This window comes from Microcoleus sp. F4-D5, from assembly GCF_036704885.1.
Lineage (GTDB): Bacteria > Cyanobacteriota > Cyanobacteriia > Cyanobacteriales > Microcoleaceae > Microcoleus.
Map to the genome: position 1 here is coordinate 1 of NZ_JAUBSX010000064.1, position 46,065 is coordinate 46,065.

Annotated in this window: 39 protein-coding genes and 2 pseudogenes; 15 read left to right on the plus strand and 26 right to left on the minus strand. The window is 43.9% G+C overall.

All coding sequences use genetic code 11. The features are described 5' to 3' along the window. Positions 1-1,027: 1,027 nt before the first annotated feature. From QUA80_RS24400 to QUA80_RS24430, 7 genes are all read left to right on the plus strand, one after another. Positions 1,028-1,486, plus strand: coding sequence for a hypothetical protein (locus QUA80_RS24400; protein ID WP_333427598.1), 459 nt, complete (start codon positions 1,028-1,030; stop codon positions 1,484-1,486). A 75-nt stretch (positions 1,487-1,561) separates the two neighbouring features. After that, the gene (locus tag QUA80_RS24405; RefSeq protein WP_333427599.1) at positions 1,562-1,711 is read left to right on the plus strand and encodes a hypothetical protein; all 150 of its coding nucleotides are present in this window, start codon (positions 1,562-1,564) and stop codon (positions 1,709-1,711) included. A 362-nt stretch (positions 1,712-2,073) separates the two neighbouring features. Beyond that, on the plus strand, positions 2,074-8,883 hold the full coding sequence (locus tag QUA80_RS24410) for an AAA family ATPase (RefSeq protein ID WP_333427600.1): 6,810 nt from the start codon (positions 2,074-2,076) through the stop codon (positions 8,881-8,883). Beyond that, positions 8,880-10,256 (plus strand): response regulator, encoded by a 1,377-nt coding sequence (locus tag QUA80_RS24415; RefSeq protein WP_333427601.1) that lies wholly within the window; start codon positions 8,880-8,882, stop codon positions 10,254-10,256. Before QUA80_RS24410 ends, QUA80_RS24415 begins: the two co-directional genes overlap by 4 nt. A gap of 194 nt (positions 10,257-10,450) precedes the next feature. After that, a complete protein-coding gene (locus QUA80_RS24420) occupies positions 10,451-10,747 on the plus strand; it encodes a hypothetical protein (RefSeq protein WP_333427602.1) in 297 nt (98 codons plus the stop codon). Between the two features lie 838 nt (positions 10,748-11,585). Beyond that, positions 11,586-11,801, plus strand: coding sequence for a hypothetical protein (locus QUA80_RS24425; RefSeq protein ID WP_172190416.1), 216 nt, complete (start codon positions 11,586-11,588; stop codon positions 11,799-11,801). A gap of 8 nt (positions 11,802-11,809) precedes the next feature. Then, positions 11,810-12,853: a pirin family protein gene (locus tag QUA80_RS24430; protein WP_333427603.1), complete on the plus strand. Its 1,044-nt coding sequence runs from the start codon at positions 11,810-11,812 to the stop codon at positions 12,851-12,853. 115 nt (positions 12,854-12,968) lie between these two features. Here QUA80_RS24430 and QUA80_RS24435 read toward each other — a convergent pair. The 3 genes and pseudogenes from QUA80_RS24435 to QUA80_RS24445 form a co-directional block, all read right to left on the minus strand. Next, positions 12,969-13,690, minus strand: a pseudogene (locus tag QUA80_RS24435) (IS1 family transposase). Positions 13,691-14,433: 743 nt separating this feature from the next. Next, a pseudogene (locus QUA80_RS24440) lies at positions 14,434-15,218 on the minus strand (DUF4058 family protein). Positions 15,219-15,415: 197 nt separating this feature from the next. Beyond that, on the minus strand, positions 15,416-15,613 hold the full coding sequence (locus QUA80_RS24445) for a hypothetical protein (protein ID WP_333427604.1): 198 nt from the start codon (positions 15,611-15,613) through the stop codon (positions 15,416-15,418). A gap of 127 nt (positions 15,614-15,740) precedes the next feature. Here QUA80_RS24445 and QUA80_RS24450 point away from each other — a divergent pair, with 127 nt between their 5' ends. Both QUA80_RS24450 and QUA80_RS24455 read left to right on the plus strand, forming a co-directional pair. Beyond that, positions 15,741-15,953, plus strand: a complete 213-nt coding sequence (locus QUA80_RS24450; protein WP_194063647.1) for a helix-turn-helix domain-containing protein — start codon at positions 15,741-15,743, stop codon at positions 15,951-15,953. 19 nt (positions 15,954-15,972) lie between these two features. Next, complete coding sequence (locus QUA80_RS24455; RefSeq protein WP_333427605.1) at positions 15,973-16,185, plus strand: helix-turn-helix transcriptional regulator; 213 nt, start codon at positions 15,973-15,975, stop codon at positions 16,183-16,185. Positions 16,186-16,556: 371 nt separating this feature from the next. Here QUA80_RS24455 and QUA80_RS33935 read toward each other — a convergent pair whose 3' ends face one another. Further along, positions 16,557-17,009 (minus strand): hypothetical protein, encoded by a 453-nt coding sequence (locus QUA80_RS33935; protein WP_445302288.1) that lies wholly within the window; start codon positions 17,007-17,009, stop codon positions 16,557-16,559. A 15-nt stretch (positions 17,010-17,024) separates the two neighbouring features. After that, entirely contained in the window at positions 17,025-17,213 is a 189-nt protein-coding gene (locus QUA80_RS33940; protein ID WP_445302289.1) for a hypothetical protein, read from the minus strand. 467 nt (positions 17,214-17,680) lie between these two features. Between QUA80_RS33940 and QUA80_RS33945 the strand changes: the two genes are divergently transcribed. Next, complete coding sequence (locus tag QUA80_RS33945; protein ID WP_445302290.1) at positions 17,681-17,848, plus strand: hypothetical protein; 168 nt, start codon at positions 17,681-17,683, stop codon at positions 17,846-17,848. Between the two features lie 427 nt (positions 17,849-18,275). Here the strand turns inward: QUA80_RS33945 and QUA80_RS24465 are convergent, their stop codons facing one another. The 9 genes from QUA80_RS24465 to QUA80_RS24500 all read right to left on the minus strand — a co-directional run bounded on the left by QUA80_RS24465 (position 18,276) and on the right by QUA80_RS24500 (position 27,364). After that, complete coding sequence (locus tag QUA80_RS24465) at positions 18,276-18,470, minus strand: hypothetical protein (RefSeq protein WP_333427606.1); 195 nt, start codon at positions 18,468-18,470, stop codon at positions 18,276-18,278. Between the two features lie 236 nt (positions 18,471-18,706). Then, positions 18,707-19,114, minus strand: coding sequence for a hypothetical protein (locus QUA80_RS24470; RefSeq protein ID WP_333427607.1), 408 nt, complete (start codon positions 19,112-19,114; stop codon positions 18,707-18,709). A 96-nt stretch (positions 19,115-19,210) separates the two neighbouring features. After that, positions 19,211-19,645: a hypothetical protein gene (locus QUA80_RS24475; protein ID WP_333427608.1), complete on the minus strand. Its 435-nt coding sequence runs from the start codon at positions 19,643-19,645 to the stop codon at positions 19,211-19,213. A 413-nt stretch (positions 19,646-20,058) separates the two neighbouring features. Continuing rightward, entirely contained in the window at positions 20,059-20,274 is a 216-nt protein-coding gene (locus QUA80_RS33950; protein WP_445302291.1) for a type II toxin-antitoxin system PemK/MazF family toxin, read from the minus strand. Next, on the minus strand, positions 20,177-20,605 hold the full coding sequence (locus tag QUA80_RS24480) for a DUF2281 domain-containing protein (RefSeq protein ID WP_333427609.1): 429 nt from the start codon (positions 20,603-20,605) through the stop codon (positions 20,177-20,179). Before QUA80_RS24480 ends, QUA80_RS33950 begins: the two co-directional genes overlap by 98 nt. Positions 20,606-20,710: 105 nt before the next feature. Next, positions 20,711-22,831, minus strand: a complete 2,121-nt coding sequence (locus QUA80_RS24485; RefSeq protein ID WP_333427610.1) for a WD40 repeat domain-containing protein — start codon at positions 22,829-22,831, stop codon at positions 20,711-20,713. Between the two features lie 105 nt (positions 22,832-22,936). Beyond that, positions 22,937-24,622 (minus strand): DNA repair helicase XPB, encoded by a 1,686-nt coding sequence (locus tag QUA80_RS24490; protein ID WP_333427611.1) that lies wholly within the window; start codon positions 24,620-24,622, stop codon positions 22,937-22,939. A 163-nt stretch (positions 24,623-24,785) separates the two neighbouring features. Further along, positions 24,786-26,651, minus strand: coding sequence for a hypothetical protein (locus tag QUA80_RS24495; protein ID WP_333427612.1), 1,866 nt, complete (start codon positions 26,649-26,651; stop codon positions 24,786-24,788). A gap of 263 nt (positions 26,652-26,914) precedes the next feature. Then, positions 26,915-27,364 (minus strand): hypothetical protein, encoded by a 450-nt coding sequence (locus QUA80_RS24500; protein WP_333427613.1) that lies wholly within the window; start codon positions 27,362-27,364, stop codon positions 26,915-26,917. A 374-nt stretch (positions 27,365-27,738) separates the two neighbouring features. Between QUA80_RS24500 and QUA80_RS24505 the strand changes: the two genes are divergently transcribed. The 3 genes from QUA80_RS24505 to QUA80_RS24515 all read left to right on the plus strand — a co-directional run bounded on the left by QUA80_RS24505 (position 27,739) and on the right by QUA80_RS24515 (position 30,748). Then, complete coding sequence (locus tag QUA80_RS24505) at positions 27,739-29,163, plus strand: aspartate ammonia-lyase (protein ID WP_333427614.1); 1,425 nt, start codon at positions 27,739-27,741, stop codon at positions 29,161-29,163. Between the two features lie 174 nt (positions 29,164-29,337). Further along, positions 29,338-29,664 (plus strand): hypothetical protein, encoded by a 327-nt coding sequence (locus QUA80_RS24510; RefSeq protein ID WP_333427615.1) that lies wholly within the window; start codon positions 29,338-29,340, stop codon positions 29,662-29,664. A 124-nt stretch (positions 29,665-29,788) separates the two neighbouring features. Beyond that, the gene (locus QUA80_RS24515) at positions 29,789-30,748 is read left to right on the plus strand and encodes a DUF362 domain-containing protein (protein ID WP_333427616.1); all 960 of its coding nucleotides are present in this window, start codon (positions 29,789-29,791) and stop codon (positions 30,746-30,748) included. Between the two features lie 319 nt (positions 30,749-31,067). Here the strand turns inward: QUA80_RS24515 and QUA80_RS24520 are convergent, their stop codons facing one another. Next, complete coding sequence (locus QUA80_RS24520; protein WP_333427617.1) at positions 31,068-31,211, minus strand: hypothetical protein; 144 nt, start codon at positions 31,209-31,211, stop codon at positions 31,068-31,070. A gap of 168 nt (positions 31,212-31,379) precedes the next feature. Here QUA80_RS24520 and QUA80_RS24525 point away from each other — a divergent pair, with 168 nt between their 5' ends. Beyond that, a complete protein-coding gene (locus QUA80_RS24525) occupies positions 31,380-32,318 on the plus strand; it encodes a class I SAM-dependent methyltransferase (RefSeq protein WP_333427618.1) in 939 nt (312 codons plus the stop codon). A gap of 352 nt (positions 32,319-32,670) precedes the next feature. Here the strand turns inward: QUA80_RS24525 and QUA80_RS24530 are convergent, their stop codons facing one another. From QUA80_RS24530 to QUA80_RS24550, 5 genes are all read right to left on the minus strand, one after another. Next, positions 32,671-33,516 (minus strand): WecB/TagA/CpsF family glycosyltransferase, encoded by an 846-nt coding sequence (locus QUA80_RS24530; protein ID WP_333427619.1) that lies wholly within the window; start codon positions 33,514-33,516, stop codon positions 32,671-32,673. Between the two features lie 73 nt (positions 33,517-33,589). After that, the gene (locus tag QUA80_RS24535; protein ID WP_333427620.1) at positions 33,590-34,672 is read right to left on the minus strand and encodes an NAD-dependent epimerase/dehydratase family protein; all 1,083 of its coding nucleotides are present in this window, start codon (positions 34,670-34,672) and stop codon (positions 33,590-33,592) included. A 58-nt stretch (positions 34,673-34,730) separates the two neighbouring features. Next, positions 34,731-35,960, minus strand: a complete 1,230-nt coding sequence (locus tag QUA80_RS24540; RefSeq protein WP_333427621.1) for a glycosyltransferase — start codon at positions 35,958-35,960, stop codon at positions 34,731-34,733. Between the two features lie 116 nt (positions 35,961-36,076). Then, positions 36,077-37,228: a glycosyltransferase family 4 protein gene (locus tag QUA80_RS24545; protein ID WP_333427622.1), complete on the minus strand. Its 1,152-nt coding sequence runs from the start codon at positions 37,226-37,228 to the stop codon at positions 36,077-36,079. Positions 37,229-37,315: 87 nt separating this feature from the next. Then, on the minus strand, positions 37,316-38,197 hold the full coding sequence (locus QUA80_RS24550) for a glycosyltransferase family 2 protein (RefSeq protein WP_333427623.1): 882 nt from the start codon (positions 38,195-38,197) through the stop codon (positions 37,316-37,318). Positions 38,198-38,241: 44 nt separating this feature from the next. Between QUA80_RS24550 and QUA80_RS24555 the strand changes: the two genes are divergently transcribed. Beyond that, positions 38,242-39,000, plus strand: coding sequence for an FkbM family methyltransferase (locus tag QUA80_RS24555; RefSeq protein ID WP_333427624.1), 759 nt, complete (start codon positions 38,242-38,244; stop codon positions 38,998-39,000). Here the strand turns inward: QUA80_RS24555 and QUA80_RS24560 are convergent. The 6 genes from QUA80_RS24560 to QUA80_RS24585 form a co-directional block, all read right to left on the minus strand. Next, positions 38,997-40,262 (minus strand): glycosyltransferase family 4 protein, encoded by a 1,266-nt coding sequence (locus QUA80_RS24560; protein WP_333427625.1) that lies wholly within the window; start codon positions 40,260-40,262, stop codon positions 38,997-38,999. The two genes, QUA80_RS24555 and QUA80_RS24560, sit on opposite strands and share 4 nt — an antisense overlap. A 34-nt stretch (positions 40,263-40,296) precedes the next feature. Further along, positions 40,297-41,229 carry a glycosyltransferase family 2 protein gene (locus QUA80_RS24565; RefSeq protein ID WP_333427626.1) on the minus strand — a complete coding sequence of 311 codons (933 nt, stop codon included), beginning with the start codon at positions 41,227-41,229 and terminating at the stop codon, positions 40,297-40,299. Positions 41,230-41,327: 98 nt separating this feature from the next. Further along, the gene (locus QUA80_RS24570) at positions 41,328-42,197 is read right to left on the minus strand and encodes a hypothetical protein (protein ID WP_333427627.1); all 870 of its coding nucleotides are present in this window, start codon (positions 42,195-42,197) and stop codon (positions 41,328-41,330) included. A 24-nt stretch (positions 42,198-42,221) separates the two neighbouring features. Beyond that, positions 42,222-43,421 carry a hypothetical protein gene (locus QUA80_RS24575; RefSeq protein ID WP_333427628.1) on the minus strand — a complete coding sequence of 400 codons (1,200 nt, stop codon included), beginning with the start codon at positions 43,419-43,421 and terminating at the stop codon, positions 42,222-42,224. Continuing rightward, complete coding sequence (locus tag QUA80_RS24580; protein ID WP_333427629.1) at positions 43,418-44,755, minus strand: flippase; 1,338 nt, start codon at positions 44,753-44,755, stop codon at positions 43,418-43,420. Before QUA80_RS24580 ends, QUA80_RS24575 begins: the two co-directional genes overlap by 4 nt. A gap of 715 nt (positions 44,756-45,470) precedes the next feature. Then, entirely contained in the window at positions 45,471-46,001 is a 531-nt protein-coding gene (locus tag QUA80_RS24585; RefSeq protein WP_333427630.1) for an oligosaccharide flippase family protein, read from the minus strand. Positions 46,002-46,065: the final 64 nt, after the last annotated feature.

The window sequence follows — 46,065 nt, forward strand, 5'->3', positions numbered from 1 at the left end:
TGTCATTGGTTTTCTCACAGGATGGTCTTGGATCTTACATTCTTTATCTCTAGCACATCTTTAGAAAAATGGTATAATCATTGCCAAGTTACAGCGGTTTCGGCTTTGATAGGATTCAATAGCAGCAATTAAGTTTATCAATTTCTTAAATGTTGAGAATTCATTAAGTTAAGGGCAAGTGCACTTATTGTATCAATCTGGACGTGGTAGTTGCAGCAAAACCCCGGAAAAAAGATTTGAATTGTGACACCAAAATTTAATTTGTAGAAAAATCGGGAGAGTATGGGGATAAACAAATAACACTCGCATCGACAGGTTCAATCCTTCGCACAATTAATACTATTCTATGGGTGGTACTTTTTTAATAACTACTATCGGTATTGGTCATAATCGAGTACATAAAAGGTGTGAATAAATATGAATAGTCCGGCTTAATTGAATTATTGATGGTTATTAATTACAGCAGTTTGTTAAAAATAATTATGTCGTGAATGGATGCAGTTATAATTTATGAAAACAGCCATATATTGCCGTCATACTCACCCAATTTTCGGTCTTATGTGCAAAGAATAATAATTCACATAACTGCACCTAGGTGGCATCTTGACGATCGGCTACCAGTGCTTGGCTTCTGCTTCTGTATTTTTTAGATCCCTAAATTGCGGCTTTCCTCTGTGTTTCGGCTCGAAACTTCCCTCGGTTTGTTGTTGCTGGTGCCTATTGGCGACGCTGCATGGAGGGCGATCGTTAAAAACCCCTATCGCCCCATGAGGGAATAGCTTTTTGTATAATGCACTCTTGACACAGACGATCAAACTTGTACGCCCTATAGTTAAAAATGAAACAAAACAACCAATAACGTGCTAATGCCAATAAAATCAAAAAATGGATTCAAGCAACCTCAGATGTTGAAAAATCTCGATTTGCTCTACCAATCACCAGGCTGACGAGTATCAAAAGTCTGTGCGTTGATGAAGTTGCTGCAGAAAAGTTTGCGCTTTACATAGCTCAACGAATAAAGCTGCAGATGAATCAGGCTACTTGTCCCGAACACTTCATCAGTGAAGAATGGGAACAGCAAAAACAGTTAGTGAATGAAGCAATCACGCTCATGCAAATTTACTTAGAAAATCCCACTTACGAAAGCCGACAATCTATCAGAAACTTGTTGAAAGAAATTGATGGATTGCAAGGGGATGACTACCGCAATTTCAGGTGGACAACAGTACGCTTTGTGCGCAGTGGAGATTTACTCAAGCTAGAGTATGCGCTGCGCTGTTTCGTAGAGCCAGATTTTCCCTATTGGGCTTACAAACTAGCTGCCGAATATGTAGCACGTTATACCTTGCATTCTGGTTCAGGTATCGTTGGTGAATCTATCCCTTTGTTGTTAGAAGTGGCAGAATTTTGGTGTCAGTATTATTTCAATCAAAGTTTGAGTGAAAAATTTGATGATGAGGGCTTACCCTGTGTTCGGCCCAACTAATGAGAATGTCCCGTATTTACTGCATCTGTTTTTAGGGATTCTTAACAAACCCAGCAATTTTAGCGATCGCACTTTTTGAAACTTCAGGAAACACTGCACAAAGAGGTGATTCAATTGGCAGTAACGTACAACGCCCTGCATTGCGCTTTTGTTGCTCGTACCCTCTGTCAAATGGAAGAGCGATCGCACTTTTTACAACAGCAGCAGGAGATAAGAAATAACTAAAACTAAAATCTGTGTTTTCAAAAACCGGGACTACCTAAAATCTCATATCACGTGAAAAAGGAACAACTACAACTGCGCCATCTCCGCGTATATCTGTTGTAGGATATCTAGTTTTAATAGACTTTTTGACATCCTGCCAAAGTGCAGACAAACCCATATCAGCATACTTATGGATAAGTCCCGCTCTAGTGGAGACAAGTTCTAAACAATTAATTAAGATGGCTCCGGTATCCAACCAGCGACGAGCGTTCATACACAATGCGGACTGACAAGTTGAGGCACATTAGAGGCAACGTCGGAATTTTATTGGTTGGCTAGGTAAACTATAAATATAGTAATCCCAATTTTTAGAGGACTGGAAAATGGATGCAATTACTGACCTGCCGGGGTATCGCATAACAGAACAACTCTATGCAGGATCTCGCACTCTAGTCTATCGGGGTGTTCGGGAGAGCGATCGCACTCCAGTCGTCATCAAACTGCTGCGGAACGAATACCCCAGCTTCAGCGAACTGGTGCAATTCCGCAACCAGTACACCATCGCCAAAAATCTACGTCTACCTGGAGTGGTTGAACCCCTCGATTTAGCACCTTACAAAAACGCCTATGCTTTGATAATGGAGGACTTTGGAGGAGTTTCCCTGTCTACTTATCTTCCGGGAGCAACTGATAAAAACCAACCCGATAAATCTCTATCTTTAGAAAACTTTCTCAACCTAGCCAGAGACCTAGCAAATATTCTCCACTCTCTCTACCAAAACCGAGTTATTCATAAAGATATCAAACCAGCCAATATTCTGATTAACCCATATAGCAAACAAATTAAACTCATTGACTTCAGTATTTCTTCCCTGCTGCCGAGAGAAACCCAAGAAATCCAGAACCCCAACACCCTCGAAGGAACCTTAGCTTATCTTTCCCCAGAAAAGACAGGAAGAATGAATCGAGCAATTGACTATCGGAGTGACTTTTATTCCCTGGGTGTTACCTTCTATGAATTGTTGACAACACAGTTACCCTTCGAGTCAGACGACCCAATAGAATTAGTGCATTGTCATCTAGCTAAACAGCCAACTCCGGTACATGAAATCAACCAAGAAGTCCCCCTAATTTTATCCCAAATTGTTAGTAAACTGATGGCAAAGAATGCGGAAGATCGCTATCAGAGTGCATTAGGACTGAAACACGATTTAGAAATTTGTCTGGCTCAATTACAAAACACGGGTAACATTGAGACGTTTGCATTGGGGACGCGGGATATGACAGATCATTTCCTCATCCCTGAAAAACTCTACGGCAGAGAAAATGAAGTTGAAACCTTATTAGCAGCCTTTGAACGAGTCAGCAGGGGCAGCACCGAAATGATGCTAGTATCCGGTTACTCTGGCATTGGTAAATCCGCCTTAGTACAAGAAGTTTATAAACCAATTACTAAAGCCAGAGGTTATTTTATTGCCGGGAAATTCGACCAATTTCAACGAAATATCCCTTACGCGGCGGTTGTCAAAGCCTTTCAATCATTAGTCAAGCAACTCTTAACAGAAAGCGAAAATCAACTCAATACCTGGAAACAAAAAATATTAGCTGCGGTTGGCGCTAACAGTCAAATCATTGTAGATGTCATTCCGGAAGTAGAATTAATCATTGGCCACCAGCCCGCCGTACAAGAATTAGGCGCTACCGAAGCACAAAACCGCTTTAATTTAGTATTTCAAAAATTCATCCGCGTGTTTTGTTCAGTTGACTATCCCTTAGTCATCTTTCTCGACGATTTACAATGGGCTGATGCCGCTACATTGAAATTGCTACAACTAATGATAGCAGATGAGCAAACGAACTATCTATTTCTAATTGGTGCTTATCGAGACAACGAAGTCAGCCCATCTCATCCTTTAATGATGACTTTGGATGAGCTGCAAAATCAAGGTGCAAGAATCCAGCGAATTACTTTAGCTCCCTTACAACTGCACCAGATAAGTAACTTAATTAGTGATACCGTGCGTCAAGACCAAAAATCAGCCCTCCCCCTAGCCGAGTTAGTGGTCAGTAAAACCCAAGGCAATCCTTTTTTTGTCAATCAGTTTCTCAAAACACTCTATCAAGAAAACCTGCTCAAATTCAATATTCAAGAAAGAAACTGGGATTGGAATATTTCAGAAATAGAATCAGTAGGGATTACTGATAACGTCATTGAATTGATGCTGGGCAAATTGAAAAAACTGCCAGAATCAACTCAGCAAGTTTTGCGTTTGGCTGCTTGCGTGGGTAATAGTTTTGACTTAAACACTCTGTCAATTATTAATGAGAAATCTTGGGGAGCCACGTTTCAAGAACTATTGCCAGCCATCCAAGAGGGATTAATCTTAACTACTTCTGAGTTAGGTGCTACCGAATCAGAAATAATTAACTCAGACTTGGTAATTACTACTTATAAATTTTTGCACGACCGCGTGCAGCAGTCAGGTTACGCTTTGATTGACTCACAACTGCAAACAGCAATTCACCTACAAATTGGTCGTCTGTTACTGGCAAATATCTCTCCCGAGCAACGAGCCGAAAGAATTTTTGAAATTACCGATCATTTGAATTCGGGTCGGAATTTAATCATTGATGAGCACGAGAAAATTGAACTAGCTATTTTAAATTTAACAGCCGCTCGCAAAGCCAAAGATGCAACGGCTTATGCTGCTGCCAGAGATTACTTAAAAATCGGTCGAGAAATTTTACCGGGCGATATTTGGCAAGAATCCTACGAACTAGCTTTTACCTTTCATAAGGAGCTGGCAGAGGCAGAATATTTAAACGGCAATTTTGAAGAATCAGAAGCTTTAATAGACGTGGCATTTGCCCGGGCAAAATCTGAGCTAGAAAAAGCCGAAATCTACAACATTTTGATCGTGCAGTACACTCTGTTGAGTAAATATGAAGCAGCAGTGCAATCGGGATTAAAAGCCCTTCACTTGCTGGGCATAGATTTGGCTGAAGATAATTTAAGCGAGGCGGTTAATGCGGAAATGGCTGCTGCTACAGCCTACTTGGCAAACCAAGAAATTGCTTCATTAATTAATGCCGAAAAGATGAAAGATCCTGCTCAACAAATGGCAATGAAATTATTGGGCAACATGGGGCCGCTAACGTTCTTTTCCTCTCAAGAACTGTGGAAGTTGACTGTGATCAAAGCGATTAACCTTTCTCTCAAGTACGGTTTTGTAGCGGGAGGGTCTTACTGCTATTCGTGTTATGGAATTATCCTGAATTCAATTTTAGGGGATTACCAATCTGCTTATGAGTTTGGCAGACTCGCTCTGACTCTGAGCGAAAATTCAAATAACTTGTCTCAAAATTGCCAAGATAGTGTGATATTTGCTAATTACTTAAACTGCTGGGTGAGGCCGCTCAAAACTACGGCGGAAATTAATAACGAAGGTTATAAAGTTGGCTTGCAATCGGGTAATTTGCAATGGACGGGTTATAACCGGATGTTTCAAACTATTACCTATTTTTTCCAGGGCATGAATTTGAATAATCTCTTGGAAGATATTGGCAAGTCGCTCCATTTCTGCGAGCGCACTAAAAATTTCTGGGCGATTGATATTATTATTGCTAATAAGTGGGCAATTTTGAATTTGATGGGAGAAGAGGATGAAGTTAGCGAAAAACAGCATTTAGAAAATTTTCATGAGCGTAAAAGTATGGCAGCGCTGTGCGAGTTTTATGTTTTAAAAGCGCAGAATCTTTATCTTGACGAACAGTACAGTGAGGCGCTAGAAGCATCCGAACGCGGGGCAGAGCTGATCGATTATTTGATGGGTCATATTTCTAGTGCTCACCATTATTTTTACCGTTGTCTGATTTTAACGGCTCTGTATTCCGAGGTTTCTGAATCGGAGCGAAAAGATTACTGGCAGCAATTAGAAGCTAATCAGAAACAAATCAAAGTTTGGGCGGATAACTGCTCGGAAAGTTTTGCACATAAATTCTTGCTAGTGGCGGCAGAAATGGCGAGAATTTCAGGTCGAGATTTGGAGGCGATGGATTTGTACGATCGCGCGATCGCCCAGGCCAGAGAGGGTGATTTTATTCAGAATGAAGCGCTGGCGGCGTTTCTTGCTGCTAAGTTCTGGTTGGGGAAAGATCGAGAAGAATTTGCCCAAATCTACTTGACTAAAGCTCACTATGGCTACCAATATTGGGGTGCTAAACGTCAAGTTGAGTATTTAGAGGAAAAGTATCCTCAATTAATAGCGAGAACTTCAGGGAAGACAACTACTCAAACAAAAGTTAACCGAACAACGACGGCGACTACTGGCAACAATTTGGGAGAGACGCTAGATTTAGCTACGGTGATGAAAGCTTCTTTCGCGATTTCGGGTGAAATAGTTTTGAGTAGGTTGCTGGAAAGGTTGATGAAAATTGCGATCGAGAATGCGGGGGCGCAGAAGGGTTTTTTGATTTTAGAAAAAGCGGGAAACTGGGCGATAGAGGCGGAAGGTTCGGTGCAGGAGGATGAGGTTAGCGTGCTGCAATCGCTTCCTCTCAATCCGATAGCAGCTTCTGGGGGAACTCCTTTGCTGGCTTGTGCGATCGCCAATTATGTGATTCGCACTCAGGAAAATGTGGTTTTAAATAATGCCGCTCTAGAGGGACAATTTACCCGCGATCCTTATATTGCAGATACTCAACCGAAATCTATTCTTTGCACTCCTCTGCTGCACCAAGGTAAGCTGACTGGCCTTCTTTATTTGGAAAATAACCTGATTGAAGGGGCTTTTACTACCGATCGGCTTGAGTTGTTAAAACTTTTATCTTCCCAAATTGCTATTTCTATTGAGAATGCTCAACTTTACGATCGATTAGGGGACTACTCGCGAACGCTGGAACGTAAGGTTATAGAAAGAACCCAAGAACTGCAACAGGAAATTGCTGTCAGAATGCAGACAGAAGTAGCCTTGGGCAAGTCTGAGGAAAAGTTTTCTAAAGCCTTTCGTTCCAGTCCTAACCCGATCGCGATCGCCCGGTTTGCAGATGGACGCTACATCGAAGTGAACGACAGTTTCCTCAGCACTTTTAGTTGCTCTCGCGAAGAGGTAATTGGTTTTACACCAATTGAGTTGAATCTTTGGGTTAATTTAGAAGAATTTGACAGATACAGACAGCAATTGCAAGAATCAGGAGTGCTTCGCAATCAGGAATTTGATTTTCGTACTGCCGCAGGCGAGGTAAGGAAGATGCTGGTATCAGCAGATATTATTGATCTGGGTGGAGAAGCCTGTATTCTCTTAGTCACTAACGACATTACCGAACGTCAAAGGGTAGAAGAAGCGCTCAAAGAAAGCGAGGCTAAATACCGTGACTTAGTTGAAACATCGCAGGATATGATTTGGTCAATTGATGTTGAAGGACGTTATACATTCGTCAACGCTGCCGTCCAACAGATTTTTGGCTACAGCCCTGAACAAATGATCGGGCGAAAATTCAGTGATTTTCAGCTACCTGAACAACTTCCCAAAGATAACGAGATATTCCAACGTATGCTGAATGGAGAGTCCGTATTTCAGTATGAAACTATACAATTAGCTAAAGATAGTAGACCTATCAATCTCCGGTTTAATTCACTTGTAGTGCGGGATTGCGAGGGAAATATTCTAGGAATAACTGGCACAGCAAGCGATATTACGGAAAGTAAAAAAGCAGAGGCAGCCTTACAACAAGCCAAAGAAGTTGCAGATGCGGCTAACCAGGCTAAAAGCGAATTTTTATCTAAAATGAGTCACGAATTGCGAACTCCCCTCAATGCAATTCTCGGCTTTACCCAAGTGTTAGCCCGAGACTCATCCCTTTCTGACGTACAGCAGGGACAGCTAGGCATCATTAGTCGTTCTGGCGAGCATTTGCTGGCACTGATTAATGACGTGCTGGAAATGTCTAAAATCGAGGCAGGTCGGATTACCTTAAATCCTACTACCTTTGACCTGTATTATTTGCTCTATTCTCTCGAAGAAATGCTGAAAATTAAAGCTGATTCTAAAGGTTTACAGCTCTGTTGGCACATCAATTATAACATTCCTCAGTATGTAAAAACTGACGAAAGTAAATTGCGTCAAGTCTTGATTAATCTGTTAGGAAATGCGATCAAGTTTACTGCGAAGGGAAGTGTAACGCTCCGGGTTGCAGCAATTAATGCGAAACAAAAGTCCCCCACAGACAACGAACTGCGGAGTATTAGGTTTGAAGTGGAAGACACCGGTCACGGCATTGATCCTACTGAGGTAGATTCTTTATTTGAGGCTTTTGTACAAACTGAGGCGGGTCGGAAATCTCAAGAAGGAACTGGCTTGGGTTTACCCATCAGCCGACAATTCGTACAACTGATGGGAGGAGACATTACCGTCAGCAGTACCTTGAATCGAGGAACTATTTTTAGTTTTGATATCCAAATTAGCTCCCCTAAGATGGCTGAAGTTCAACCTCGACAATCAAGAAGGCGGGTAATTGGTTTACAACCCAACCAACCCTCATATCGCATCTTGGTGGTTGATGATAAATGGGAAAGCCGTTTGCTATTGGTTCATCTTCTCGAACCGCTTGGCTTGGAGGTGCGCGAAGCAGTAAATGGTCAAGAAGCTATTAGAATCTGGGAAACTTGGAAACCTCACCTAATTTGGATGGATATGCAAATGCCTGTGATAGACGGGTATGAGGCCACCAGACAAATTAAAGCCAGAATTCAAGATGAGGCTACCCCGATTGTTGCGTTGACTGCTAGCGCTTTTGAGGAGGAGCGAGCCATTGTTTTATCATCAGGCTGTGACGATTTTGTGAGCAAGCCTTTTCAAGAAGAAGTTATTTTTGCCAAAATGGCTGAACATTTAGGGGTACAGTATATTTATGAAGATTTACCGAACTTTACATTATCTCAGCTTGAGGGTCAAGACTTGAGTGTAAAAGAAGGAGAAAAAACTGAATTTTTGAGGACGACTTTAGCGGCAATGCCTGCGGACTGGGTGAGACAGTTACATCATGGAGCTATTGATGCTGATGCCGACCTGATTTTAAGTTTAGTCGCCACAATCCCCGAATATAATAATTCTTTCGCGGAGACCATCGCTGATTGGGCTAACAACTTTCGTTTTGATAAAATTACTAACTTAACTGAAGAAATGATTCCATGAGAAGTCATCACTTAAAATCTTATTTAGCAAATCTTTTAGTGGTTGACGATACCCCAGACAATCTGCGTCTTTTATCCACTATGCTGAGCAACAAAGGTTATAAAGTTCGGGGCGTAATAAACGGGGAGATGGCATTAAAAGCAGCGCGTTCTACCCCACCCGATTTGATTTTGCTCGACATCACGATGCCCCAGATGAACGGCTACGAAGTTTGCCAACATTTAAAAGCGGATGCCAGAACTTCGAGTATTCCAGTTATTTTCTTGAGCGCCCTAGATCGAGTGTTGGATAAAGTCAAAGCATTTGCTGTAGGAGGAGTGGACTACATCACCAAGCCATTTCATTTAGAAGAAGTTTTAGCTCGTGTCGAAAATCAACTAACTATTCAGCGTTTGCAAAAAAAATTGCACGAACAAAATGCGCGATTGCAGGAGTCCGAGGCTAAAGAGCGGGAGAAATCCCAACAACTAGAGCTGGCTCTACAACAGTTACAAAATGCACAAGCTCAACTCATCCAAAGCGAGAAAATGTCAAGTTTGGGGAATGTCGTAGCGGGGGTAGCTCACGAAATTAACAATCCGATTAGTTTCATTAAAGGGAACCTCTGCCCTGTAACAGAGTACACTCAAGATTTGCTGAGGCTGGTGCAACTCTACGCAGAAGATTTCCCCAATCCCACAGCCGCTATCCAGGAACAACTTGAGGCGATGGATCTCACTTTTCTCAAGAATGACTTGCCGAAGCTAATTGCTTCTATGAGCGTAGGAGCTGACCGAATCGAAGAAATAGTGCACTCGCTGCGGAATTTTTCCAGACTCGATGAAGCTGAGTTAAAAGCGGTGGATATCCATGAAGGACTTGAAAGTACGCTGATGATTTTGCAGCATCGGCTGAAAGATGAAGCAGATCAAACGATAATTAAAGTGGTAAAAGAGTATGAGCCTCTGCCAAAGATAGAATGCTACGCGGGGCAAATGAATCAGGTTTTTATGAACGTCCTGACTAATGCGATTGATGCGCTACAATCAGAAAAAAGTACGGCAAACGATGTAGATGATAGCAGCCCAATCCCTACTATTACTATTTGTACGAAGTTACTTTCCGACTGGCAAGTAGGTATTTATATTACTGATAATGGGCCGGGCATAACCGAAGATATTCAACAACGCATATTTGAGCCATTTTTTACAACGAAAGAAGTGGGTCAAGGAAAGGGTTTGGGGTTATCGATTAGCTATGCTATTGTAGTGGAAAACCACGGCGGGCAACTCCGTTGTCTTTCGGTACCAGATCGAGGGGCGACATTGGAAATCGAAATTCCGATTCACCACTCTAAAAAACATTTTTCTAAAGAAGATTTGACAGGGTTATAACAACGATGTATTATTGACCGCAATTTAAAGAAGTTGCTTTTTACAGCACGACGATATCGGCTAATAACAATTTAGCTGATATTTATTATCCTAAATCATCAGCTCTTAATTCGGGCACTGACTCTTTCCCGATCGCACTTTGATTGCAAGGTGCGCTTTTAGATAAATCATTTTATTCAGATTACGCTAGCCTCGTGGCGCGGTATGGCTTTGTGGTAGTCGTTCCGAACAATTTGCGCCCTTTGCCCTTCAATCCCACTTCACCCCCTAACTTGGTGTCAGAAACTTCGCAAATTGCGGCGGTTTTGTCCCAAATGGCGATCGAAAACATCCAGCCCACATCTCCGATTGCGTTTGTTGTCGATACGCAGCGCCTTGGTTTATTAGGTCATTCTTTTGGTGGTGCAGTAGGTGATCGACGATCGCTAATAAATGTCTCACATCTTTGTTGTGGTGTCAAAATCCACTTACGCGCCAGAAAGAACAGTTAGCGGGTGCATTTTTTGGAGCTAACCTGCGGAATCCAATTGCTAATGAATGTGTCTCTATCGTTAATGATGGCATTGCAGTGGCGTTGATTCAATGCGAGAGCGAGCCGAACGCACCTTCGATAATATTCCAGCACCGGTCACAGCTTTGATTGATGTTATGGGTGCAAATCACTTCGGCATGATGTTAATAACCGGGTTGTTTTCGCCCCTGTGCGGTCTACAACCCGTCTTTTTGTAAAAAAAACCCGGTTTCTCAACAATCGTGCCTCAGTCCTAATTAAATCCAGCCGTTGGGATTTAAACGATCGCCCGTTGGAACGCGCTATTTTTGCGGGCAAATATGCTTAAAGATCGAGCTGCATTTGATTGTATTTACTCTCAAGGTGACGCCCTGGATCTGAATCTCCGTGTTACCACCGTTGCAGTTCCAGAAGCATCTTCTAACGCACCTTCGGCCTTTTGACTGTCACATTCAGATCTTGTTGACCAAGCCATGAGGCTTGCATCAATTTTGAGGAAATTCCAAGTCAACAGTCACTACTTGTTGAGAATTGGTTTAAGAGGAGGCGGTTTTTCATATGAATGCCTGAAACTATTACACAGCAAGAGGTTCATAGTTGTGAATGCGAAAATTATCACGGTGTGACACTTGAAGGGCACAAGGTGAGTTCTCACTGTTCCACGGCTGCATAGGTTTCAATGTTGTGACTTCGATCGCTTGTAACACGGACTTGGTTCACCGAATATTTTCAGTATTATCACGGAAAACAACCAGCAGCATCACTTGCTCTTAAGGGAAACCAGGAGATGATTAAGGTGTCGAGTTCAAAGCAATACCATGTCTCCAGTCAACCTTCTCCCCGGCGCTATCAACGAATTAATCGCCACTGTCACCGATACTCACCGCCTCACTAAAGCTGACCGCTACGGCATGATGGCTGCCATCCTCGATGAGTCCATCAGCGAAGAAGAACGCGGTTCGCTCGATCGCCTGATTCGCTCCCTAGTCAAAGGTCGGATTCAAGTCAGTGATGAACTCTCCATCGTCTCGTAAACAGAAAGTTGGTTGAGAACTCGACACTCTACAACAGCTTTCCGTTGGGAAAGTTTGGACAAGTCACTGATATAGCGATCGCCCTGTACAAGAATAGTTTTTTGTATAATGCACTTTTGACACAGGCGATTAACGTTCGCAACTTTACCAACATCATGACAGATAGCATCCAGCATCTCATCGAGCCGCACATTCAAGATTTGGGTGGATTCCAAGCCCGCCGCCTGCTTCCTTCAGACGTTGTAGCGCTAGTAGGCCCGTTCATCTTTTTTGACCATCTCGGCCCTGCGGTGTTTCCACCCGGTCGGGGCGTCGATGTCAGGCCGCACCCGCACATCAACTTAGCAACCGTCACCTACCTGTTTGAAGGGGTTTTGCTGCACCGCGATAGTGTCGGCAGCGTTCAAGAAATCCGTCCCGGTGCGGTGAATTGGATGACGGCAGGGCGAGGGATTGTCCACTCTGAACGCACGCCTGACGATGAGCGCAGCAAAGAAGCCATCCTGCACGGCATCCAAACCTGGATAGCACTTCCCGATGAATACGAAGAAACCGACCCCTGGTTTCGCCATCATCCGGCAAGTGAGCTGCCTGCATGGGAGGATGCAGGAGTTTCGTTCACCCTAATTGCGGGTGATGCCTACGGTCGCACTTCCCCAGTTCAAATATTTTCACCCATGATTTATCTGGACGTGCAACTGACTCCTGGAACAGAATTTACCGTACCGGGCCATTACAGCGAACAGGCGGTTTACAGCGTAACAGAGGGACTTCTGATCGATCGAGTGCCTCTGGAACAACATCGGTTAGCAGTTCTAAATTCAGGGACTGAAGTAAACATTTCTGCTTCAGGGCAAGCTCGCTGTATTGTAGTTGGCGGTGAACCTGTTGGTGAGCGCTATAAGTGGTGGAATTTTGTTTCGAGCCGGCACTCGCGCATTGAGCAAGCTAAACTCGATTGGAAAGAGGGAAGGTTTGGTCAGGTGCCTCAAGAGACAGAATTTATCCCGCTGCCAGAAGAGCCGCCTTTTAAGGCGGAACAGCCGTTGTGAATAGCTCCAGCCATCTAATCCCACAAGTTAGAAGTGCTGCAAGCGTTATACAGTCGCCTAGAGAGATATAATTAGACAAATAATAGGTAGTGATAAATATGTAGTGATTAGATATTTATTGGCTCAAAACATAGTTGTAATTATGGATAAAATACCAAATAGCACCAATATGGTTTTCTAACTTTTTAGAAAATGAAATAGTCTTTCTTGCGCTCCGAGAAACACGTTGGCGTCAAGTATTATTAAATCTTTCAATGTGATTAGTTTCCACTGTCTTTACCAACTGGCTGATGGCGTAGCGAAGGAAAAATACAAGCATATGCAGCCGAAAAATCTGTATAGCAAACAGCACATTGTCGATCTACAGGAGGTAGAGAATTCGATAATTGTTTTGCTCCTTCTTCGCTACGATCGCCAATATAAACACCAATAATTTCTCTTGTTTCTCTATCCATTGCGGCGCCACACCCATTGCTTATTTTCTTGGCAATCTACAAATGACCGCAGTTCCTCACATTCAACATTCAATCTGACTTTTTTTTAGGTGTAACCTTTACTATGCGTTCGATTGAGGCATATTTATTATTTACGTAATCCTGTAACCATTGTTGAGAAACACCCGTGCTTCTAGCTATACCAGCCAAAGAAATATTCTCCCAAAAAAGTCTAGCGATTAAATCTTTTATTGGTGAGCTAATTATTTTGTTAGTCGGATTTTCGACAAATTGGCGACCGCAACTTTGACATTTTTCTGATGGTTTTTTATTATGAATTGCTACCATTTTTAACTGTGCGATTTGAGCCACAATCAGGGCAATTTGGTCGTAAAAATAGCAGATTACATGACTAAACTAATGTTGGCAGATATCAAGGATTCCAGTAATAGTCACTTATGATAGCATAAGTGTAACTAAATCTACATGCGAGCGCCTAAAGAAATATTAAAATAAAAAAAATTGATTGTGTGAGTTATAAAATTATTCTATGTATTCAATTACTGTAATTAAATTACACTAGATATTTATTACTACCACCTAATTTTCTATCGTGCTATTGAGGAAGGTATTGAAGTTTTGCGAGTCGTCAGCGGTTATCGGGATTTACGGGTTCTATTCTCACAATCTGATGAGGATCGATCGTGTGAGTGAGTAACCATGAAGGATTGGAAGGTGAAGAGCTTCAATATCGGGTAAGCTGTGTTGCATCTAGATTGCCTATGGTATTAGAGAGGGAGAGGGGGAGAAGGGGAGAGGGGGCATTGGTAACAAGTTAAGCTAAAAAAGCATTTGTCAATCAGCAATTATGCTCGATATTTACTCGGATTTTGGGCTCAAAACTGAGATTTAGGCGATCGTGCGATCGTGCCGAGGGTGATACTTATACCTACTCCCTCTCAAATCGTAAATTTTCCACTCCTAAAACAGCAGTTTTTGTGAGTAATATTACTGATTGACAAATGCAATTAAGTCTTAACTTGTCACCAATGGAGAGGGGGAGAGGATTTGACGATTTTTGATCGGGACTAGAAATATACAATTTAAATGCACAACAGGGTAGCAGCGTGCCAGCTTGATACCAAATTAATCTCGCAATCCCCGGCGCAACCAAGCATCTGCCCAAATTGTATCCGCCTCTGACAGTGCTGGTATGACTTCCCAGTTGCGATAATCTATCTTGAGGTCATAACTTGCTATGTCGTAAATTTGAGTGAATAATTCCTGCAAATTGATTGCAGGTTCAGTGTCACCCGATCGCAGCGGCAGAGAAAAGGCAGGCATCGCGTTTTGCACGTTAAAAGCGTACAAATCTGCTCTGGGACGGCGATTTCCCCGACACACCAAAATGCTATAGTGACTTTCAACATTATTGCCAATAACTGGCATTTTTCGACCGCGCTGCAATAAATATATTTCAATTAAATGAGTGCGGACACCTAAAATTTTTTCTCGCTTTTCCTCGTACATTTGCCGCCCTTTGCCAGTTCGCTTATTCGTAGGGGGGAGGATTTCAATAACTGTAATTAATTCTTCGTTTCCCCTTTCTCTAATTTCTAAATATCCTTCCCGGACCTAGTATGGCATGGGAATATTTACTGTCAAAGGTTGTGTTGGTGGCGCTGCGGCTGCGTTTGATGTTATTAATTCAGTTGCAGTTTGTGGCTGGATTACCTTTACGTCAGGAATGCCAATTGACAAATCATCATCAGCGGTTTCAGAGATTCTCACTTCCAACGAGACTAAATACTTAGGACGCAGTTGGGGAGACAAAAATCTAAAAATTTCACTAAAATTAACAAGTGATGTAGGGCAGGCCAAAAGTCGGGATGCTCTAAATACGGGTCCATCCCGGGAAAGGGAGATGGCATTGATGTGACTCATTGACTCAAGTCTATTTACAGTTTAGCAACATTTTTTTGTGAAAATTCGGTCGATCGCACTTCCGGTAAAATAGAATAATTCCTATTTGTGGAAATGGCGATTCCCTACGGGATAGCTCCGCACGCGCGTACTTTTCAACAATTAAACTTCGACCGGCAATTGTGTTTGAATTGGAACGCTGTTTTCATTTAACACGGACACCGCATTTACGAACACAATTGTATGCGGGACTGCCGACATTAAGCGGCAGTGCATTTAGGTAAGATTCGGCATCGGGGCGGCGGGCCAAACGGGCGACTGTTAATCCCTGACAGTTGGGGGGGTGGCGAATTAGATGCCAAGGTTGAAGTCGATCGCGATATGTCGATTGTTTTGGTATCATAAGAAAATCCTTCCCACTTTTGTGGGTGGTGAATGAAAGGCGATCGCTCTAGATTTCTCGGGTCCGAGGGCGATCGCTGTTAACTATCTTTATTAAAAGATATGAGCATAGCTGCTGTCAAGCATAAATGGGATTAATTCGATTGCGAGTTCGAGAACTCGCTGAGGAGAAGGGTTGGACGCTGAAAGAAGTCTCTGACAGAACGGGAATTCCCTACAGCACGGTTAAAAAATACGCCCAAGCCCCCAAAATGGCAACGGTGGACTATACGGCTTTGCAGAAACTTGCTGAAGTCTTCGATGTAATGGTGGAAGACTTGGTTGAGGTTTTGGAACGGTAAACTGATTTGTTAGCGGGAAATGGGGTTAATTCGGTTGCGGGTTCAAGAACTAGCCCAAGAAAAGGGTTGGACGTTGAAAGAAATTTCTGAGCGATCGGGAATTCCTGACAGTACGGTTAGAAGCTATGCCCATTCTCCCAAACTGGCAACTGTAGATTATACGGCTCTGAACAAATTGGCTCGCGTGTTTGATATTGCGATCGAAGATTTAATTGAGATTTTGGAAGAGTAGGCTAATTTATCGTTCGTTAACAGTTGTGTACCGAAAAGTTGACCCAGACGGCACCCCACCAGACAGCTTTTTTTGTAAGTTATGCTGCGAAATATCGTGATTAATATCTGTCAATCTAGTAAATAATAACTGCGACAAGTATTTGGGAAAAATCTGAAAATCTCTAATCGCTAGTCAGTCTAATTGGAGATTTTTTTGACCGAGGATATCGTTAATAAATGAACTGTTTGAAAGTATTGAAATATCCACCGCCAGGTCGGTCGTTCGGTTAATTGACCTAATTGATTTTTCAATTTCCCCTGTGACTGGATGAGGCGGGAGCGTAAATGTCTTTGTGCTCAGGTATAAACCAACAGACATCTACCCATAATTCAAGCCAGAGATTCTTTTGTTTCACTCGATTTGAGAAACACGCTATGTGTAAAGAATAAGGGGTCTTTGAGAAAACTCAACCCTCTTTCAGCAGATTGCTGTTGTTTGTATTTTGTCGGGTCTAATTCGTCGCTATCGAGTACATTTGTGGCGAGAATAAATCGTCCGGATTGTTTGAGTTCTCTCGCTACTGCCCGATCGTCCAGTTCTATGGACGCCTGTAGTTTGTACCCGGGCTTGTCTGATTTTTTCTTCACACTGGTCAAGCTGGTGGCGTGAATATTCATTAGTTTGTGGTACTTAAATTTACTAGAGAGTTGTATTGCTGCCTCGATCGCATCCAGCTCACACGCAAATTTTTGCAATGATAATTGCCTGAGCTTTTGTCGAGCTTCTTGCTCTAATTTTTGTATTTCTTTCTCGATGCGACGCAACTCCGCTTGACGGCGCACAGCGCTTTCTACTACTCACCATTTTTGCGGGATTCCCGCGTAGTCGCTGTGTTGTTGCGACCGTCGATATCCTGGTACGTTGCTGTCTGCAAATTCTGCTTCTGTTAGTTGACTTATCAGGTTTTTGGCTGGTTTTACTCCTAATGGTACTCGACTTAACTCTGTGAATTTTTTGAGGATTTCTAAGTTGTTTGCTGTAGACAAAGCGCTATCTGCTACCAAGAGGGAGTCGATGTTCTGTTGTTGTTTGAATGAGGATAAAATTTGGACAAATACTGCTGAATCTGTTGGATTTACGTCGGCTACGAAAGAGAAATAATGGTACGTCTCTATCTCCACTACAAATTAAATCTCTAATGTATTGCTTTAAGTCGGGTCGGCGGTCGCGAGAGAATCTGTAAGTAATATGTATTGGTAATGGGGCCTCCTGATGATTGATGCTTGAAACCTCGTTAATGCTCGAATTGATTGGCAGACCAAGTAACGAGCTTTCGCCGCTAGCTGCATAATGTTTGTATTCTCCATGCAGGTGGAATGAACTTGAATCGAGATGTGCTTTATTTTAGCATACATCAAATTTGACTGCTGCTGCGAGCGCAATTGCTGTAAAAGTTTGACTCAATCCGGTGACATACAGCTTGTCTAATACTCTACCTCAACGGTCGTTATTTATGTGCTCTGGTTTAATTCCTTTGCCGATTAAGTGTTCTGTTGGTTGGCCTTTAAAAATTTTTGAAAATCAATATAACGGTGCTGATACTAAACCTAATCCCTTGAGAATTATGGCGAAAGACTGCATGACCGGGACTGACTATTTCTCCTGGTTGACAGCCTACTAGCTGATTGATTTTTTCTACCCTGTTTTCTCTGAGCGATTATGCCAGCAACTCAACCCAGGTGGTCGAGATGCAAGAACTATTATTTCCGGTAGTTTTTTCATCGGATTGAGGCAACGGATTGGGATAACGGATTGGCAAGTATGTTGTTTGCACTCCGCTCGTGCTACTTGAGCGCCATCCTACTTTTTCCCTATTATTTTACTCTCGATCGCACGCCGGAGGAGAACGGTTGGCTGCAAGCTTATTGCTGATGGTCTTTGATGTTACTCGTATCTTGACGGACGATTGTTTCAGCATTTTTACTTAAACTGTTTGCTTGCCCCAGCCACGACTCCCGGACGAAAGCCCACCCGCACCCCATGTGACAGTACCGGGTGCCGAATGTGGGTTGTAAAAGGAATATTTGCCACCCAAAAATCACTCCCGTTCAATAGTCGTCATAAATTCCTTCGTCTTCGGGTGCATAGCATTTCAAAAAAGCGTTGTGGCTGCGAGTATTAGCTAGGTCAATTAAATAGTCTTCTCCGTCTAGTAGCGAGCGATTGAGAGGCGGTGTTTCTGTTGGCGAAGGGCTAGATTCTGAACTCAGGCTAAACTGCTTTGTCAGTTGTGATTGGTACAATAGGAATTGCACAAAATTGAGCACTTCCTATTGTTTTGATCTCGACCGAAGTCGCAATTTTTCTGACACGGCTTTTTCGATATTATTAATAGTTGGCTTCATGGGATTTTTAACCTTCAGCTTTGTTAGATTTCTGCGTTACCTACATATATTATCACGACTCTCAAAGGTGAGATATTTCCTGATTCTAGCCAGTCCAAAAATCTAACCGACAAAAGTTCCTCACCTCTGTAGGTTTAATCGTTAGAGGTGGGCTGTTTTTTCCTGCCAAACAAACCCGACATACTTAAACCAGTCACTAACAAGCCTATCATTCCCAAGCCGTTTAAAATCGGGTAAATGGCTTGCAGGTGAAAGATTTCACCTGTATGAATTTTTAACAAAAATCTAGATGAAATTTCTATACCCAGCGGCCACTCTCGGACAAGAGTTATGACCATTCCAGTCAAGACAGTCAGCGCGATCGGCAAAGCAACAATAAGGCCTAGAATGCGGTGGTACTTGCGAAATGCTCTCTTCATAGTGGTTGAAAGTTTGGGAATACTGAGGTTATATAAGGAGCGAGCGTTGAGTGCTTGTTTCTGAGTAACTGCGATCGCAGAACTCACAAAGGACTTACGCCCTCCGACGCACAGAAACCGCATATTTTAACTTTTATTCAAGGTTTGAACCAATTACGGGGGTTAAAAAACTCGGTTTCTGCATCTGAGACTTGAGAATCAAGCACTCACCACTGAAATTTAGGAATTAGGAATGCTACCGATTGTCTTTTCAAGCGACTGCAATTGAGTCAGCACTTGGTCTTTACTTGGCTGAGACTTTTTGAGTTCATCCGTCACTTTTTCGGCTGTTTCTTCAACTGCATCGTAGCTTTTGGGATCTTTAGCTTTGATGGCGTCTTCAACCTTCTTCCAGGAATTCTCGAATGTGCCAAATTCCGTTTTGGCTTTGGCAAAGTTTCCAGCCTGAACTGCTGCTTTGGTACTGGAAACCACACCACTCAATTCTGCATAGTTTCCCTGGGATGCTGCTTTCTCAGTTTTAACAGCAGTAGCAGCAGGAACCGGGGCGGCGGGTGAAGTTTGCGGAGTGGAAGCTTCCTTAGCGCTGTCGCAACCAGCCAAAGCTATAAGGCTGATGGCGCTAAGGACAAGGATTTGATTAAAACGAGCCATACAACATCCTCACATAGATGGATACTAAAATCTATTGTGTCACAAAGAAATCAGATCGGTGGGAATAAATCAACATCCTGCGGGATAGTAAATTTTGAAGCTGGAAGTCTGCTGATAGTTGGGAAAGTTTCGCAGGTTTGGGTTGAGGGAGGAAGCGCCACTAGATGATGGTTTGCCACTGTTGGCCTGAATCTAGTGCAACCCAAGCTAGTGACTGCCCTCTTGTGTGTTTTATGTTCAGAAAGCTAATTCGGGCGATCGACATTCCTGATTTTATGGACGATAATCAACACAGATAATTAAGCCTATTACTAATTCTTGCACAACCGTTTCAGAAACTTTTTCGATACATCTGACAAATCGCTCAGTAATTACACTCCGAACTTGCAAAACATTGCCTGCTGAGTCTGCGTCTAAACAGTTTTCTTCAGTTGCTGAATGAGAATCATGAAAGGGCGATTTTGAAATTTAGGCTGCCATGTAGCGACAGGAATTATAATCCGCATGGGGATAAAACTAAACATTTCCGAACTAATCACAACCGCAGGACGTGTTTTTTGAATTTCTTGCCCTCGGGTTGGATCGAGTTGTACCAGCCAAACCTCTCCTCGTTTTGGGTTGGCAGTCATACTCAGTCTCCCAGTCTTCGGCATCGAGTACCGAAAACTCGGTTAATTCTGGATATGTCAAAAAATCTTCGGCTGTAGCAGCCATATACGGTGCTAGTATTTTATGGCGTTCTGCGATCGGCAGGCTAGCAATTTGTCTCAGTGATAGCTTGACACTAGGTTCGATTGTTGACGAAATGTTAGACTCAGAACTTTCGCTAGGTAACTGCTTTGTCTGTTCCGCTTTTTGCACGAGGAATTGTGCAAAGTCGAGCACTTCTTGTTGTTTCTCCGTTGGCAACTGTCGCAGATTCTCTAACACGGCTTGCTCAAAATTAATTGTTTCTGACATTTCAATTACTTTCCTTAAGTGTTTCTCGGTTTATTTCTCACGCAGTCAAGTTTTGTAGTTCCATGTTTGCAAATCCCGCCATAATTTTTATCTTTCCCTCTTACTTCACCCATCACACCGCCAAATCTTGATACTCCCACCATTACTGCCACTAACCAGAGTGTTTCCATCCGGGCTAAAACTGACCGAATTAACCTTGGCTGAATGCCCTGTGAGAGTGCGATTTTCCTGTCCGGTTTTCAGATTCCAAAGCTTGATAGTATTGTCATTACTTCCACTTGCAATAATTTGTCCCTCCGGGCTGATGACAAGGGAAAAAACCCCGTGTGAATGCCCTGTTAGAGTGCAAATTTCCTGTGTGGTCTTCAGATTCCAAAGTTTGATAGTCTTGTCTCCACTACCACTAGCAAGAATTTGTCCATCCGGGCTGAAGGCGACAGAATAAACTGACTCTGAATGCCCAGTAAAAGTGCAAATTTCCTGTCTGGTTTTCAGACTCCACAGTTTGATAGTTTTGTCCCAACTGCCACTAGCAATAGTTTCTCCATCCGGGCTGATAGCGACAGACATAACCAGGTTTGAATGTCCAGTGAGAGTGCGGATTTCCTGTTTGGTTTTCAGATTCCACAGTCTGATAGTATGGTCACCACTGCCGCTAACAAGAGTTTCTCCGTCTGGACTAAAAGCAAGAGACCGAATTAAACCTGAGTGACCCTTGAGAGTGCTAATCTCTTGTCCAGTTTCCAGATTCCACAGCTTAATTTGTTTGTCAGAACTTCCACTAGCTAAAATTTTTCCATGAGGGCTAATGGCAACGCAATAAACCGCACCTGAATCCGCAGAAAAAGTACGAATCAGCTCTCCTGTATGGAGATTCCAAAGTTTGCTGCAATTTCCACTGCTGTTACTAGCAAAAGTCTTGCCATCTGGACTAATAACTACGCAATCAACAGATGACATAGCTACGCCATTAAGAGTTTTTACACATTTGAAGGAGTAAGCTTTTCTAATGATTTTTTCTTCTATCTGTTGTTGGCGTTGAGCTTCAGCTTGGGCAGCTTCTTCTATTTGTTGTTGGCGTTGAGCTTCAGCTTGGGCAGATGATTGAGATTGACGTTCCGCTTCTACTTGCTCAATCAGCTTTTTCAACTCCTGTTCGTACAGTTCTCGCTGTCGCCCCTGAATATCCTGAAGAATATCAAAATAAGGTTTCACCCATTCTTCTGCCAACCCATTTTGAGCCAATTCATCCTTTAACTTAAATAATAAAGGTTCATAGCAGGGGTTAATATTGAGATAATACAAATCTGCTAAAAATCCCGCCAGCAATTTGTGAATCGCTACAATCAACTGCCGAATCATGCGGAGGGCTTTTTTCTCACTTACTCCAGATGCTAAAAGTGCATCTTTTCCCTCTTCCCAGTCAAAAACTTTTGTAGAAAACAGGGAGACTTCCTGATTGTTGAGGAATCCCCAAAAGCCGACGCGAAAAGTTACCGCATAGTCGCTGATATCGCTATATAAAATTGTAGTCGGAACCGGAGATAAAATTCGCTGCAAGCGTTCCACATCAATATCACCAATCGACTCAGTGAAATAGTCGCTATAAAACTTAACTGGGCGTAAGACATCCTGTTGAGGATAATGCTGTCTGAGAAAATCTCCCACACTTCTCATCTCAATTGGCAAATCTTCACAGAAGGTTTCCGGGCATCGCTTGCTAATTTTGGGCGGTGACAGTAAGATTAAAAGGCGATGTTGCTGCTCAAGTAAAATCTGCTTAGTTTCCTCTCGATTCAACTTAGAAAACCAAGTATCTTTATCCCAAATTGTTTGAATTTCAGCCAACTTGATCTGAATATCCTTTGCTTGCAATTCCCGCATCAAATCCCGTTGCAAGGCTGCCAGCTTCAGTCTGTCTCGCTGTTCCTGTTCCTGCAACTCAATGCGGCGTGCTGTTTGTGCTACTGTTAGCTTTAACAATTCGTTATCTCTGGCATCTTTCGCTTTCGCGTATTCGATCATTTCCTGGGAATAACGCTGTTTTGCTTGCTCTATCTCAGTCGAATCTGAGAATATCTGATTGGGTTCGGGAATCAGATATTCTACCCACTGTTGAGATTTATTGCTGAGGGTTTCTCCTAGTTTGTGACCGATATTTCTGGCAATAGGTGACAGCACTTCCGAGATTAAGGGAGCGAGAGCGAGTATTGCGTTTGCGAACATAATTGTGGGTGAGAATGCGGTTATTAATAGTGTAGCAACTGGTTGGGATGAAAAAGGCAACTACAAGCGCGTTAATATTGTAATAGGTCTATTATGCAACGCTAACTAACCATCTTTTTGAACTTCTATGCGATAGTTGTAGCCCTGTTCGGTGAGGAAGAGTTGGCGGTGTCGGGCAAAATCTTCCTCGCAAGTTTGTAGCGATACTAATGTATAAAAGCTGGCATTGTGTCCGTCGGCTTTGGGGCGGAGAATTCGTCCGAGGCGCTGCGCTTCTTCTTGGCGAGAACCATACTTTCCCGATACTTGAATTAAAACATCGGCATCGGGTAAATCGACGGCAAAATTGCCCACGCGAGATAGAATTAATCCTGGAATTTCTTTGTGACGGAATGCTTCGTATAGCCGATCGCGCTCTGCCTGTTTTGTCTTCCCCGTAATCAGAGGCAATTCGGTAATTTTGGCGATCGCATCCAACTGTTCGAGATACTCACCAATAATTAAAATACGGTGTCCCGCCTCCTTTTGCAACAAACTTTGCACCACATCCAACTTAGCTGGATTTTCCGCCGCAATCCGAAACTGATTGCGGCGGGGCGCTAGGGCATATTCCATTTTTTGCGCCTCATTTTGGGCGACGCGGATTTCCGTACAATTGGCAGTGGCAATAAATCCCTGTCCTTCCAATTCGCGCCAAGGTACGTCATAGCGCTTGGGCCCAATCAACGTGAATACATCGCCTTCTTTCCCGTCTTCGCGAATCAATGTCGCAGTTAAACCTAACCTGCGTCGTGCTTGTAATTCAGCAGTGATCCGAAATATCGGTGCAGGTAATAGATGGACTTCATCATAAATAATCAATCCCCACGATTCCGCATTAAACAACTCGAAATGCGGGAATTCATCATCTTTATTCGATCGATAACTTAGCATTTGGTAAGTCGATAGGGTGACAGCAGCCGTCTGTTTGGTGACACTGCTGTACTCTGCGATCGCATCCTCAGTTAAACTCGTTTTGTCTAATATTTCCCTGCGCCACTGGTGCACTGAAGTCAAACTGCTGGTGAGGATGAGTGTCTTTTGCTTTACCAAACTCATCGCTAACATCCCGACTATGGTTTTACCAGCCCCGCACGGTAGGACGATCGTCCCGCTTCCACCTTTTACCTCGCCGTCCTGATAGAATGCCTCTGCTGCTTCTTGTTGATAAGCACGCAACTTAAAGGGCAAGTCCGCTAAAGTTCGATCGCGCAAAGAAATCCCTAATTCGGCACCCTCGACATATCCAGCCAAATCTTCTGCCGGATAGCCCACCGCTAGTAAAGCTTGCTTGAGTACGCCGCGATTCCCGGCATCGACTTGAAAGCAAAAATCCGAAATGCGCTTGCCCAACATTGGTTTGACGCGATCGTCCCGTACCAGCAATTCCGCTAGGGGCAAATCGGCAATTCGCAGTTGTAAATCGGGGCGACGCGCATCGATTCTTTCAATTACAGTTAATCCATACCGCGCCCCCAACAGTTCAATTTCCTGCGCTACGGACTCAGGAATGGGATACTTGGCATAGTTTCGCAAAGCGGAGATCGCCTCTTCAACTGGCATTCCCGCCGCCCGCGCATTCCACACGCTGAGGGGCGTGATGCGATAGGTGTGGATGTGTTCGGGACTTTTAATTAATTCGGCAAAAGGGGCGATCGCTTCTCGCGCCTGTTGTGCTGTGGGTGCGTGAACTTCTAGTAAGATCGATCGATCGCTTTGCACGATCAAAGCATTTTCGGGAACATAATTCATAGGTTGTTGCGATCGCAGATAATACCAATTCGGGTTGCACCGAAACGACTGTTGACTGTTGACTGTTGACTGCTGACTGATGACAATCTAAAATCTAAAATCGATTGACTGATGACAATCTAAAATCTAAAATCTAAAATCTAAAATCGATCGATCGATCGTACTATTTATGCCGCTGGGGCAAGACGTAGCCGATCTGCCGCAGGGCGTTGCGAAACTTAGTTTCCTGGAATAATGGAACTGCCAAAGTGCGATCGCCCGCTAGCTGACAGAATTTTTTGGTACGGGAATCATTGGCAATCAACAACGCTAAATGGGCGTTAGTACATTCGATTAACTTGACAGTTCCTGCATCTTGCAAACTATTCGATCGTGCTGTAACATCTGTCAGAAATTGCTGTACGGTTTCGGGTAGCGGTTCGATACTTCTTGTCTGTAAAAGTTCTTTAAATTCTGCTAGCGGGTATCCGGCTTCTATGGCGGTAAATAGCTTTTGTCGGTCGAGTTGCCAGACGACATCTGAAACTTTTTTAGCATAGAGATCGAGGACGATCGCATCTGATGTCGCGATGCCTTCTCCTGCCACAACAATATCTAAATTGGGCAGTACGCGGAGTGTTTGACGGAACTCAATTGCTGGCGGGGTGTAATTGTGAGTCAATCCCAAACAGTAAGCCCCCAAAGCTGTCAGGCGAAAAGACATTAAGCCGTCGTAGCGGCTGAGAAATCTCAAATCGTCCGTTCCCCAAAGATCGTCAAAATCGCTGGGTACGAGGGACGGATCGGCATAGGCAACATCAATTATTCCCAGGGTAGCAACATACTCAAACAACAGGCAGCGCATATATCTTTCTTGCAGGATATGCCAATCGTGACTGCCGGAATATCCTAAGTTACCATACCCAAATTCAGAAATATAGAGATTGTCGGGATCGCGCGTTACTTCAAACCGATTGCCCGTTGCCAATAGATACCTGCTAAATTCGCTAAACATAATCCATTTACCGACAGGACATTCTGCTAAAATTGAGGCGATCGCCTCTCTCCGCCCCGCCACCGCTGTCATGCCGCGCGCGCCCTTGCCGGTTTGTCCTTTAATCGCATCAATGCGGCGAAATTCATCAAAAGAGTTTGTTTTTAACCAGCGCTTCCATGCTGTCTGTAATCCTTTGGCAGGTGATTCTTGCAAAGCTTTCTGTCCCGCTTTGGTCAAAACTAGCTTTTTGCCCGATTGTTCGGCGAATTTGCTCGCTTGGGCGATCGCGGCCCAAGCAAAGGATTTGATGTTACCAACCTCGTAGAATATATCGCCCTTTTCCAAGGTAGCTTGGCGCTGTTCGTCGTTATAAAAATCACCCCCTTGCAATACGGCGGCGATCGCTTTGAGAGTTGCGGCACCGGGTAATGCGGTTTTCTCGCTAACGGCAACTTTGCCCGACTGAATCAGACGCAAAACTGCTTCCAAATCCTTTGGGGCTGCCCGTTCCATTTCAAAAATAGTCAAAGGAAGTTCGTACTCGGATACCTCTCTTTTAGATGTACGAAAGTTATGTTTTTCTACACGAACTATAAAATTATCTGGCAGTACATCGCCAACTACATTTAAGGAATTTCCTTGAGGTTTTGGCACAAACTTCAGCAATTTTTCTTCCAGATCGTAGGGTATCGCAGTGCCGTAGAAGAACAAGCACAGTAGGGATGGTTCTCGGTTGTATCCATAGCGATCGCTTGTTCCCCAGTTTGGTTGTTGTCCGTATTTCGCCATAAATACATCGGCATCATAGCCATCACCTGACCCATGTATAACTTCCGCTACGGCCGCTTTTTGCAAATCGTCTAATTGCGCCCAAACTTGCTTGAGTTTTTCTCCCTGCATTTGCTGTTTAATCCCAGCAACCAGGTCAGCTTTGCGGGTTAATTTACGCTCGCCCGACAACAGTGCATACAGCTTTTTTAAATCTTCAACAACTATTCCTTCGAGTGCCTCTTGGAGGGTAGGAACATCATCTAGGGTTTGGTAACGCGGCATAATTTTTGGCAATTCGCCTGCTGCAAAATTGTTTGTGCTACCAACTATAACAACTTTCCCCGATTTGTAATTTGAATTTTTGTAACAAAATTCAGAAGTCTGGTTTAATATTTATTGTTAAACAGACGCTATTTTTATCTGATAACTTACAAAATTAGACGCTTTAAAAAACTCGGAATTACACCACTACTCTAGAACGTAGAGTGCGTCGCTACCAACAATCTCCAAGCAGCTTCAATATCTCGTGGCGACGCACCATACAATTAGTCGATCGAAAATGACAGAGTGTAACTAGCACTTCCTCGTTCTGTACCTACATTTATTTGATATTTTCCCGTTTTGGAAACGACTCCCGACCAGATTTTTGATTCTTTAATTATCGTTTTTTTGTTAGAGTCTATGACTGTAAATACAGCATTATTTTTAAGTGATTTGACCTGGACTTTGATTCTTTTACCTTTTTTAACTGCGACCAAATAACTATTGAAAGTTCCAGGCGCTACTCTTCCTTTTACTTCCGCCGAATAAACACCTTCTAGGAACTCCGTTTGCTCTTTTTGTACCGCAGCTAAAACAGTAGATTTTTCTGAGATGGTTGGGGTGGTAATTAGGTTAGATAAGGCTTTGACTGAAGCCGGAAAAATCAGCGAGGCACTTAAACAGAACGTCAAAATATTTATCGGATATTTTAAATTATTTGCTGGTTTGTTCATGGGAGTTTAACAGTAAGATTGAAATTTGTTTGCTTGTAAGATTATAGCTAACTGGGGCTGTCTGCGTGCGATCGCCCTTACCGCCAACTTGATTGGAGAGGGAACCCCGAAATGTGAGATAATTTTAGGCGATCGCAACTTACGCATTACTGTACGATCACCAGGGGGCGCGGTACCGCAAAAAGGGAGCATCTCAGTTTTGCAAAAAGCATTTTTTTTTATAGTGCGAGCGTCCCCGCTCGCGTATTCTACAAATCGCGAGCGGGGACGCTCGCACTATAAATGCAAAACAGAGATGCTCCCCAGTAAAAACACCCGCAGCGTGGTGTTACCCAAAAAATTGTACACTTCCTAATTATCACAAACCAGACGATATGACTCAACAGCCAACCATCAGCTACCGCACCGAAAGCGACTCGATGGGAGACAAACAAATCCCATCGAATGTCTATTACGGCATCCAAACTCTAAGGGCTATTGAAAATTTCCCGATCAGCGGCATTAAGCCTTTATCAACTTACGTTGATGCTTGTGTTTTAATTAAAAAAGCAACGGCGATCGCCAATGGCGAACTCGGCTGCATTCCAGAAGACATCAGTCAAGCAATTGTGCAAGCAGCAGATGAAATCCTAGCGGGCAAATTGCGCGACCAATTTGTAGTTGATGTCTACCAAGCCGGGGCTGGAACTTCTCACCACATGAATGTTAATGAAGTTCTTTCAAATCGCGCTTTGGAAATTATGGGCGAGGAAAAAGGCAACTACAAGCGCGTCAGTCCCAACGATCATGTAAACTACGGTCAATCGACCAATGATGTGATTCCGACTGCGATTCGGATCGGCGGATTGTTGGCGTTAGAAAAGACTCTTTTTCCGGCTTTGTCGGATGCCCTAGTCGCCCTAGAAAACAAAGCAGAAGAATTCAAAGATATTGTTAAATCCGGCCGCACTCACATGCAAGATGCTGTGCCCGTTCGACTCGGCGAAACCTTCGGCGCTTGGGCGCAAATTCTCAGAGAACATCGCATTCGCATTGAAATTGCATCGGGGGATTTGACATCCTTGGGATTGGGCGGCAGTGCGGTGGGGACTGGCTTAAATACTCACCCAGAATACTGTCAAAAAGTGGCTGAAATTCTCTCAGAATTAACCGATCAACCCCTGAAACCAGCAAGGCATTTAATGGCGGCTATGCAGAGTATGGCGCCGTTTGTAAATGTGTCCGGTGCACTGCGAAATCTCGCTCAAGATTGCGTTAAAATCTCCCATGACTTGCGTTTGATGGACTCCGGGCCGAAAACGGGTTTGAAAGAAATTCAACTGCCTCCCGTGCAACCGGGTTCGTCAATTATGCCGGGAAAATACAACCCTGTGATGGCAGAAATGACATCGATGGTGTGTTTTCAAGTTATGGGTTACGATAGCGCGATCGCCCTGGCAGCCCAAGCGGGACAATTAGAATTGAACGTGATGATGCCCCTGATTGCCTACAATCTGATTCACAGCATCGAAATTTTGGGCAATACCATCAGCGCGCTGACTGCACAATGCCTCGCCAAAATTGAAGCTAAGGGCGATCGGTGTCTCGCTTACGCTGAAGGCAGTCTCGCCCTCGTTACCGCCCTCAACACTCACATCGGCTATCTCAACGCTGCCGCCGTCGCCAAAGAATCCCTAGAAACTGGCAAATCTTTGCGGCAAATTGTGCTAGAAAGGGGTTTAATGAGTGCAGAAGACTTGGCAAAAGTTCTAGATTTAGAGAAAATGAGTGCGATGCCGGCATCTTCTGCTAACGTTTAGAAGATCGAAGGTATCAGGTAGAAACTAGAATGCTGAACTCGATATAATTCAGGCTTCAGCATTCTGATTTCTGTCTAAGCGCTGTCACAGGTTAAAGTTAAAAAATTCAGAATTCAAGTTTTTTACATTTAATTCTGGATTTTTTTTATAGTCTAAAGTTTGGGAGCAAAATTTATGCGCGCAGGTTCTTTTGGCAAATTAACTCACGATAAAGAGAACACGACTCAAGTGACATTTCATTATGTGGAAGGTCACGCAGAAACCTTTACTCTTCCGATTCCTGCACAAGAATTCCAAGAGGAAGTGCTGAATTTGTTAAATCAACCTTGGTTGACTTTTCATTTAGCCGATCAAACCGTTTTTATTTGCACTGCCCGGGTGGTAAAAATAGAAGTGAAACCTGCTATTACGGAACTTCAAGGTCAAGGAATATTCTCTAACTCGCTGCGAGTCAGTACCATGCAGCGGGCTGCTGTTGGTAGATTGCCGATGGATACTTAAGACCAATTTGTATTGAGATTATTCTGGTAAGGTGCGCGCAGATCGCCCTGCTTAAGGTGTTCCGTGCGTGCGTTACATTGAAATCATTCCCGATCGATCGCCAATTACAAATTAATTCATAATTATGTCTGCTGTTAGTTTAATTCGTGCCAATTCATACGATCGCCAAATCTTGCAAGCATCTTTAGAAAGTTTGCTGGCACCCTGGGGCGGAATCTCGGCTTTTGTCAAATCGGGCGATCGGGTTTTACTCAAACCCAATCTCCTGACAGGTTCTCGCCCTACTAAAGAATGCGTCACCCGCCCAGAATTGGTTTACTGCGTGGCTAAAATGGTCGTGGAAGCGGGAGGAAAACCATTTTTAGGTGATAGTCCAGCTTTTGGTAGCGCAATGGGTGTAGCCAAAGCCAACGGTTATTTGCCGCTGTTGCAAGAACTGAATTTGCCAGTAGTTGAGTTTCAAGGAAAACGCTACAAAACTGTCAGCGAAGATTTCAATCATCTGCGAATTTGCAAAGAAGCAATGGAAGCAGATGTCGTGATTAATTTGCCCAAACTCAAATCTCACGTTCAATTAACCGTGACAATGGGCGTGAAAAATTTGTTCGGCTGCGTCCCCGGCAAAATGAAGGCTTGGTGGCACATGGAAGCGGGCAAAGATAGCGCCAGATTCGGTCAAATGCTGGTAGAAACCGCCCGGGCAATTAACCCAAATTTGACGATTTTGGATGGAATTATCGGTCACGAAGGTAACGGGCCAAGCGGCGGCGAACCTAAGTTTTTGGGAATTTTGGGCGCGTCTGATGATGTGTTTGCTTTGGACAGAACTTTAGTTGAAATTATTAATGCCGATCCGGCAGCGGTTCCGACTCTAGCTGCGGCGGTGAGATTGGGACTTTGCTCGAATTTAGAGGCGATCGATTTTCCGCTTTTGCACCCGGAAGACGTGAAAATTTTAGATTGGAAGTTGCCGGCAAATATGATGCCGATCGACTTTGGTATGCCTCGGGTGATTAAGTCTAGTTTCAGGCATTTTTATATCCGCTTTATCAAAGAACGGGTCGGGGCTTACGCCGATCGATAGGAGGCCTTCGCGACAGATACATAAAAATGAGCCATTGTCAACCACCTCGTGTGAGGAAGATTAAACAAAAGTTTGGCTTCCTCACTTAACTGGGAGGTAAATTTTTATGTCAAGGAACTGTACCGGGCGCAAAATTTGTGGCTACTGATAGATGAAATCGTAAATTTTATACTTCGCTGTCGCCAAAGATTTCAGCAATATTATTTAGCTACAAAGGCAAGAAAGTTTTTATTTGTCTCGATCTCAGCCTACATCGCTACCCAGTTTTATAACTTAATTTATACTTAAATTATTGCTTAATTCCTCAATATAGGAAAAATTACTCACAGCCCGATCGCGGAATGTATAGTTTTTTATCAAACGTGACAAAGCAAGTTAAATGAGTTAGTTTAATTTCGATGTAAGCTGAAAACCACGCCGCAGCAATCGCGTTTCCGAAACCTAATAATTTTGGGGCAGTCATCGGCTGTGTTTCGGATTCCGCAACGGTCGCTGGCAGATACTTTCTTTGCGGATTTGAAATCTAAGATTAGTGGTTATTAGTACGTCAAGTACCTAAATAATGAAAACTAAAATGCCAAGTCAAAATTGCTTAAGTCCTACCGTCGTCTGTCCTATATCGGGACAGACTATGAAACCGTGGCTATTGATACCGGGTGATTGGCGCAGACCTGGAAACAAAGAATCATTTCAATTGTACTGGTGCGAAAAGTCACAACTTGGATGCATTCATCCTTTACCCGAACTCAAAAAAATCGCCAGCTTCTACGAAATTGACGAGTATTATACTCATCATGCAGACTCTACAGATTCCGACTCTTCATCTTCTATTTCCTTATTCGATAAATTGCGCACGCATCTAGCTTGGCGTTTCGATCGCGGAGTAGATGTCACAAGTCAATGGTGGAAGCAACAGTTTGGGACTGCTTCGTACTCGATCTTAGAAATCGGTTGCGCCAACGGCGAACTGATGGCAGAACTGCAAGCAGATGGTCACAAAGTCTGGGGCGTAGAACCCGATCGACAAGCTTTGGTTTTGGCCCAGCAGCGAGATCTTGATGTATTTTATGGTACTGCTGAATCTTTGCCCCCGGAAGTCAAGTCTAGACAGTACGACATGATTGTGATGAACCACGTACTCGAACATACCAGAGATCCTTTACTGGCACTGCAAAATGCCATGAATTTGCTCGTAGATGGCGGCAAATTGGTGATGGAAGTACCAAATAACTCTTGTATTGGACTGAAGTCATCAGGGGTTGCATGGATGCATCTGGATGTACCGAGGCATTTGTATTTCTTCACACCGCAGAGCTTTCGCGCTATCTGTGAAAAAGTGGGATTTGAGATAATCTCTACCGAGTTTAATGGCTACTATCGCCAATTTACCAACAGTTGGATCGATGAAGAAAGAAACATTTTTAATCTGTTCAATTCAATGGAATTTCATCGGACGGTAAAGCCCAAAGAAAACAGTAAAGTCCAAGCTTGGAACCTACTTCTGAAAACTATTTTTGCGGCTGATGAAAACAAGTACGATTCGATCCGGGTTGTGGCCAAAAAGCCATAGCAAGAGCGAGGTAAGGGCAATAAATTTTTGGTTTTATATCAAGTTTGGTTACACAGTCACAATACTTTTGCCCTCCCCTGCGATAATTCCCAATGCCAGGAGTGCGATCGGACAAAATGCGACATTGACCCAGCACTCAACCTGACTCGATCGAGACTGACCCACAAACTGTATATGTAGGGTGCGCAGTGCGCACCTTACCCCATAAAGAAATCTAAAAATTGCTTTCTGGCGTAAATCCTCTTGAAGATGCGATCGCAGTTGCACCTCAAAATAATTAGTTACGATCTCTACTTTTTGCTTTTTTACTTTTTAGTTGTGAACACCATAATTCACAAATAACTTTTAAATTTCAACCATACAATACTTCTTCCACAGGGGGCGTGGCGTCTGTGGGGTCGAAATGTTTAATTTTCAAAGCTTGCAGCAAAAACAGCCAGATATAAAGCGGATTCAAAAAAACATAGCGCTGCCAAAGGCGCTTTGGTTCCTTAATCATGCGAAACAGCCATTCCAAACCTATCTTAGATAAAAACTCAGGAGCTTTAGCCAAATTACCCGCATGAAAATCGTAAGCAGCACCTACAGCAATCAGCGGCATTGATAAGTCGTCCCGGTATTCGTAGGCCCAGACTTCTTGTCGCGGACACCCCAAACCGACAAAAGTAATTGCTGCACCGCTGTTGCGGATTTGCTGCGCAATTTCTTGTTTCTCTTGAACCGAAACGTGCCTAAATTTAGAAGGCTGAGTTCCAGCAATAATTAACTTGGGAAAACGCTGGCAGAGATTGCGAGATAAAGCCTCCAGTACAGAAGCTTTAGATCCGTACAAATAGATAGGTAATCCTTCTTCTGCGGCACGTTCGCAGATATGTAACATCGCATTCGGTCCGCAAACTCGATCGGGCAATCCCGTATTGTAGAGCAAATTTAACGCCCACCTCACCGGCTGTCCGTCTGGCAATACTAAGTCAATGTGATTGATCCGATAGCGATGAGTCCTGTCAAGAACCCCAGTCATCACTCCGTGAACCGCTAAAGCCGAAACAGACATAGGTTCTCGGGCGCTGGCTGCTGCAATAATTTTGCTCACAGCGGCTTCATAATTAACCGCATTTACTAATATGCCCAGTACATTCTTTTTCCCTTTATCAATCATGGAAGACCTCTTTAAGCCAACACTCGCCGTTACACTCATAAATATCCTGTATGATTTTTTTAACTTTGTATTCCATTGTTTACAAAATTAGCACCCTGTTCTTTTTTTAAACTCAATCCTTCGACCCCTCTTTCAGCCAACGCTCGCGGTTACATTCATAAATCTCCTGTAGGATTTGTTTGACGTTATATTTCATTTTCCAGTCAGGATAGTGACTGGAAAATTTTGAATTGTCGCTAATCCACCAAATGTGATCGCCAATGCGATTTCCTTCAGCATAAGTCCAATTAAATTTGCGTTCCGCAATTGCCTCGCACATCTGGATAGCTTCTAACATCGAACAATTGCTGTACCTGCCTCCTCCTGTATTGTAAACTTGGGCGCTTCTGGGAGCTTTATAAAATTCATAAAATGCCGAAATTAAATCCGCGCTGTGAATGTTATCGCGAACTTGCTTGCCTTTGTAGCCAAACACGGTGTAAGGAGTTCCCGTGACGGCGCACTTCATTAAGTAGGCGAGGAAGCCGTGCAATTGAGCTCCCGAGTGATTTGGTCCGGTCAAGCAGCCGCCGCGAAAACAAGCGGTGTTCATATTAAAATATCGACCGTATTCTTGAACTAAAACGTCAGCAGCTACCTTAGAAGCACCAAACAAACTGTGCAGGCACTGATCGATCGACATATCTTCCCGAATGCCGCTTTCGTAAGTGTGACCCGCTTCAATTTCCCACCTGTGTTCTAATTCAATTAAAGGCAATTTGTTGGGCGTATCGCCGTATACTTTATTCGTAGAAGTGAAAATGAAAACTGCTTTGGGACAGTACAAGCGAGTTACTTCTAGAAGATTGAGAGTGCCGTTGGCATTGACGGTAAAGTCTATTTTCGGAGCACGGCAAGCCCAATCATGGCTGGGTTGTGCTGCTGTGTGAATGACTAACTCGATCGACTCGCCGTACCGCTGAAAGATATTGGTAATCGCTTCGTAGTCGCGAATGTCCACATCTAAGTGATAATACTTGGTTCCCAAGGACTTTTCTAACTGTTGGCGGTTCCAGTTTGTAGAACCGTCAGCACCAAAAAAGAACTGGCGCATATTATTGTCGATACCAACTATCTCGAAACCTTGTTTGGCAAAGAACTTACACGCCTCAGAGCCAATTAAACCCGCCGATCCAGTAATGATTGCAACGCTCACGTTTTACCGCCTAAAAAATATAGTTTTCTTTGTTTTGTGCGATCGAACAAATGGGAAGTTATAGTGATTTTCCCTTACATACATCTTCGCACAATTGGGCAAAGAATTTACCTTTGATATTCCAATCATAGATTTCCCTGACGTGATTTCGACCTGCTTCACCCAAGCGCGATCGCAACTCGGCATCGCCTGCTAAATGAGCGATCGCCTCAGCTAAACCCTGCACTGCCTGTTCTGGATTGTAAGCAGGTACTTTTACCCCCGTTTGTGCCGTCACTTGAGTAGCAGGCCCTCCCAGATCCAAGCAGATGATGGGACGCCCCGCCGCCATCCCCTCCAGACACGTCCACCCCCCTGAATCGTGCAAGCTAGGGTGAATCAGTACGTGAGACTCCCCTAACTTGTCCAAACTTTCCTCGCGCGGCAGCTTCCCCCACAACTTAACTTGAGAAGCAATGCCCAATTCTTGCGCTAAAGACTGAAGGCGATCGCGTTCCGGGCCGTCCCCCAGCAGCCAATATTCGGCATTCGGCAACTTAGCTCGGGCAAAGGCGCGTACAGCCAGGTGATAGCCTTTCCAGTGCAGCAACCGCCCCATACTGATGAACCTGATCGGCGAATCCCCTGGCATTTTGCACTCTCCCAGCCGCTCTATCTCTGCCTTTGACAGACCGGCTTCTGAAAGCACCTGCACCTTTTTAGCCCCCATCGCCCGCACCCGCTTTGCCGTGTCCTCCGTTGTCGCCAAAGCTAAGACGCTTCTTTGAGCCGTCATCCTGGCAAAGGGATCTCTCTCACCGAGGCGCTGCCCCCAGTCTCGCGCGGTTTCGTAAAGTTTTGCCTTGGAACTAAAATCTTCCCAAAAAGGTTTAGGGGCTGCTTCCCCGCCCCCCACAGGCCCCCAAATAAAAGGAACAGGCAGCAGCGAGATGAAGCTCGGCGACCAAAATTTAACGTAGGTGACGTGGCGGGCGATGTCGAAATTAATTTTGCGGTGGAGGTCGCGCGCCTCTAAATAAGCCAAAATTTGCCACAGGTAATAGTGCAATTGCAGCCCTCCCTGTCTGCCTTTAAAGTTTTCGCTCCAGCCGAAAGGCTCAATGTAGACGAAGTGCAGGTTAGGGTTCGGGCTCGCCGCGAGGAAGGCTTCAATAGCGTTACGGTAAAAGGTGCGAGTTATTACCCATACATCTTGATGTTTGGCGGCTTCTACCACCGCATTCCAGCCCACTCCTTCCTCAGATCCTTGTCCGGGTTCGCAGGCAAACGCAGATAAAAGAATTTTCATCGGCAATTGTTAGTGGTTAGTGGTTAGTTGTTAGGGGTGAGTTTTTAATTTGTTGTTAGTGGTTAGTTTTTGTTGGTTACTTAAAAACGCTATTTTTTTCTACTACCCACAACAGTTTAACCGCTAACCATTAAAAATGATGTTACTTCGACATAAGCTTGGGCGGCTGTTTCGGGAGTTTTTTGAGCAATTAGTTCGCGCGATCGCTCTCCCATCGACTCAATCAAATCTGGATTGTCCAGAAAACGCCGCATCGCCGAGGCCAAACCTTGAGAATCTCTAGGATCGAAAATGTAACCATTCTCCCCTTCAGCAATCAATTCGCAGGAAGCTGCACCATTTGAGCAGAGTACGGGTTTGCCAAAAACCATCGCCTCCGGTACCACCATTCCCCAGACATCCTCAAAAGTAGGGAATACAAAAACATCAGCTTGCTGAAAGTAAGCACCCAAACTTCCATATTCCACCCATCCGGCCCAAGTTACCTGCTCTTCAAAATTGCGATCTTTAATAAAAGCTTCCAGTTCCTCCCGCTGATCTCCCTTGCCAACAATCAACAGCGAATAATCAGCATAACCTTGACTTTTAAGAATAGCGCAAGCTTCTAAAAGCGTCTTAATTCCCTTTCTAGCTGTCACCCGCCCTACATACAGAAAAATTGGGCGTTTTAACTGTAAATTTGGCGGTTTAGTTCGATCCAACCGTTTCATTAAAGCTCCCGCATCCGGGACTAGATAGGTTCTAGTAAAAATTTTTTCCTCCGGTACGTTAAGCGCTTCTATCAGATATTGTTTGCCAGCATTACTGTTAGAAACAAAAGCATCAGCAAACCGCACCAGTATGCGGCGAACAAATGTCCGAAAACTGGAATCTCTAAAGTCTGTATTCGGGGAACTGCCATCATAAATAATCGCAATTTTCCATCCCATCAGTGGTTTTAACAAAGCCACAATTACAGTCCACAAAGAGAAAGCTTGCGGCAATACGACATGAGGTCGAAATTCAAGCAGATACCCAATAATGGCTGGTGAGACTACAATAAATCCGCGATCGTAGCCTGTATTTATCTTTGTCGTTTCGACAAAACTCGTCTTTCCTACTAGCTGAATTACCGACGATCCAGGCATTGCCGGATCGAATCCCGGCCAGACACCGCCAGTGTAAAACACTGTGTTTTTAAACACTTTCGTAAATTCTCTCAAAACAGGCTGCCAGTAGGCTCCCAGACCCACTTCCGGGACAAGCCAAGCGATGCGGAGTTCATCCATGCGGTTCACCTTTAGTTGTAGCGACGACAAGAAAGCCGGCGGTATCGCCAAAAACCTTCCCCATTCCCTGCGCTTGCAAAAATACTATCAGCCGCGATAGCCTACAAATCCTCGGCGGAGCGAGATCAAAATCAACCTCAAATAAGGTAACAGCCAATATATCGGCCACAAGATATTCGTGTGCCGCTGTACCAGCACTTTCGACTCTTTTGGCCCAAAACCCTTGGGTTGCAGTACCTTTTTAAATCGATCGGGCAAACTCATGTTCGGGTCTTCCCAGCAGTTACCCTCAGGCGGGTTGGTCGAGCAGGTGCCCACGTATCCAGGAACCACCCAAACTGTACAATTTTGTTGTACCGCTCGCAAACCGTAGTCAATATCTCCCATGCTGTGGATGAATGCGGGGTCTAGGTTTCCCACTACTTCAACTACTGCTCGCGGTATCAAAACGCAGTTACCGTTCATAGTATGGCAAGGCTGAGCTTCCTCGCTCGGTTGCACCAGGCGAAAGTGCAAAGGATGCCACCAGCTAGTCCGCAACCAGCCTCCATAAGTCAGCGCCCCAGTTTCCGAGTCGCGAGTAGAACCCACTGCAATAGCTCGCGTGTTGCCTTGCTCAGCTAAGCAGCGGGACGTTGCCAGCATTGTGTTCAAGGCTTCCGGTTCCAGTACAGTGTCATCGTTGAGCCAGACGTAGTAGTCATAATTTTGCTTTATGGCTTCAGCAAATCCTTGCCGCATTCCTCCATTCCAAAACAGGTTCCCATCTCCGCGCAGCAATTTAACTTGGGGATAAGTCTCTTGCACAGTTTCGGCCGTACCGTCAGTGCTGGCGTCGTCCACTAAGTACGCCACCAGCAAGACATCTGCAGGCAGTACCTGATTGAATAGCGCCGCGAGACTAGCTAAGGTCTTTTGCTTGCGGTTATGGCAAGTTATGATTGTTGCTATAGTGCTGTGTGGTTTCATCAATCTATAATAGTTTCATTCAATATTGTAGTCTGGAAAAAAACATGAGGCAATTACTCAAAAAAATAGCGTATAAAATACTTAAGCCTTTGGGATTCGATCTCCCGCGTCAAGGCATGAGAACATCTATGTACGGCGTACTCGATCAGTTTATCAAGTTGGGTTTTCAACCAGAAACCGTTATAGATGTCGGGGTTGCCTACGGAACTTTTGAATTGTACGAAAAATTTCCCCAAACCAATTTTTTGCTGGTAGAGCCTTTAATCGAATACGAGAAAAATTTAAAAGAAATTTGTCAAAAATACAATGCTCAGTATATCATGGCTGGTGCCGGCGCTCAAGCTGGAAGTATTACGATTAACGTTCACCGTCAACTTTACGGCTCTTCTACTCTCAAAGAGTCAGAAGGTAGTGTTGCCGACGGTGTTCCCAGGGAAATTCCTCTGGTTGTCCTTGATGATTTGTGCCGGGAAAGAAACTTAAAAGGGCCTTATTTATTGAAGGTAGACGTGCAGGGCGCTGAGCTTAATGTTTTAGACGGCTCTCGCCAGGTGCTGGAGGATACAGAAATAATCATTCTGGAAGTATCCCTGTTTGAATTCTTTGTCGGCGGACCACAATTATACGATATCGTCAGTTATATGAAAGAGCGCGGATTCGTCACCTACGATATTTTTGGGGGTTACATCCGTCCCCTCGACGGAGCTTTAGCTCAAGTAGACATGGTGTTTGTTAAAGAAAACGGACAATTTAGAAAGTCTAATTTTTTTGCTACGCCACAGCAGCGGAAACAGTTGGTTTAAGGGGCGGTGGTGTTTGAAGCCGTGGCGAGTTCTGAAAAAAGAGACAAATAGCGATTTGCTTGTATGTCTGAGGTAAATTCTTGTTCTACTTTTTGACGGGCCCGGGCGCAGAGTTTTTGGTGCCGCTCCGGATCTTCTAGTACCCATGCAATACCTCTTGCTAAGTCTTCTGTTTCATAAGGTTTCGCTAAGTAGCCATTTGAGCAGTGTTCGATCATATCCGGCAGTCCCCCGATATTGAATGCGACGCTGGGGATGGCGCAAGCTCCAGCTTCCATCACCGTGTTTGGCAAATTATCGTAAACAGAAGGGGCGACGAAGACATCTGCTGCTGCATAAACTGTTGCTAAGGAGATATCATCTGCTAGATTACCCAAATAGTGAGCTTTAAAACCCAGTTCAACTGCATTTTCAGGTTGAGAAGAACCAAAAACCAGCAGCTCTATCCGATCTTTCCAGCCCGACTTGCTGAGGCTTTGCAAAGCCGATACTAGCAAATTAAACCCTTTCCAGCGATCGCCCGTTCCGCTTGCACCTCCAAAGAGTACAATTTGTTTATCTTGAGGTAAATTCACGATTTCTCGCGCCCAGTGACGATTTATGGGTTTGTACTTTTGAGTATTGATGCCATTAGGAATTACCTCAACTCGAAAATCTTTTAATAAAGAACTAGAACTAGCGCATTTAGCCAACCAAGCACTAGGGCTAACCAGAGTTAGGTCAATATTTTTCCAAGCTTTAGCTTTCCGCTGCCACACCCACCGCGACAGATCCGAATCTTTGCTGCTGTGCAGTTGCGGGCAGCTACCGCAAGATTTAGTGTAGCGATCGCACTCTTCGCTATAGTGGCATCCACCTGTAAAAGGCCACATATCGTGGAGCGTCCAGACTAGGGGTTTATTAAACTTCGGAACACTTTCTACTTGCATGTAACCCCCACAAACCCAGTGCAGGTTAATAATATCTGGTTGAATTTTGGCAACTTTAGCAGCCAGGGAGTCCGGCAGCCATTCTGGAGAAAATATAGCGGGATTTCTTTCAGGATAAAGTCGCAATGGCGAGTTTGATATAGTTGAAATAATCTTATCAAACTTATTCGCAATGCCATTCTGTGACAAGATGACATTCGGAGCGCCGCTTTTCTTATTTTTCACCAGCATTTGCGAAGACACGCCAATTCCCTGCAAACCTTGGTGCAGTCGATAAGCGGCGCGGGCTGCACCGCCTTCGCTATCAGAAGTATTAATAAGTACAACCTTCATCTACCCTGCCTATCATCTAGAGTTATCTCGGATTTTACTTGTTTTTTTTCAACAGTTTATGGATTTTTTTTTGCACTTTCTTCAGCAGGGGCGGATCGTAATCATACAAAGTATTTTGAGTAAAATTATCTGCTTGCGCATCCCTAATTACAAAAGGCGGGTGTTTCAGCGGAAATGTTAGAGCTTCTGCTGGCATATTATTGTAGGGACTGCTGGCATCCCCCGTGTGGGTTCCTCCCGCACCGTGTCCGATGTTAGAAGCTAAATTGACATTCGCCAGAATATTCATACCATTTTGAATAAAGCTAGCAAAGGCCCACTGGAAATCCCAAGTATCTATTTTTCCCTCATAACAAAGCTGAAAAGTCTTTGTCCAAACTTTTACAGCTTGCGGATCTCCGAGTACATCAGCCAAAAAATTACCATCGCGAATTTCCGGCCACAGCTTCATTTCTAAATCGTAGTGCTGCCAAGCTCGCCTCCAACTCGCCCAACTCCAGCAGTGATTGTAGCGAGAAAAGTAGTAGCTGTAATCAGTTCTTTTGCGGCCGAACTGAACATTTTGACCCGAGATTGACATGATGCGCCGATCGTCTCGGTAGCGATCGAGCAATTCCTCAGCGAAACGGAAAAATGTAGGATGAGGCAGACAGTCATCCTCAATAATAATTGCCTCTTCAACCGTATCAAACACCCAATCTATACCGCTAGAAACCCGCCGCCGACAGCCCAGGTTTACGTCAGCGTAATTTTTCAAAACTTCGCAGTCCCAATCTACTCGGTCAATAATCGCACGAGTCCGATCGCAATCTTGGTCTTCCCCCGGTCTATCTGCACGGGGCCCGTCAGCAACTACTAATAGTTTCTGCGGCTTTACTTTGCGAATTTCTGCAAACACCCTTTCTGTTTCTTGGGGGCGTTTAAAAATAATAAATGCAACAGGGGTTTTCAATTGCAAATCGGGCATTTAACGACTCTACTATATTGATAATTGTATGCAAGTCTCGCTTCGTACAAAAACAATTGCAAGTATTTACCCTACTTCCAGCATAGACTCAAAAAAGATTAACCAGGTCGCAAATCTCGCCAGGAAGTAGATTCTAAGTCTACCAGTCTCATTTCACCAGCAGTACCCGCAAAGTGCAGGAAAAAAGTATTGATTAGAGCCGTTGTTGCACAATCGCTAGCCCGCCTGTCCACCAACCGCCCCGGTATTCCTTTTGATAAAAGTTTGCCTTTTACCCGGTTAAATAAACTTGGTTTTGTGTGCGGTTTGGGCAGCAAAAATGGGTAATACAAAGCTTTGTGAACGTTCCAGACAGTGCTAAAGCGCGGATCGATCCATTGAACGCAATCGGCTTTTAACAGTTCATAAGAAAGCCAAGGCATTTCACCGAACCCTGTTTCCTCGCATTCATAATACACTTTTTCTAAAATCGATCGGTGGTGAGACGGTGACAGTACCATAATACCATCTTGGACAATCCGATCGAATTCGGCAGGAATACCGTACTTAGCATAAGTACCCCGCTCGTTTTTTTCGTCCGCAATTCCCCAAGTTTCAAACAATCGGTCTCTAGCTTCAGCAGATAACTGCTCGTTAGGTGTTGCCCATTCTGGGGCCGCACCTACTTTATCAACAGCCACACCTTCCACAATACAAGGAGCATTTGCCGAATTGATCAAAACGTCTGCATCTACCCAGACTACTCTATCATATTTATTGACAGATTCCTCGCCCAGAATTAAACATTTTTGCCAGCAGGGCGATCGCTTTTGTGCCCGTGCTGAATCATCTAAAGGCTTTTCAATACAAATAAGATCGTATCCGTGCCTATCTGCATACTTTTGCCAGTTTGCTTGGCACAAATTTTTCCAGTTTTCCAAAAATTTCTGACCAATTGCCAGCGTTACTATGGCTTTAGAGTTCGTCATATTTTCCTGCTATCCTCCATCCTTTCAATTAACAACATCAGCAGTCATGTAGGATTTAAACTCATCAAGAGTCAGAACCATTACAGCCGCTATGAATGCCAGTGTATCAGTTGGCGTCTGATAGGGCAAAAATCTATAGCGAAAAGCAGCCATTTTCTGATTGCTCTCTTGGTAAATAATGTCTTGTGCAAAGTTGCCCCACCGTTCATCTATTAAATCGATGGTCATGCCAGCATGACCAGAAGGAAGCAGCATATTAGAGCCGTGCAAGCCTATTACTAAACGGCTATCAGCATAAACTTGGCAGATGTCCTGCTCGATTTTTTCATTAAACATATCTACCCTGTAATCTTCAATCCATTCTGGAAAATCAGTCTTTGTGCCTAAACCTGCTACTGCAAATTTTGCAACAGGTAAGTGCGATCGAATTCCCTCAAATAACCGCCGCACCTTCCAATTTTGAACTGCCAGCCCAATTGAAAGCAGATTCAGCTTTCTCAGAATTCGGAACAGCAAACTGTTGATAAAAAGGCGGTCTTCCCGCCAAATAAAGGTAATATTCACATCTTCTTTGTCGTCGAAGCTGTGCTTGGGAACTCTAGTAAACCGCGTTATGTCAAACTGACTCGGATGAGAATAGGCTTCGCTTACATAAATTTGCTCGAAGCGTTTCGTTTGTTCGTCAACAAACTTGGCGAAATCAAGATAGTAATCGCGGCCATTTTTTAAAGAAATAGGTACTGTCCAGACTTCAGCCACTCCATCTGGAACCATCCACCTTAAAAACTTAGGCACTATCACAATTAACCCGCATTCTGGGTTGCACTCCAAGTGTCTTTGTGCATTCAGCAACTTTAATAACGAGTGACCGTAAAGATAGTCAATACAGTTTAAAATTATGACCCGCTGGCACGGCTTGAAAATTTCTTTGGTGATTTCAAGTTTCTCGCTTCGAGGATTTTGGAGTGAATTTAGTAACGGTTTTCCCAACCATTCCGCAACGTAACTGTTGCCCGAAAAAACCTCTCCTTTTGCCAAATCAACTTGAAGGGATGTGTGAGATCCATGACCGACTCTCAATAAATCGATTATTTCACTACCAGAGTCCGACTTAAGTTCAACACAAATGTGCATACCCTGCCACAAAATTTTTGCGGGCTGTAAAGCCGTCCCAGATGTGGGGCAATTAGATTTATGCTGAATTTGGGGTTTAATTTCAATCATTTTAGTAATCCTATTAACCGGGAAGCAGCCTTGTACAAGTTAAGAGAGCGCCAAATTAATTTACCAAAAGGGCGCAATTCCTTAATTAGGAAATTGACTAAAATAATCACGTAAAAATAAGTAATTAGAGTAGCCGCCGTAGCACCAAAAGCTCCATACTTAGGAATGAGCCAAAAGTTTAACGCTATATTGAAAATCGAGCCGATTACAGTCAAGTAAAGACTGTAGCGCAACTGACCCTCGATCGTAAAATAGGTGTTCCGCGCTACTCCAAAGTTACTGCCAAATTGCGCCCAAACATAGATAGAGAGTACCGCTGCAGACTTAGCATAATTTTCACCGTAAAGCACGTGCACTATCCACGGAGAAAGTAATGAAATAGGGATTGCCACTCCCAACCATAAAATCATCATCGTATCACAATAAATTTGAAATTTATTTAGATATTCTGCATAATTTCTCTCTCTCAAATTCGCTAATTTGGGAAAAATAGAGGAAGATATGATCATCGGGAAGAAATCGCTGATTTCCGATATTTTAACAGCCGCCGCATAATATCCCAGTTCAGCATTTTTATTCATCGCACCCAGCATGAGCTGATCGGTTTTTGAATACAAATAAACTGCCAATCCCGACAAAATTATCGGCCAACTCTCGCGCAGCAGTTGCTTGCCCCGGGCCCAACTGAATTGCCAATCCTGAATTTTATTTCCTGTAAGGCGATAAAAATATACATAAGCTATTCCTACGATCGCCACCTCTGCCAATCTCATCCAGGCGAAGGCAAGCAGCGGCGCCTTAATCAGCACCAATCCAATTCTGACTCCGGCAACCAAAAAACATACCGAATTCTTCGCCAGGACTGTATATTTTGACTGGACTTGGGACTCGAACCAAAAATTGATCGCCTCAAAAGCCTGAAAGATAGTTCCGGCGGCGATGATGCCCACCAGCCAGCGAGTCAGGCTGTCGTCAGGTTTGGATAGCGAAATCACCGCGACAGTTAACAACAGAGTGATGCAGCCGCCAGTAAATTGCAGCCCGAAGGCAGTCCCCAGCGTTTCGTTTTTGCATTCAGGATTGCGGGCGATATCGCGGATGATGATGCTGCCCAATCCCATTGTCGCTACCGAACTAAAGACGGACACAAAGGCGATCGCGTAGTTCAGCAAGCCAAATTGAACGGGCCCCAGATAGCGGGCTACCCAAAGGCCTACCACCAAACCCAGACCCATTTGCAAAATTTGGTCAGTGAACAACCACGCCAGATTCACGAGTACCTGACGGAGACCTGGCCCGAGTTTTTGACTGGCCGCAGTTAGCTTTTCTAACATCAGAAAGTTTTGAGTCCTTATAATAAATAAATATGTTTTTTTAGCCATCAAGAAGGAATTAACAACCAGGCTTCTTATGATAGACTATCATAAATTTTACCCGAAATTAAACATTTCTTGAAAAACTTCTCGCTGTTCTGGTTGAGAATTTTTTCATTGCTTTGAGTACCTTGCCACCATCAAGACAATCCGAGCGGTAAGAGAAGTTTTCTTTAATTTCAATCATCCGGCGAGCGCTCCGATCGGCACAGAAGCTGCTTTGGATAAATTCAACGAACCCCAAATTAAACTTCCGAAACGTTTTAATTTTTTTATGTAATAATTTTCATAAAAAATTTACATAAAAATAAGTAATTAAACTTGTCACTGTTGCTCCCAAGGCTCCGTGTTGAGGCATCAGCAGACAGTTCAATACTATATTAAAAATTGAGCCGACTACAGTCAAGTAAAAATTCTATCCCAGTTGACCTTCGAGAGAAAAATAGGTATTTCTAGCTATCCCGAAGTTGCGGGAAAATTGAGCCCAGACGTAGATTGATAGCACCCCGGCTGAAGCTGCATATGACTCGCCGTAAACAGTCTGGACTCTGAAAGGAGCTAGCAGAGAAATTGGTACTGCCACTCTCAACCACCAAAATAACATAGTATCCGAGTAAATCTGAAACTTTTTTAGATATTCGGCGTAGTTTCTGGCTTTTAACTGTGCCAGTTTGGGCTAAATAGAAGAAGCAATAATCAGTGGCAAAACATCGCAAATTTCCGACAGTTTAACTGCAACTGTGTAATATCCCGACTCAGTTTTATCTACAAAACCGAGCATAATCAGATCGATTTTTGAATAGATGAAAATCGCCCAGCTAGACACCACGAGTTGCCCGCTTTCCTGAAGCAGTTTTTTGCCTCGCTGCCAACTGACTCGCCACAACTTCAAATTATTGCCCTTGTTTTGATAGACAAGTGCGATCGCCAATCCCACCAAAGCCACGTCTGCCAAAGTCACCCCAGCAAAAGCAATCACCGATGCTTGGACAAGAATCAATCCGATGCGGATTCCTGCAACCAGTAAAGATACGGAGTTTTTAGCAACAGCGATATACTTAGATTGAACTTGGGACTGAAACCAAAAGTTTATTGTTTCAAAGGGTTGAAACATAGTTCCGGCTGCGACGATCTCCACCAACCAGAGAGTTAAACTATCCTTAGGATACAGTAGCAAAACCGCTGTCACCGCCAGCAGTAATACCATTTTTCTAAAGTTATGCTAGAGTTACCTGAAAAGTAAAGGAGAATATTAAAATGTCTGGGCGTCC

Bases quoted from the DNA above. Each gene is read 5' to 3' on its own strand.
- QUA80_RS24585 (WP_333427630.1), bottom strand. From the start codon at position 46,001: ATGGTATTACTGCTGGCGGTGACAGCGGTTTTGCTACTGTATCCTAAG.
- QUA80_RS24510 (WP_333427615.1), top strand. From the start codon at position 29,338: ATGCGCGCAGGTTCTTTTGGCAAATTAACTCACGATAAAGAGAACACG.
- QUA80_RS33945 (WP_445302290.1), top strand. From the start codon at position 17,681: ATGTGCTCTGGTTTAATTCCTTTGCCGATTAAGTGTTCTGTTGGTTGG.
- QUA80_RS24425 (WP_172190416.1), top strand. From the start codon at position 11,586: ATGTCTCCAGTCAACCTTCTCCCCGGCGCTATCAACGAATTAATCGCC.
- QUA80_RS24415 (WP_333427601.1), top strand. From the start codon at position 8,880: ATGAGAAGTCATCACTTAAAATCTTATTTAGCAAATCTTTTAGTGGTT.
- QUA80_RS24525 (WP_333427618.1), top strand. From the start codon at position 31,380: ATGAAACCGTGGCTATTGATACCGGGTGATTGGCGCAGACCTGGAAAC.
- QUA80_RS24560 (WP_333427625.1), bottom strand. From the start codon at position 40,262: ATGAAGGTTGTACTTATTAATACTTCTGATAGCGAAGGCGGTGCAGCC.
- QUA80_RS24505 (WP_333427614.1), top strand. From the start codon at position 27,739: ATGACTCAACAGCCAACCATCAGCTACCGCACCGAAAGCGACTCGATG.
- QUA80_RS24480 (WP_333427609.1), bottom strand. From the start codon at position 20,605: ATGTCAGAAACAATTAATTTTGAGCAAGCCGTGTTAGAGAATCTGCGA.
- QUA80_RS24520 (WP_333427617.1), bottom strand. From the start codon at position 31,211: ATGACTGCCCCAAAATTATTAGGTTTCGGAAACGCGATTGCTGCGGCG.
- QUA80_RS24450 (WP_194063647.1), top strand. From the start codon at position 15,741: ATGGGATTAATTCGATTGCGAGTTCGAGAACTCGCTGAGGAGAAGGGT.
- QUA80_RS24445 (WP_333427604.1), bottom strand. From the start codon at position 15,613: ATGATACCAAAACAATCGACATATCGCGATCGACTTCAACCTTGGCAT.
- QUA80_RS24455 (WP_333427605.1), top strand. From the start codon at position 15,973: ATGGGGTTAATTCGGTTGCGGGTTCAAGAACTAGCCCAAGAAAAGGGT.
- QUA80_RS24545 (WP_333427622.1), bottom strand. From the start codon at position 37,228: ATGGATGAACTCCGCATCGCTTGGCTTGTCCCGGAAGTGGGTCTGGGA.
- QUA80_RS24565 (WP_333427626.1), bottom strand. From the start codon at position 41,229: ATGCCCGATTTGCAATTGAAAACCCCTGTTGCATTTATTATTTTTAAA.
- QUA80_RS24580 (WP_333427629.1), bottom strand. From the start codon at position 44,755: ATGTTAGAAAAGCTAACTGCGGCCAGTCAAAAACTCGGGCCAGGTCTC.
- QUA80_RS24550 (WP_333427623.1), bottom strand. From the start codon at position 38,197: ATGAAACCACACAGCACTATAGCAACAATCATAACTTGCCATAACCGC.
- QUA80_RS24500 (WP_333427613.1), bottom strand. From the start codon at position 27,364: ATGAACAAACCAGCAAATAATTTAAAATATCCGATAAATATTTTGACG.
- QUA80_RS24555 (WP_333427624.1), top strand. From the start codon at position 38,242: ATGAGGCAATTACTCAAAAAAATAGCGTATAAAATACTTAAGCCTTTG.
- QUA80_RS24530 (WP_333427619.1), bottom strand. From the start codon at position 33,516: ATGAGTGTAACGGCGAGTGTTGGCTTAAAGAGGTCTTCCATGATTGAT.
- QUA80_RS24475 (WP_333427608.1), bottom strand. From the start codon at position 19,645: ATGGCTCGTTTTAATCAAATCCTTGTCCTTAGCGCCATCAGCCTTATA.
- QUA80_RS33950 (WP_445302291.1), bottom strand. From the start codon at position 20,274: ATGACTGCCAACCCAAAACGAGGAGAGGTTTGGCTGGTACAACTCGAT.
- QUA80_RS24485 (WP_333427610.1), bottom strand. From the start codon at position 22,831: ATGTTCGCAAACGCAATACTCGCTCTCGCTCCCTTAATCTCGGAAGTG.
- QUA80_RS24400 (WP_333427598.1), top strand. From the start codon at position 1,028: ATGAATCAGGCTACTTGTCCCGAACACTTCATCAGTGAAGAATGGGAA.
- QUA80_RS24490 (WP_333427611.1), bottom strand. From the start codon at position 24,622: ATGAATTATGTTCCCGAAAATGCTTTGATCGTGCAAAGCGATCGATCG.
- QUA80_RS24575 (WP_333427628.1), bottom strand. From the start codon at position 43,421: ATGATTGAAATTAAACCCCAAATTCAGCATAAATCTAATTGCCCCACA.
- QUA80_RS24495 (WP_333427612.1), bottom strand. From the start codon at position 26,651: ATGCCGCGTTACCAAACCCTAGATGATGTTCCTACCCTCCAAGAGGCA.
- QUA80_RS24470 (WP_333427607.1), bottom strand. From the start codon at position 19,114: ATGCGGTTTCTGTGCGTCGGAGGGCGTAAGTCCTTTGTGAGTTCTGCG.
- QUA80_RS24515 (WP_333427616.1), top strand. From the start codon at position 29,789: ATGTCTGCTGTTAGTTTAATTCGTGCCAATTCATACGATCGCCAAATC.
- QUA80_RS24570 (WP_333427627.1), bottom strand. From the start codon at position 42,197: ATGACGAACTCTAAAGCCATAGTAACGCTGGCAATTGGTCAGAAATTT.
- QUA80_RS24540 (WP_333427621.1), bottom strand. From the start codon at position 35,960: ATGAAAATTCTTTTATCTGCGTTTGCCTGCGAACCCGGACAAGGATCT.
- QUA80_RS24410 (WP_333427600.1), top strand. From the start codon at position 2,074: ATGGATGCAATTACTGACCTGCCGGGGTATCGCATAACAGAACAACTC.